The sequence below is a fragment of the Natronocella acetinitrilica genome (assembly GCF_024170285.1).
Lineage (GTDB): Bacteria > Pseudomonadota > Gammaproteobacteria > Nitrococcales > Aquisalimonadaceae > Natronocella > Natronocella acetinitrilica.
Map to the genome: position 1 here is coordinate 54,940 of NZ_JALJXV010000010.1, position 57,671 is coordinate 112,610.

Below are 57,671 nucleotides of genomic sequence, written 5' to 3' on the forward strand. Positions count from 1 at the left end.
TGAGCACATGAGCGAGCGCTTGAGTTTGCGCCTGCTTGAGTTACGTCAGGTTGGTGACGACGTATTCTTCCGCCTTGCGCCGAAAGGGGAATGAGCAACGATGTTCACGGGAATCATTCAGGCCGTCGGCCGCATCCGCTCCATGGAGCGTCGCGGGGAGGATGTGCGATTACGGGTAGAGACGGCCGCACTGCCCATGCAGGATACGCGGCGCGGCGACAGCATTGCCGTCAATGGTGTCTGTCTCACCGCGGTGGTGCTGGACGATGCCAGTTTCGAGGCCGATGTCTCCAACGAGACCCTGGAGCGTACCAGTCTCGGTCAACTCGGCAGCGGCAGTCGCGTCAATCTGGAGAAAGCCCTGACGCCCTCGACACCACTGGGCGGCCATCTGGTGAGCGGCCACGTGGACGGCATGGGCGAAGTGATCGAGCGGTGCCAGGATGGCCGCTCGTGGCGTTTTGCGTTCCGGGTGCCGGATCGGCTGGCCCGCTACATCGCGGAGAAGGGCTCCATCTGCATCGACGGCGTCAGCCTCACCGTGAATGGGGTGAATGGGGCCAGCTTCGATGTCAACATTGTGCCCCACACCATGGACGCGACCATCATCAACGGTTACCGGGTGGGCACGCAGGTGAACCTGGAAGTCGACGTGATCGCCCGCTATCTCGAGCGGCTCATGTTGGGTGAAGCGGCGGCTGCGCCCGATGCCGGCGGCATCACCCGGGATTTCCTGACCCGTCACGGATACCGCGCGGACTGACGGCGTGCACTTGGCGAGAGAGGACACTGCAGGCATGGCCTTCAACAGCATCGACGAAATCATCGAGGACATGCGCCAGGGGCGCATGGTGGTGATCCTGGACGATGAAGACCGCGAGAACGAGGGTGATCTCGTCATGGCGTCCAGCATGGTGCGCCCCGACGACATCAACTTCATGGCGCGCTTCGGCCGCGGGCTCATTTGCATGACCCTGACCCGGCAGCGCTGCGAGCAGTTGCGCCTGCCGCTGATGGTCAACGAAAACGACACCCCCCACGGCACCAATTTCACGGTCTCCATCGAGGCGGCTACCGGTGTGACCACGGGAATCAGCGCGGCAGACCGGGCCCGGACCGTGCAGGCGGCGGTTGCACCCAAGGCGCGCCCTGAAGACCTGGTGCAGCCCGGTCACATCTTTCCGCTGATGGCCCAGCCCGGTGGCGTGCTGACCCGGGCGGGTCACACCGAGGCGGGTTGCGATCTGGCGCGACTGGCGGGCTTCGAGCCGTCGTCGGTGATCGTCGAGATTCTCAACGAAGATGGCAGCATGGCCAGGCGCGACGACCTGATGGCGTTCGCCCGGGAGCATGGGCTGAAGATCGGAACAGTGGCTGACCTGATTGCCTATCGTGTGCGAAACGAGCGCACCGTGGAGCGGGTCGCGGAATGTGAGTTGCCGACGGAGTACGGCTCCTTCCGCCTCTACGCCTACCAGGACAACGTCGATAACCGCCTGCACTTCGCCCTGGTGCGCGGCCGGCCGGAGCCCGAGCAGCCGACACTGGTGCGGGTGCACGTGCAGAACACCTTGTCCGACAGTTTTGCCAGCATAGGCCCCAACTGCGGCTGGCCGCTGCGCTCGGCCATGCAGCAGGTGGCGGAAGCCGGGGCCGGTGTGGTTGTGGTGCTGCGGTCCAACGATGATGATTCCGCCATCCTGCAGCGCATGCGCGACTATCAGCGCCAGGTGGCCAGCGACCCGGGCGAGGGCGCCCAGGCGAGCAACGACCTGCGGACCTACGGCCTGGGGGCCCAGATTCTCACCGATGTCGGTGTGCGCCGCATGCGGGTGCTGAGCGCGCCCAAGCGCATGCACGCAATTTCCGGCTTCGGCATGGAAGTGGTGGAATACGTCGATCCGGCATGATGCCGGCGGCCCGCCGCTGCCCGAAACCCGTTATCAGCCCTGGAGTATCCGGACTCATGCAGATCATTGAAGGTTACCTGAATCACACCAGCGGGCGGTATGCGCTGGTGGTGTCCCGTTTCAACGCATTCGTGGTGGAAAGCCTGGTGGAAGGCGCCGTGGATGCCCTGGTTCGCCACGGCGTGCCCGAGGCCCAGATCACCATCATTCGCGCCCCCGGCGCCTGGGAACTGCCCCTGGTGGCCCGCCGTGCAGCGAAGACCGGCAAGTACGACGCGGTGATCGCGCTGGGCGCCGTCATCCGGGGCGGTACGCCGCATTTCGAACATGTGGCCGGTGAGTGCACCAAGGGTCTGTCCCAGGTCTCCATGGAGTGCGACCTGCCGGTGGCCTTCGGTGTGCTGACGGTGGATACCATCGAACAGGCCATTGAGCGTTCCGGAACCAAGGCCGGCAACAAGGGTGCAGAAGCTGCCCTGGCCGCGCTGGAATTGGTGCATCTGCTCGAGCAGATGGAGCAATAGGCCCACATGGCGCGGAACAGGCAAACGCTGGGCAAGGCGCGATCCCGGGCACGGGAGCGGGCGCTGCAGGCGCTCTACCAGTGGCAGCACACCGGGCAGTCGGGGGCGGATATCGAGCGGCAGTTTCTCCCTGAAGCCGCCGATGCCGGTGATTCCGAAGCGTTGGATCCCGATCGGGACACCGAACTGGAAGACGCCCTCGACATGAGCGATACCGATATCGCCCTGTTCCGGGAGCTGCTGCACGGCGTGCTGGACCGCATGGAGGACTGGGACGAGCGCATTGCGCCGCATCTCGACCGGGCGATCCGCAGTCTCGACCCCACCGAGCGCCTCATTCTGCGTCTCGGGGCCTTCGAGTTGAGCGAGCGGATCGACGTGCCCTATCGGGTGGTCATCAACGAGTATGTCGAGCTTGCCAAGCGCTTTGGTGGGCAGGACGGCTACAAATACATCAACGGCGTGCTGGACAAGGTCGCCCGCGGCTTCCCCCTGCGCGAGGCGGAAATCGCCGCCCGGGGCCGTTCCGCGCCATAGCAGTACGGGAGGTGTGTCGTGTCGCGTAGCGAGTTCGACCTGATCGCGCGCTATTTCTCCGAACTCGGGTTTCGCCGGGAGGATGTGGCCCTGGGGGTGGGCGATGACAGCGCCCTGGTTGATCCACCACCGGGGCAGCGGCTGGCCATCTGTACCGACACCCTGGTGTCCGGTATTCATTTTCCGGAGGATGCGCCTGCGGAGTCCGTTGGTCACAAGGCACTGGCGGTTAACCTGAGCGATCTCGCGGCTATGGGTGCCGAACCCGCCTGGGCCACGCTGAGCCTCACCCTGCCGGAGCCCGACGAAGACTGGATCGCCCCGTTTGCCCGCGGGCTTGGCGATCTGGCGCGCTACCACCGCATGAGTGTGGTGGGTGGCGATCTGTCCCGGGGGCCCTTGTCCATCACGGTTCAGGCCATCGGGCTGGTGCCCCCTGGGCGCGCACTGCGTCGTAGCCGCGCCTCCGTGGGCGATGCTGTCCTGGTCAGCGGTACCCTGGGTGACGCGGCCCTGGGCCTGCGGCTCTGGCGCCGCCGCGCGGTATCGGTTGCCTCCGATGCCAGCTGGCTGATGGAGCGCCTGCACCGGCCCACAGCCCGGGTCTCTCTGGGCATGGCGCTACGCGATGTGGCCACGGCCTGCATCGATGTTTCCGATGGTCTCGCCGCGGACCTGGACCACCTGCTGGCGGCGAGTGGCGTCGGTGCCGTGGTGGACGTAGACCGGTTGCCGCTATCCGACGCCGGCCTGCGCTTCGGTGGCGGGCGCTCGCACTGGCGTACGGCCCTCACCGGCGGCGACGACTACGAACTCTGCTTTACCGTCCCGCGTCAGCGGCTGCACGCCGTCGACGCAGTGGCGAGCCGGGTGGGCGTGCAACTTACTCGCATCGGCACGGTGCAACCGGGCAAGGGCTTGCAACTGGTTCGTTCCGACCGCACCCCGGTGCGCCTCACCGACACCGGCTACCGGCACTTCCGCAACTGATGGCGGCGCCGGATCTCAAGGGCCGGGCGAGTCTCGCCAACCCGGTGCATTTCCTGGCCCTGGGTTTCGGCAGCGGGTTGTCTCCCAAGGCCCCCGGCACCATGGGCACGCTGGCGGCGATACCGCTTTACCTGCTGGTGGCCATGCTGCCGTTCTGGGCGTATCTGCTCGTCACCGCCTTGGTGTGCGTGGTAGGCGTCTGGATTTGCGATCGCGCAGCCCGGGACTTCGGCGTTCACGATCATCCGGCCATCGTCTGGGACGAGGTCGCGGGTTTTCTGGTGACCATGATCGCCGTGCCGCTGGGCCTGGTCTGGGTGGTGCTGGGTTTTCTGCTGTTCCGGTTCTTCGACATCATCAAGCCCTGGCCGATTCGCTGGCTGGATCGCCACGTGCACGGCGGCTTCGGCATCATGATCGATGACATCATCGCCGGCGTATTCGCGGCGCTGGTGCTGCACCTGATCGTATTCCTGGTGACCTGATCGGCGCGTGGGCGACGTTCCCTCATCCGGGCTCCACGGCTGCAGGTACCGGGCGTTGTTCGCAGAAGTCCTGTCGGCGCTCGCTGTTGGTGGCCTCCATGCCCGAGGGTAGTGCCTGAGCCCGATCCAGCACCCATGCGGTGATGTCATCCCGCACCACGCGGCCGTTCAGATCGCGGGTGAGCATGTGGTAGCCGTCCTCGTACAGGGCAAAGCGCCAATCCGCCGGTTGCTCTGGCAGGCTGGCCAGCATGCGGCAGGTGGGGCGGCGGGGCACGACCTGATCGTGTTCGCCATACAGGATCAGGGTCTCGCCGTTGAGTCGTGAGACCCCCGCCAGGGCTTCATCCATGAGGTCGGCAAGGCCCTCCACGGCGTCGATGCGGGTGCCCTTGATCACCATGGGGTCGCGGCCCAGGTTACGCAGCATCTCGCGATTGTCGCTGGGCCTGATGCTGAGTCCGCTGCCGCGGACCTCGCGGCCCGGGGCAACGCGGGCGCCCACCCAGAGGGCGGCACGCTGGTACCAGGGCATGGTTCTTCTGGCCCATACTGCCGGCGCCACCAGGATAGCGCCGTCAATGTCCGGCGCGGGTTGCCGGGTGAGGGCGCCGATGGCGACGGCACCGCCCATGCTCTTGCCGAGCAGGTAGATCGGGGTATCGGGATGGGCTTCGCGAAGCAGCACAAGCGTGGCCCGGGCATCTTCGATCAGGGTATCCGAGCCGACCCACACGCCGCGATCCGCCGTGCCGCCGAAGCCGCGTTGATCATAGGCGTAGACCTGCACCCCGGACTCGGCCATCTCCTGCGCCATGGTCTCGAAAGCGCGGCGGTAATCGTTGAAGCCGTGCAATGCGAGCACCACGGCGCGTGGTGGCTCCTCCGCCGGTGCCGAGGTGGACAGGGGCAGCCGCTGGCCATCGCTGGTCACTACCGCATCAGCCTCCAGCCGCGCTGCCTGGCGTGTTTCGCCGTTGTCCTCCTGCACACCGTGCTGGCCGCAGCTCGCCAGGGCGAGAGCGATCATGAGCAGAACGACCAGCGCAAGCCCGGTTCGACGCCACATCAGCGAGTTCTTCCCCTTTCAGGCGACGCGCGCCTGATGTCCATGCTTGTGTTTCTACCGCGGATTCGATTCCGGACGCCAGTGCGTGTTTCGCAGTCCGGCACAAACCGGCTCTCAGTGCCGATTGTCCATAGCCCGCATAGACACTGGGGATGGAGGCCGTGTTCCGGGGATGTAGGCCAGGCAGTCGCGACCCTCGTCATTCAGCTACCATGGAGGCTGGTTCGCTCGCGGATTCCGTGGAGGTCGGTCATGCACGTTCATGTGGAATTGTGTGTCATTCCCATTGGCACGGGTACGTCACTGGGCGAGTATATCGCCGCTTGTCAGGACATACTTGATGCGGCGGGGCTCGAGACCCGAATGCACGCCTACGGGACGAATATCGAAGGCGACTGGGATGCCGTCTTCACGGCTATCCGCCAATGCCATGAACGCCTGCATGCCATGGGCGCGCCACGGCTTTTCACCAGCATCAAGGCCGGTACCCGGGTTGATCGGGAACAGAGCCTGGACGACAAGATCGCATCGGTAGAGCGCCGCCGTGGTACAGCCGCCGCGCAATGAGTCAAACGGGCACTGAAGAAGCGCAACAGGTTGCCGAACTTCGAAGGCATCGCAACATCGCGACGGCCTCGCTGGTGGGTGCTGTCGGCGTCTATGTCGCGACCCAGCTGGTGGAAGATCCGAGCTATACCGTGCTGCTGGTGCGGGCGGGGGCCGAAGCGGGCCTGATCGGTGGTATTGCCGACTGGTTTGCCGTGGTGGCCTTGTTCCGCCGGCCACTTGGCCTGCCCATCCCCCATACCGCCATCCTCCCCCGAAACAAGGAGCGGCTCGGCGCTGGTCTTGGCCGATTCGTTGCCCGGCACTTTCTCGATCCCGAGGTGGTCCAGGGGCGGCTGCGCTCATCCGAGCCGGCCCGCCGCCTGGGCGACTGGCTTGCAGATCGCGACAACAGCGCCCTGGTGGCGGAGCGCCTTCTGGCACTGGCGCCGGATGTGATCCGCGCCTTCGAGGACCGGGAAGTGCGCGGCTTCTACAGCGATACCTTTCGCGACCAGTTACGCCGCCTCGACCTGGCGCCCATGGTGCAGCGACTGGTCTGGCTGTTCATGGAAAGCCGTCAGCATCAACGGCTTTTCGACCGCTCGCTACGCCTGGCCCGGGAGTTGCTGGTTGCCAATCGCCAGGTGATCTATCGCCGGGTGGAGGAAAAAAGCAGCTGGTGGATCCCCCGGCGTTTCGACCACAAGCTGGCGGAGGCCATCGTCGGTGGGGTTGAAGAATGGCTGGAAGATCTGTCTGACCCAGGCCACAAGGCGCGAAAGGAGTTCGATCGCGCCGTCTGGGCCATGGCCCGGGGGATGCAGGGATCCGACGCCGTGCGCGAGCGGCTCGACATGGTGCGGGACCAGTTGCTGGAAAGCCCCGAATTGCAGCAGATACTGGAGCAGATCTGGAGCGATCTGCGGGCGGCCGCCCTGGATGGCGTGGATCAGCCGGATTCGGTCTTCCGTCAGTCGCTGGTGCAGGGCCTGCAGCGTTTCGGCCGCACACTGCTTGACGATCCCGAGGCGCGCAGTCGACTGGATGACCGGATGACTCTGCTGCTGCGGGAGTTGATCCTGCCGTTCCGGGATTCCATCGGTGAATTCATTGCCGACGTGGTGCGGGACTGGGATAGCGAGGGCCTGTCCCGGCGGCTGGAACTCACCGTGGGTCGCGATCTGCAGTTCATCCGCATCAACGGCACGCTGGTGGGCGCGCTGGTGGGCATGGCGATCTTCGTCGTCAGCGGCTGGGTTTTCTGATTCCGAGTTTGCGTATAATCGGCGCGTTCTGGCAGGGATGCCGGCAGACTCGTTGTTTAAGGAAGCAGCGCTTCCTTAACGCTTCCCCAATAGAGCGGTGTATCCATGTCAGCTGACGCTTCCTCCACTCACTCCGGTTTACGCGCCCGCCTGGGCGAGTGGATAGAAAGCCCGCGCATCCAGAACGCCATCATCGTTCTTATCTGCATCAACGCCGTGACCCTGGGGCTTGAGACCTCGGCCACGGTAGAGCGGCATATCGGCTGGGGCCTGCTGTGGATCGAGCGGGCGATACTCACGGTGTTCGTGCTGGAAATCGCCATCAAGCTGTTCGCCTTCGGCCCCCGGTTCTTCCGTGAGCCGTGGAATGTATTCGACTTTATTATCGTCGGTGTGTCGTTGGTGCCGGACAGCGGACCGTTTTCCATCCTGCGGGCGCTGCGCATCCTGCGTGTTCTGAGGTTGCTGACCAAGATCGGCCGGCTGCGGGACATCATCGAATCCCTGCTTCGGGTCATTCCCAGCATCGGCTGGATCGCCGCCCTGCTTGCGCTGGTATTTTACGTGTTCGCCGTCATGGGCACGAAGCTCTTCGGTGCCAGTTTCCCCGAGGATTTCGGCCATCTCGGGCGCACGCTGTATTCGCTGTTCCAGGTGATGACGCTGGAGAGCTGGTCTCAGGAAATCGCGCGCCCCGTAATGGTGGAGTACCCCTACGCGTGGATCTATTTCGTGGTGTTTATCCTCATCACCGCGTTCACCGTGCTCAACCTGTTTATCGGGATCATCGTCAACACCATGCAGGAGCGGCATTACGAGATGGAAGACGCCAAGCGCTCCGAGGTGGAAGCCCGGGCCCATGCCGAGCGCGAGGAAATGCTGGAGCTGATACGCGATCTCCACGCCAAGGTGGATCGCATGGAGAAGGACACGCAGTCCGGCGACGGATCACCGTCACGGACGGATTAGCGGAGTTGCCGGAGGTCAGGCGCGGTGATGGTGCGTTACGCGCTGCGCGCTAACAGCACCCTACGGATTGATCGGGGAACGTCGGTCCGGTACGCCGCTCATGGACACGCCGTGAACCCATGCCTGGGGGAAGCTTAACCATCGTTGACATGGTGCGTTACGGCCTTTGGCCTAACGCACCCTACGGGTGCCGATGCCTGCTGTAGGGTGTGTTAGCGCGCAGCGCGTAACGCACCGTCAACGATTTTCCTTATCCAAATTCCTAGCGATCCAGCATCACCTGTTCGTCGCCGGCCATGGCGATGCCGCGGCGGATCAGCAGGGTTCCGCTCTGGCGGTGCAGCTCCGTGACCGCCTGGCGGTAGCGCACCCGTGCTTCTTCTACTTCCAGCTGCCCCTCCAGCAGATCCCGCTGGGCCAGGGCGACGGCCAGGGCCGTGGCGGTTCCGGCGCGGAAGCGGGCCTGTTCGGCGCGCAGCACTTCCTCCTGCAACTCCCGGGTCACGGCAGTGGCAGCCAGCTGCTCGCGGCTGCGTTGGGTTTCGATCCAGGCGCGGCGCACGTCCAGCTCTGCCAGCTGTTTCAGATTGGCGATGGCATCTACCGCCTGATAGCGCTCAAGCTCGGCCCGTTGCTGCTCCGCCCGCGCCTGCCGCCGGCCCAAGGGCACCTCCAGCCGCAAACCTGCGCTGTAGTCATAGCCGGGGCCGTCGATGTCCCGCCAGGCACGGCCGAAGGCGTCGGCATAGCCGCTCTGGCCAAGCGTCACGAACAGGTCCAGTCGCGGCAGCAGGCCATTGCGGGTCCGCACCACTTCAAGGTCGCCCTGCAGATAGCGCAGCCGTGCCTCGTTCAGCTCCGGGCGCATGCCCCGGGCAAGCGCGGTGTAATTGCGCACACCGTCGAGCGCGGGGAGGGTATCCATGTCGAGTTCGGTGTCGCTGGTGAGATCCAGGGTCTGGTCCCAGTTAGCCCCCGGGGGGCTGGTGAGTTGCAGCAACTCGAGGATGCGCTGATCCCGTTGGCCCCGGGCATTGATCAGCCCCTGACGCCGGAGGGCCACCTCGGCCCGGGCAAAGGCTTCCTCGGTTTCAGCGATCTGGCCGGCGGAAATCCGCCTGCGGGTTTCCTCGAGTTGCTGCTCGGCCACCGTCAGCGCTTCCTGGAAGATCTTCACTCGCCGCTGTTCAAGGCTCGTCTCCCAGTAGGCGGTTTCCACGTCCGCCACCAGGCTTTCGGTAAAACCGCGCAACTCGTAAACGGAGGCCAGCGTGTCCAACTCGGCCTGGCGCAGACGGGCAAGATTGGAGTCGATACGGCCACCCTGGAGCAGTGCCTGGGTCAGGGTAATGCCTGCGCGGGCGTCAAATTGCTCGTTGTTGAAGCCGGCGCCGCGATCCGTGTCCTGCCTGCGGCTGCGCACCGATACTTCAAGGTCGGTGCCGGTGGGCAGTACCTGGCGGACACCCAGTTCGCCCTGCTCGGAGCGGCTGCGCAGTTCGAAGGGGTCCTGTTCGGTTTCTTCCGGCTGCCGCACAACCCGCTCGCGGAACAGCCCCACCTCGGCGAACAGCACCGGATCGAAGGTGGCCCGCTCGATGGCCTCGAAGGTACCAGTCACTGCCGGTTGGAGTTGTTGAATCGCCAGGGAGCGATTGTTGGTGAGGGCGGTAAAGACGGCTGCTTCCAGGCTGAGCTCCGCGGCTTCGTCCGCGGAAGGGGTCAGCGGCTCCCAGTTATCGGGCAGCTGCAACCGCAGGGGCGCATCGACGTCGGCGCCGGCACCGGGAGGAAGCACCTGCCCGGTGGTCAGGGGTGGCACCGCCGGTTCCACGGGCTGCAGGTCCACATGACGGCGGGCGCTGTCGCCGGGTTCGCTGCCCCAGGCCAGGGGGGCGGCGATACACAGCAACAACAGGGCCTTTCTCATGCAGTGGTTTCCTTGCGATCACGGTGGAACAGAGTGTAGAGCACGGGAATCACGAACAGTGTAATCAAGGAAGCGCTGAGTAGCCCACCAACCACAGCCCGGGCCATGGGTGCCTGGGCTTCTCCACCTTCGCCCATGCCCAGCGCCAGCGGCGTCAGCGCAAGGATGGTGGTCAGGCTGGTCATGAGGATGGGGCGAAGCCGGCGACGCCCGGCCTCCACCACGGCTTCCACCACCTTCCGGCCGTCGCTGCGGTGGAGACGCGCGCTCTGGTCCACCAGCAGTATCGCGTTGTTCACCACGATACCCACCAGCATGATGCAGCCGATGATGGACTGGGTGTTCAGTGTGGTGCCGGTGGCCATGAGCATGAGCACCACGCCGATCGCCGCGAGCGGCACCGAGCCCATGACGATGATCGGATCCCGCAGGGATTCATACAGGCTGGCGAGCACCATGTAGACGAGGGCGACCGCCAGTAGCAGGTTGAGCCCCAACTCCGAGAATGCAGCTTCCTGTTCCTCGTAGTCCCCCGCGAAGTTGATGTCCACATTGCGTGGCAGCAGGATGTCATCGAGGCTTGCTCGGGCGTCCGCGACCACCGAGCCCAGATCCCGACCTGAAATGTTCGCCGACACGGTGTTCATCCGCTGCTGCTCCTTGCGGAAGATCTGGATGGGCCCTTCTTCCTCCTCGAAGGTCACCAGGTTGCGCAACACCACGGGCTCACCGTTGGTGCCGTGCAGGGCAAGATCGAGAATGTCGTCGAGCTCCAGCAGCTCGGCATCCTCAAGCTGCACCCAGATGCGGTGTTCGGTGCCGGCGTCCCGGTACTGTCCCGCGTTCCGGCCTCCCAGCGCGGTTTCCACGGTGCGGGCGATCTGCTCCACGTTGAGGCCCAGATCGGCGGCCCGGTCACGGTCTATCCGCAACAGCTGCTGGGGTACCCCGTCTTCACGGGCGAGGCGTACGTCGGTAATGCCGTCGATCACCTCCAGCCGCTCTCCTACCTCTGCCGCGATGCGGTCGAGCACGTTCAGGTCGAAGCCGCGCACCTCCAAGCTGAGCCGGTCGGCGTCGTCGCCACCGCCGAGACCGCGCATGACCATGCCCTGACTGGCGCGTACACGCACCGTGGCACCGGGGATGTCGGTCAGTGCCTGCCGCAGCGCCGTGGCGACTTCTTCGCTGCTGCGGCTGCGCTCAGACTGGGGGACGAGCCCCATGCGGATGTCCGAGCGCGCCGGGCTTGAGGCTCGGAACGTGGAGGCACCCACGCTGACCACGCTGCTTTCCAGTTCGGGCACCAGTTCGTTCACCACCGCCTCGACCCGGCGGGTCTGACGATCGAGGACGTTCAGGCTGGTACCGGGTTCCATGTCGATGGTGACCCGGACTTCCCCTTCGTCCGTGGGCGGCATGAACTCGGTTCCAAGGCGAGGAACCAGGCCGATGGCGGCAATGAACAGCAGCAAGGCCACCCCGAGAGTGAGGCTGCGGTTACCGAGCGCGGCATGGAGACCGCGCAGGTAGGTGCGCTCCATGGCGTTGACGATGGCGCCGCAGCCGTCGGCCAGGGCCTGCACAGGCCGCGTCAGGCGGCGCTCACCCTCCCGGCGCTGGGCCAGTGCCATCAGCATGGGCACCAGGCTCAGCGCCAGCAGCAGCGAGCAGAGGAGGGCAAAGGCCACCACGAAAGCGAGCTGTCGAAACAGGACCCCTGCCAGTTCCTGGGCAAAGAACATGGGCAGGAAAATCGCCAGCGTGGTCAGGGTGCTGGCGATGATTGCCGGGCCGACTTCCACGGTACCGCGAATCGCCGAGTCGTCATGCCCTTCGCGGAAATCCTGCCGTCGTCGAGAGATGTTCTCGATCACGACGATCGCGTTGTCCACCATCAGCCCGACCCCGAGGGCGAGCCCGCCCAGGGTCATGAGATTCAGGGTGAAGCCGCCGAAGTAGATGAGCGCGAAGGTGGCGATAACCGAGACGGGAATCGCCGTTGCCGCCACCAGCGTGGTGCGGATGTTGCGCAGGAAGAACAACAGCACCAGCAGTGCCAGGCTGCCGCCGTAAAGCAGGGAGCGGCTGACGTTGTTGATGGATCGTTCGATGTACCGTGCGTTGTCGATGGCCACCTGCAGGTTCAGCTGCGGGTAATCCTGTCGAAGCCGGTTCAACTCGGCATGAACAGCCTCCGCCACCTGCACGGTGTTCGCGTCGGACTGCTTGCGCACCGCCAGTCGTACGCCGGGTTCATCGTCGATGCGGATTATTCGGGTAACCCGCTGGAAGGTGTCGCGCACGCCGGCAATCTGGTGCAGGGCGATGGGTTGGCCGTCGCGCCAGGACACCACGGTGTTCTCGATGGTCTCCAGCGAGTCGAACTCGCCCGGCGTGCGAATGCGCACGTCGTAGCGGCCCTGGCGGATCTCGCCGGCGGGCAGGGTGACGTTGGCCTGCATCAGGGCCTGACGAACACTGTCGAGTTCCAGCCCCAGGGCGCGCAGACGATCCGGGTCGACTTCGACACGGATCTCCCGCTCCAGCCCACCCCAGACATCCAGGGCGGCGACGCCACGCACCCGCTCCAGTCGGGGCCTGATGCGGTCGTCGATGAGCTGACGCATCTCGATGGGATCGAGTTCGCCGGCAACGCCCAGCAGCAGAATGGGCGTTGCGGCGGTGTCGAATTTGCGCACACGAGGCCGATCGGCCTCATCCGGCAGGCTCGCTATGATGCGATCCAGCCGGTCGCGTACCTCGTTGGTGGCCTCGTCCAGGTTGGTACCCCAGGAAAACGAGATGCGCACGCTGCTGCTGCCTTCCGATGAGGTGGAGGTGATCTCCTCCACGCCGGGCACCGCTGCCACAGCCTCTTCCACCGGCCGGGTGATCAGTTGTTCGATTTCCTCCGGCGCGGCGTTTCCGTATTCGGTGGTGACCGTGAGGGTGGGGTAGGTGATGTCCGGCAGCAGATCGATGGGCAGGCGGGCCAGGGACATGAGGCCGATGGTGACCACGATCAGGGTCACCATCACGGTCAGCACAGGCCGACGGACCGTAATCGCCGGGATGTTCAACGGCCGCTCTCCTCGCTGGCATCCTCTTCACTGATGCGAACGCGGGTGCCGTCGGTGAGCAGATGCTGCCCCAGGGTGACAATGGTGAGCCCGGTGTCCAGACCGTCAACCTGGGCCCATTCACCGTCGATGGCACCGAGTGTTATACGCGTGAACCGCGCAACGTGGCCCCCTTCGCCGTTTTCTTCCACAACGAACACGCCACGCTGATTATCGCGTTCGGCAAGCGCATCCAGCGGTACGGTGGGAACCTGTTCCCGCTCACCGATGCGGATTTCGGCCCGCACGAACATGCCGGGCCGGAGTTTGTATTCCTCGTTGGGGACAGAAATCTCGACTCGGGCCTGTCGCGAGGCTTCCTGGAAGACTGGTGCAACCCGGGCGATTTCGCCACGGAAGCTCTCGTCGGGCCACGCATCAGTGCGCAGGGTCACCGTCTGCCCCATGCGCAGCCGGCCGTAGTCCCGCTCCGGCACCTGTACAATGGCCCGCAGCGGGTTGATATCCACCAGCGTCAGCACCGGCGTATTGGCCTGCACCACGCTGCCGGTGTCGTAGTGCCGCTCGGCGACGAGGCGGTCCGCCGTGGTGGTGCCGCCTTCAGCGCGCAGGCTGGTGTAGGCAAGCCGTACCTCCGCGGCCCGCACCGCCGCATCCCGTTGATTCACCTGGGAGCGGGCCAGCTGCAGGCGTGCCTCTACCGCCGCCACCTCGGTTTCGGCGGCGTCCAGGTCTGCCTGGGAGGCCACGCGTTGCTCGCGAAGGTTGCGGGTGCGGTCCAGGTTACGGCGGGCAGCCTGTAGCGACGCCTCTGCCTCGGCCACGTTGGCCCGGGCCACTGCCGCCTCGGCCTGGCTCTGGGTGAGCTCCAGGCGAACCTCTTCATCATCCAGTTCAGCCAACAACTGGCCGGGGGTGATCACATCACCGATGTCCGCGTGCAGTTCATCGAGGCGGCCGCCGATGCGTGGCGCTACATCGACGCGGCTGGCTGCGATCAGTGAACCGCTGTAGCGCAGGCGCTCGACGATGTCGCGGCGTTCAACGGACTCTGCGGCAACCGGGATTGCGCGGGCTTCACCGCCACCGCGAGTCGGCCCGCTGGGCGCGTCGTTCCAAAGCCAGATCGCCGCGGTGCCCACCGCCAGCAGGCCGAAAACGGCCCACGCAAATAGTCTGCCCATCCGGGGGTTGTCCTGTTCTGGTGTTGCGCATGACCAGCCGACCGGCTGTCCGATCGGTCAGCGTTCTTGCACCTGTTGACCGCAACAGGGGGAGGGGGTTCGCCAAGTGTCTTCAGCGATTATTGAATTTGTTGGCCAGGGCTTCCAGCTTGCGTTGCCGTAGTTCGTCGGCGCTGGGCCGCTTGGGTTTGACGGCGCGTTTCGGGCGCGGCTTGCGCGCGGCCTGCAGGCGCTTCTGTTCGGCCCGGCGTTCCTCGGCGTAACGGCGGGCCTCGTCGGTGACAGCCCCGGCATCGGAGCCATCCAGGCTGACCCGGTTGCGTCCAGCAATAGTGGCTTCAAGATAGGCGGGCGATCGGGTGTAGAGCGCCAGCGCCTGACGCACCAACCACCCGGGGACCTCTTCGACGCTATTATCGTTGTCCAGATCCTGTCTCAGCGGCTTCTGTATGCCGATTGCCAGTGGTCGCATCGCCTCGCGATCGCGGGTAAAACACTGCGGGTAGCGTTCGATGAGTTCGTCCAGGAACGTGCGCGCACGCTTGGCCCGTTCCTGCTTCTGATTTGCCGTATCTGCCATGGGCCCCTACCACGTTGTCGTTCACGCCCCCGTGCCTCGCCGAGAGTCAACCGGTATGCTACCGAATGCTTTTCCCCGGTGCGACCTGTCGGCGGTCGGAATCCATCATCGAGAGCGTTGTCTACCCGGTCATGCACATATTCATCATCTTCGGCCTGCTGTTGTTGCTGCTCGCCTATGGCCCGTCTGTTTGGGTGCGTCGGGTCATGGCCCGCCATCATCAGCCCGTGGACCGTTACCCGGGAACAGGCGCGGAACTTGCGCGGGATTTGCTCCAGCGGCTGGAACTACCGCATGTAAAGGTCGAGGAAACCACTTCTGGCGGCGACCACTATGATCCCCGGGATCGCGCGGTCCGTCTGGGCCCTGAGAACTACAAGGGCCGCTCCCTCACGGCCATCTCGGTGGCGGCTCATGAGGTAGGGCACGCAATCCAGCATGCGGATGGCTACCAGCCGCTGCGCTGGCGCACGCAGTTGGTCATGGCTACACGCGCCGCGCAGCGTATCGGCGCGGCCTTGCTACTGGCGGCGCCCCTGATCATGGTGATTACCCGCATGCCCGGCGCAGGCCTGCTGCTATTTGTAGGCGGTGTGCTCACCATGGGGACTGCCGTCCTGGTGCACCTGGTGACGTTGCCGACGGAAGTGGACGCGAGTTTCCGGCGCGCATTGCCGTTGCTGGAGGCTGGTTACCTGAAGCCGGAGGACCGCCCTGGCGCGCGGCGGATACTCACCGCCGCTGCATTCACCTACGTGGCTGCTGCGTTGGGCAGTCTGATCAATGTCTGGGCGTGGCTGCGGTTGATCCGGCCATGATGCGGACATGGCTGCGGTGCGGGGCAGCCCGTATAATCCGGCGCGCAAGCACGAAGGAGGCGATCAGGGCATGACGGCGCAACAGTCCACCAGCGGGGGAACAATGGCGACGGTGGTTCGGGTGATCCGGCAGTATCTCTCGCAACTCGGCCCGCTGCGGGTGGTGTTGTGCTTGTTCTCCTTGACGGCTGTGGTGCTTGCGCCTGGAGGCGATCAGGTGCAGGACTTCGAGGGCATCGGGCTTTTCCTGACGGTGATCCTGCCGACTCTGGCGCCGCTGTTCCTCACCGGTCATCTCCTGGACAGCATGATGTGCAAGATCGTCATGGGCGACCACGACGACGCCGGCCGCGCACGGCTCCGCGTCATCATTCGCACCAACCTGTTCCTGTCGCTGTTGTTGGTACTGAGCTGGCTGCCGTTCTTCATGTCGATCTTCCAGTAGGGACGGTGGCCAAGGCCGACACGGTGCGTTACGCGCTGCGCGCTAACGGCACCCTACGGGTTTGATTGGGGAGCGAAGGACGGGTACGCCGCTCATGGACACGCCGTGAACCCATCTCTGGGGGCTCGACAGCGACATCCCTGTCGCTGACGGTCCATGACCGGCGTACCCGTCATTCGCTTGTGCCTCGGGCTTGGGGCGGGCGAAACCGCCGTCGACACGGTGCGTTACGGCCTTCGGCCTAACTCACCCTACGTTGCGCCGTGCCCGCCGTAGGGTGCTGTTAGCGCGCAGCGCGTAACGCACCGCGCCGGCGCTCGGCGAAACCGCTGCACTTTCTCAAACTCCCAACAATCCGCCTGCCACCCAGAACAACGGCGCCGTGACCATCAACATGATCACGGTATAGCCTGCGTTCCAGCGCATGATGTCCATGCCGTCGAGCCCGAATCGGCCCTGCAAGGCCAGGTTCATGCCTGATAGCGGGCTGGCGCTGATGCCAAGCGTCCAGCTGGCGAGAAACGTCATCGCCAACAGGCTGTGGTTTGGCTCAAGCGGCAGCAGCATGGTGCCGAAGGTGGCAATACCGATCACCGGGTGCACGCCGGCAATGGCGAATCCGGTGATCAGCAGAGTGGTCAACCATGCCTGTAGCGGGCCGAAGGTCGAGAACAGCGACCAGCCCCCAAGCGTGGTCAACACGGAACCGAGGCCGGCGGCGAGGACGCCAGCCGCCAGAAACAGCATGAGTTCGTTGTTCATGCGCGGCAGATTGCGCCGCACGTGGTGATTGATGACCGGCAAGCCCATCTGCCGCTGCCGGAGCAGGGCAAGGCCGGTGATGAGCGGGGCGAGCAGCGTGATCACCGCGATCACCGGCAGATCGGAATTCCAGGTGTGGATGATCAGCACGGCCAGCGCCAGGATGGCCGGCACCCGAAGATGGCGGTAGCGGGGTGGGTAGCCAACGAAGTCCTGGCCCACATGGCGGCCTGTTCCGAACCAGCTGATCAGCATGGCAATCACGGCCAGGGGCAGGCCAGCAGCGATGAGGTGGACGATCCGTGCGTCGGGGGCGAAGCTCAACGCCGCGGCCATTGCGGCGAAAAAGGGCGACCAGAATCCGGCGGTGGAAAAATAACGTGTCAGCAATACAGCCTGCTCCCGTCCCAGCGGGCCATGCTTGCTTAGGCGGTCGGCAACCATGAAGATCGTCGAGATGTTGATCACGGAGCCGAACAGGTGCACGCCGATACCGGTGGACCTGAAGGCCCTGGGGCCACGCGGTTGCTCTCCCGGGCTGTCTCCGGCGGGTAACGCCACCAGTTGCAGGAAGCTCACGCCGATCAGCACGCCGATGAGGGTCATGTTGGCAGTGATGGCGCGGACGAGATCCGGCGTGACGCCCTGGGACACCCCCCACAACAGGCCGGTCACACCGGCCAGAAACAACACGCCCGCCTGAATGAGGCTGCGGCGCGAAGCCCCTTTCCAGGTCAGCGCGGCGGCGGCCCACGCGGCAAGACCGGCAGGAATCGCCAGGGGCGGCAGCGCCAGCGCTGCGATGCCCGCCGTAAGCCCGGCGAAGGCAAGCAGGTATCCGGCTAGCGCAGTTGGGGCCTCGTTCATGCGTTATCCAGCTTGCAGGTCAGGGACGAAAGCCGGGAGTATAGCGATGTTGCACTGCGATGGCGGTGGCCCGGTTCCCGCACGCGGCTTTCAAACCATCAGATTTCAACGCCGGAGGCGACATGCTTCTTGTCACGAGCACGCTCGAGCAATACGCGCACGAGATGGCACAACACCTGGAGCAGAGCGGTTATCGTGAGGCCGCGCGTGCCGCCCGCAAGGTGTCGTCGCGACGGGCAGCGGCCATTCTCATGGAGGCGCCACGGCATGCGGTGGTGCCGTTCCTGCAAACCCTGGGTTGGGACCGGGCCGGGCAGATTGCGGCGCACCTGCCCCGTGATTACGCGGCGAAGCTCCTGACCGAGCTGTCCGTCGATGACGCCAGTTCGCTGATTGCCGCCATGTCTCCCGAGGTCATCGCGGCGTTGATGGAGCGGCTGCCGCCCGATCAGGCCCAGCCCCTTCTGGATGAACTCGATCAGGGCTTCCGGGCCGAGATCGAAACCGTTGCCCGGTACCCCGCTGACAGCGCTGGCGCTGTCATGAGTCCGTATTTTCTCTCCGTGGACGAAGGCGCGACTGTGGGCGAGACCACCGAGGCAGTGCGGGAAGCGCCGTCGGACACCGAGCGTGGTGCCTACGTGTTCGTGGTGGGCAGCGGTGGGCGGCTGGCGGGCGTGATCTCGTTGCGCGAACTGCTGATGGCCGCCAATGACAGCGTGATCCGGGATGTCATGGCCCGTGACGTGTTGGCCGCCCGGGTGACTGATGAAGCCCAGGACGCCGCTCAGCGCATCCGCACGCGGCGGTTGAAGCTGCTGCCGGTGGTGGACGAACAGGACGTGCTGGTGGGCGTGATGACCATGAACCAGGCCATGGATCTGGTCACCGAGCGCATCGCCGACGAGTTCACCGCCGTCAATGCGGCCTCCGTGGACGAGACCTTCTTCACGCCACCCCGGGAAGCCATCCGCAAGCGTCTGCCCTGGATGGCAGCGAATATCTTCCTGAATCTCGGCGCTGTGGCCGTGATCAGCTCCTTCGAGGCCACCCTGGTGCAGGTCGCCATACTCGCGGCATTCCTGCCCATGATTACCGACATGGGGGGCAATGTGGGTATTCAGGCGCTGTCGGTGTCGATTCGCAGCATGGCGCTGGGCGAAGTGCGGGTGCGGGATTTCTGGATTGCCCTGCGCAAGGAAGTGGCCATCGGCATATTCAACGGTATCGCCCTGGGGGCGCTGTTTACCGTGCTCGCCTGGTTCATGGAAGGCAATATGATCCTGGGCCTGGTGGCGGGCACGGCACTGGCCGTGAACGTGCTGCTGGCGGGTGTTGTCGGTGGAACGATTCCGTTCCTGATCAAGCGCCTGGGCAAGGACCCAGCCATGATGACCGGCCCCATCCTGACCACCATCACCGATATCACCGGCGTGAGCGTGTATCTCGGGCTGGCGACGGTGTTCCTCGCCGGTCTGATGGGTGGGGTTTGAGTGGTGCAGGTTGATTGAACCGGCGGTGGGTGACTCTTTGAAGGCTGGTTTCGGTGCGTTACGCGCTGCGCGCTAACACACCCTACGGGGGGTATCAGGGAACGTTGGACCGGTGCGCCGCTCCGGCCCCACGTTTGTGCCTTGGCTTGGGGCGGGCATGGCCACCGCTGACACGGTGCGTTACGCGCTGCGCGCTAACACACCCTACAGCGGGTACGGCCTCACGTAGGGTGCGTTAGGCCGAAGGCCGTAACGCACCGCGACGGCGATGGCCGAGCCGGTAATCCGGTTTCACAGAGAGCGCCCGCCACCTACAAAAACAACATCAACAGAATGACGCCCAGCACCACCCGGTAGACCACGAACGGCTGCATGCCGATGCGGCTGATGAAAACCAGGAAATAGTGGATGCACAAAAAGGCGCTGATGCCGGCGACCACCGCACCAAGCCCGAAGGCGGTCCAGTCGGTTGCCGCGCCGTCCCGCACCATGTCCACCAGCATGAGGCCACTGGCCAGCACGATTACCGGGATGGACATGAGAAAGGAGAACCGCGCCGCCGCCTCCCGGCTCAAGCCGAGGAACAGCCCCGCTGTGATGGTGATACCCGAGCGCGACGTGCCCGGGATCAGCGCCAGCGCCTGGGCGAAACCAATGAAAAGCGCATCGAAGAGTCGCAGATCCCGCTCGCTGCGCTCGCCCCGAAAGCGCCAGTCCGCCAGGCCAAGAAGGAGGCCGAAGCCGATCAGCGCAAAGGCCATGACCACCGCGCCTACCTCGGGCGTCCGCAGGGTGGTTTCAATCAGTCCCTTGAACGTCAGGCCAGCAAGCCCGACTGGAATGGTGGCGATGGTGACCCACCAGCCCAACCTCGCATCGCCGTCTATTCGCCGAGTTGCCAGCGAGGCGAAAGTATCCCGTGAGATGGAATAGACATCTCGCCGAAAATAGACGATCACGGCGGTCAATGTGCCGGCATGCACGGCCAGATCGAAGCCCAGGCCCTGATCGTCCCAGGGCGTCATCAGCGGCACCAGAATCAGGTGGGCGGCGCTGGAGATCGGCAGAAATTCGGTCAGGCCCTGAACGATGGCGAGTACGATGATTTCAAGAACGGTCATGTGAAGGGCAGCCTACTTCAATCTGGATTGTCCGAGGCGCAGGGTAGCAGATCGGCGGGTGATGCGGCCCTTACGCGGCCCGTTCTGAGAATGACCAGACCGTACTCGGCACGATTGTCAGCGCCGCACCAGGTGAAGGTGCCATTGTGGTTGCCCGCCATGCCTTGCGGATCGAACCGTACGTAGTGGCGAATATTGTGATTGTGCGACAGTTGCCCGTGAGCAGCATTCGCGCCGCCGTGCCGGACATGAATCAGGGCTCCGCCGTGTTGGCACTGTGCCCCGTCCATGGCCAAGCAGCTCGTCTGGCCATCGAGTGCCTCAAATACCTTCCATCCGTCGGACCAGGAGCCTGCTTCCACCGTGCAGTGACCGCTTGTATCCGTGCGGCACAGCACCGCGTGGTGGCCCCTGCTGATCGCGGTCTCCCGGGCCAGTTGCAGAGCCGAATGAAGACTGTTGACCTCGGACCAGGCACGATGGGACTGTACCGTTCGCTGCCAGGCAGGAACGGCCAGGGCGAACAACAGCAGCAGGATAACGATAACAACGAGAAGTTCCGGCAGGGTGACCCCGCCAACGCGATATTGCATCGGTGCACCTCCATGTGCGCTTGACCGCCTGACTTGCTCAGGCAGATGCTTTTACCGCTTCAACGGGGCGTCCTTGCCCCGGCAAGCGGTAGTCAACGGAAATCTATCGCCAGCAATCCTCGACAGTCACGCCGTCGTTGGCATCCTGAATACCCTGCCTGCCGGCACTGTCAACTGTTAGCGTTCCGCAGCGGTTGGTGCTGACGCCCCGGATTCGTTCTGCCTCGGCCGTGAACGTGTTGCCGCTGTTCCCCGTGGTGAAGGTAATTTGGTAGAAGCCGCTATCGGATGTTCCCTCGAATGGATCGCCGTTTTGTTCCAGGCATCCGTCATAGGACGTCCGACCGGTAAAACAGCGCTCCAGGCGCTGGGCCGTGTCCATGAGCGCTGCTCTGCCGTCCGCAACGCGACCACGCTCGACCGAGTTCTGGTAGCTCGGGTAGGCGATTGCCGCAATGATGCCGATGATAGCGACGGCAATCATCAACTCGATCAAGGTGAACCCGCGTGCGTTGCAGGAAGTTCGCTTCGATAACATGCGTTTTCCTTTTCCGGCCAACGTCGGCTTGCCAAGGGGTTCTCGCAACATCACCTTATGGGTCATCGGAGCTGCCGCCATGATTGACGCCCCCCTGTCACGTCACCGCGTTCGGTGATTTCCTGAATATTGCCGGACGAACCGCTCAGGAACTTGTACTCGATCTCGCCCGCTGAAATGATCGCCGGCGTCGGGATGATGCCATCCCGGGAGCGAATGCCGCTCGGTGGCGTGCCACGGTCGTCATCCGAGCCGTCGGCGATGTAATCGAGGAAGTCCCCCTCGTCGAAGCTGCCATCTTCATTGATGTCAAAGACCGGGTCATCCAGGCGTCCGCCGCTGAAGGCGTCCACTTCCATCAGCCAGCCCGTTCCACCGAAGTCACAGGGGTCCTGCGACGGGATCAGCGTGGTGAAGATGACCCGGCCGCCACGAACAATCGGACGGCTGACGACGCGCTCACCCTCCGGGCCATTGACCGGCGACTCGAGATCCATGTACCAGCCCCGCTGATTGGTGATTTCATTCTGGGTGACCACGCGGAAGCCGAAGCCCATGGCCTCGATCTCGGCCTCGATTTCCTGCTCAAGCAGATTGGTGCGGGTCGCGGTGCTGTTCAGGTTCTGATCGATGACGGCGTAGAAGCTCTGGATCGGCGGATTGTCACCTACGACCGCGTCGGACTGCTCCAGATACTTGCCGGTGCCGAAGAACACCATGATGTTGCCATCCGGGTTGCGTCCGGCATCCAGCTTGGAGGTGATAGGCTGGCGCACCCCGTCCCGTTCGGCCCGGAAAAACGGACTGGCGTCCGCGATGACCCAGTTATCCTGGTTGTTCTGACGGAACTTCCAGACGTTGCCGCGCAGGTCACCGACGTAGATCCTGTCGGCAAAACGGTCGCCGTTGCTGTCAATGGCGAGCGGCGGTGCCATGCCATTCGGTATGTCGGCGTCGCCGGTACCGGCCAGCAGCGGGAAGTTGCCGAAGCCTTGAACCAGTTCGCCGGTTTCGATATCCACCATGAAGAGCCGGGAATCATTGCCCTCGCTGTTATAGCCGTTACCGAACACTGCCACCCAGCGGATGATGGTCTGGTTACCGGACGTCTCCTTGATGGGAACGATTGCGGCGTCGGTGACGCCTTGACCGAGTTCCGGGTGCTCGAATTCCCAGAGCACGTCATCCGGCGAGAAATTGTCCGGGTCGGTAACGTCCAGGGCGAAAATGCTGCGGCCGCCCGCCCCCTGGGTGCCCACCAGCACCGTGCGCCATTCCTGGACACCATTATTGTTGGCGTCGACGTAGACATCGGCCACTGTCGGCGCACCATCGACGAAGTAGCGGTGGGCGTAGTCAGGGTCGGTCAACGAAGGCAGGCCCGGATAGACGGCACTGGGAATGAAGGACAGTACGCTCGCCCCGGTCTCCGCGTTGAAGCCATGGAGCATGCCGTCGTTGGCGCCCACGTAGACCATGGGCGGGCGGTCGGCGATTCCGTCCCGGAACGCGTTGTACTCAAGGCCGGGATCGCCGGGAAGGGAGGCATAGCCGAAGTCTCGATTCGACACGAAGGCCGGGTCCGAATTCACCACATCACCCAGCACGCTGCCACGGGCCCGGAACGGGCCACCCTCGTTGCTGCGGTCACCCCGGAGAAACGCGACGCGTTCCTCTCCGAGCCCGTCCGTGGTGCCGTTGGGGGCGGTGTTGAACAGCGCCTCTGCCGTGGTTCCCTCGATGTTCCCCCAGGTGAAGTTCGCCGCCGAGCCATCGGGCAGCACCGTGACGATAGTCCGGCCCGCCGGGTTCGTGTTCGTTAGCTCGGTACCGGCCTCCCAGACAATGTCACCGACGCTGCCATCAAAGTTGACGGCAAAGGCGATCAGTTCACCGCTCCAGTCGTTACTGTTGAAACGGGCCTGGAAGATCCGGGTTTCCGTATCCAGGCGGGTGGAGTTGGCGCCAATGGAGGCCGCGGAACCCACTTGGCGGGCAATGTTGTCGGTGATGGCGCCGAAGGCTTCGCCCATGTCCGCCGGCACGTTGACATCCAGCAGTTCACCCCGGGTGTTCAGCGTGGCGTGCCAGAGGTCGTCCACGGCAGAGGGGTTGCGGTTCTGGAAGACCGTAGGCCACTCCGGGGGATTGTTGTAGGGATCGGCGGTTGCATCCTCGTCGACACCGAAAATGTTGCCCTGCACGCCCAAGGTCACGCCGAAGAGACTCATGTGGGGGTCGCTCTGGCAGTTCAGGCTGGGATCGGGGTTGTCCGCGTTGCAGGCGGCGTTGACCGGCACCCGACCGGGCTCAAGATCCGGGCGGATGTTGATCACGTAAAAGTTGGCGGCGATATCCGCCATGGTGTTGGGTACGTTGTCGGCGAAGGGGGAGCCCATATCACCGTCCACATTACCGACCCCTGCGCCGGTCCAGGCGTTGGCGTAGCCGTCGGTGAACAGCACCCCGTAATTGCGCTGGCAGGCGAACACCACCGGGGCGTCACTGCCCGTGCGCTCGAACTGCCGGCCCATATGCAGCACGGCTTCCCGGTTCGGCGTGCCGGCGCTGTTGCCGCCGATGTTGTAGATCTGGTCGAAGAAACTGCTACGTTCCGCCGGAACATCGAGATCCCGCATCGTGACGTTGTTGCGGTTGTTGATCGTGAATGCGCCGACGCGCATGTTGCTGATGCTCTGGAAGGCTTCACCGATGCCTGCACGGGTCGCGGAATGGCGATTGCGATAATAGGTGAACCAGTTGGCAAAGTTCTGGATGGCGGCATCGTACTGTGCCGTACTGGCGAAGTTGTCATCCTCGATGCGATATTCGAAGAGGGTTTCGCCGCCGGGCCCTGCGCCTGCATGGGGGACGGGAACTGCGGTGTAGCCGAAGCCCTCGGGAAGCGCATCCAGGTCACTCAGGTAGAACGTGGCCGGGAAATAGGTAATGCCGATACTTTCTTCAGTCTCGACGTCCAGCGAGATATCGGCAACCGTTGTCCATCCGCCGGAGCCGAGCCCGTTGTATCGTGTTCCGATGGGTAACTGCATTCCTGGCTGCACGCGAAACTGCCAGTTGGCCTGGTTGCTTTCAATCGGCTGCGTCAGGTTGATTGTCCGAGTACCCTCCATGATGTCGCTGGGCGCAGCCGTTGGGGGAACGTCCTCGAATGTGAACCCCGCGACACTGGGCCATGGTGCATAGACCTCAGCCGGATTGAAGTAGGAGTTGTTGAAATCCGGCGAGCGCGCCCAGCCGTACTCCGGAATGGGCGGTACCGCAAAGTGGTCGTTCGTTGCGTCGTTGTAGATACGGTTGCCGGTTCCCGTGCCGATGGGGAACACATAGGTGTATTTCTTCCAGCCACCGCCGGCCCCGCCGGCCTCGTTGAAATTGAAGCGCCCATCCGCCAGCTCATCGTTCCGCCCGAGGCCGACAAAAGACTGGTTGTTGGTGTTCCACCAGCCGGCACCGTCATTGGTCGGGATCAAGACCTCGGAGTCCATGCTGCCGGAGTCGTCGATGGCCAGAATGAGGCTGGGCTTGACCGGTGTGAGAAGGAACAATGGTGCCTGGGCAAGATTCACCGGCGTCTGCTGCGCGCCGGCCGAGGACAGACCCACTGCCGTCGCCAGCAGCGCGCTTCCCATCATGGTCCCGATCTGTCTCAGTTGAATCATTGTCGACTCCTTGGGATGTCGATTCAGTCGCACGCCACTAGCGGCGGAAGTAGGTTTCAAGGATCACGACGGTGCTTTCATTGCCGCCGAAGCCCCGGGCTGTAATCTTGAACAGCTCGCCATCGTCCACCGGCGTGCCGGATTCAAGGGAGCCCCCCGGTATCTGGCTCGGCGGCAGTCGCTCGATGAAATATTCGGGGGGGCGGGGCGTCACCTCGGATGATTCCGGAAACTCCAGGGTGACAGCCGTGGCCCCGTTGCCCTCCGCAGGCGGGTTCCGAAGCCAGTCCGGCCGGGACGGGTGGTTGTACGCATAACGGCCGTTGGAGTTGTTGAAGGTTGGCACCACCGCGCCCTGCAGTTCATCCTCGCCGACGCGCAGTGCAGCCTCGGCCGCCTGGAAAGCCCGGTTCTGGTCCTGCATGCCGCCGGCCATGCGCTCTTCCAGGATGGTGCCGCGCATCGCCGTGACACCGATCAGGGTCATGATCAGCAGCAGAATGAGACTGACGATCAGGGCCGCGCCGCTCTGGCGGCGTGCGCTCAACGGGTTCAGATGCGGGTTCATCGTGTCCTGTTCCTTACAGTCACCGTGGTGTCGAACACCTGACGCAGTCGCCGGTCATTGGGTGTTACTTCCGCGCCGTTGAATCGAAAGGTTTGCGACTCAGGCACGACGCGGTCGCGCTCGCTGCGCATGACCATGGCGACGCGGACTGTGACAACGTCTTCCCAGTCGGCGCCATTGAGCTGATCTGCCGTCCGGAAGGCATTGATGCGGCCATTGCCGTTGGTGTCCACGCCGTACTGGGCCCGCATGGTCTCGATGCCCTCCACCAGATCCTCCACCACGACCTGCGGGCTGGAGCCGCTGCCCACCAGGCGCTCCCGCGCGAGGGCCAGAATCGGCTCGCCGTCGCGGTCAACCCGACCGGTATCGCGAATGAAAAGCCGGATAGACTCAAAGCGCATGACCTCGGCGTCTTCGCCGTAGGCTTTGGATAGGGAGTTGGCGTTGGACTTCCCAGGAAGCGGAGTATTCATGCTGCTGGAATGAGCGATGGTAAGCCTGGTGCTGCCCTGCGTTTCGTTCGACACGTTGGTCGCCCGGAAAAGGTCGGCATTGGAGCAGTCGGCAATAAAGAGATAATCGCCAGCTTTGAAGTCCGCCCGGTTGTCCGTTACCTGGATATTGGCGTTGTCACCGCTCATGTTGCCGGTCAGGCGGATACCCGTGGCTCCGGCGCGGCGTATGTAGATGACCTCGGTGCCCTCGACGGCATCACCGCCCGTGGAAATCTCGCCGAAAATGGGGCGGTCGATACCGTCGAAGAAGTCCTCCGGCGGCGGATCGGCCTTCACAGCGGTGGACACGAATCGGGAGCAGCCCTGGAATCCTGCCATCCGAATTTCGCTCTGGAGGAAGTACTGGGCGAAGCGACCGTTCTCCTGTATCCGGGACAGGCTTTGCTGCACGTCGTAGGTCTGCCGCGTGCTGCTGAAGATGGTCACCACCCCGAGCAGCAGGATGGAGCTGATCAGCAATGCGACCATGATTTCAACAATCGACAGCCCCGCTTGATGCGCGGGCCGGAAGACATGGCGGTTGCGCTTTTGTCTGATCATAGTTGGGTCACCACTGCAACCTCGCGGAGGGCATCATCAGGGTCTCTGGAGGCCCGCTCGTCGTACCAGCGCACGATGATGGTCGCCCGGCGGTCGTTGTCCACGGCGATGCTGCCCCCGGTCTGGCCTTCAAGCATGGGCAGCTTGTCATTAATGCGCTCGTACCATTCAGAGATGTGGTCGCCAGCGACGCCGCCGTTGCCGACACCGTCTGCATCAAAGCCGAGGGCGATGTCGTAGTCGCCGCTGCGGGCGGCGTCGCGATTGGCCCGCAGTTGATCGACGATGTCGTATGCAAGCAGGTTGGCCTGGGAGAGAAAGAGGGCGCTCTGGTTGGCTCGCAGGCTCTGCGCCTGCAATCCCGCCAGGCCAAGCAATCCCACGGAGAGAATGACCACGGCGACAAGCACTTCCAGAAGAGTGAAGCCTCGCTGGCCATGTCGTCTCGCACGCGTTGCTCCAGTGAGCATCAGCAGTCTCCAGTTGTTGCTTCAACGCGGCCGCCGGCCCGAACAACGACTTCGCGAGCATCGCCCGCGCCGCAACTCGTAAAGGTCACACGAAAGACCTGATTGCCAGCAATACCGGGATCACGCAGCCCATTGCCCATGAACCGGACGTAACCCGTGCCCGCAGTCTGCGCCACGGCGATTGGCGCTGAAGCGCCCCCACCGGCCTGGATGACCTCGGTTGCCGCAACGGCGCCGCTGTTGTTGCTGTCCAGCGCCACGATCCAGCCGTCGTTCCAGGTGCCGCCACAGGCAACGCCGTCACTGCTCGGGCAGGCCGATACTGGAACGCCACGCCGGATGGCTTCGGTGCGGGCAAGTTGCATCGCACTGACCAGGCCGTTGGCCTGGGTCGTGACCTGATTGGCCCGAACCACGCTGGTGAGGTTCGGGATACCGATAACGGCCACGATCCCGATCAGAACGACCACGATCATCAACTCGACAAGGGTAAAACCGCGCTGTTTTTTCATAGCCATACTTGATAGCGGGAGTGGGCCGTCAAGTCAGCGCCTTGACGACGACTTGTGTACTGTGGCCGACGAAAGGTGCAACAGCTCCCGAAATCGAGGGCGATATCGCACGAATTTCGATTCATGGTGAAATTGTCGTCGCCAGACGCTTTCGCTATACTCCGCGCGTCTGTCAAAGCCGGCGTAGCTCAGTTGGTAGAGCAACTGATTCGTAATCAGTAGGTCGGGGGTTCGACTCCTCTCGCCGGCACCATATTTTTCAAACAGTTAAAATGTGCTTCGCAACGGTAGCGCCCCAGAGACGCAATTTCTAGTGCACGTTGTAGTGCACATTGTCTGCCACTACCTGCAGTCGCCCTGGTAGTTATTCTCCGCCAGTCGATTGCCCACGCGAAGCGCTACGACGGCAGCCGCAAAGCGAAGCTACCCTGAGGCAACGCTCCCAGCTACGATGCTTTTGGCAAAGGTTTCGTCGAGCGCTTCAATGGCAGCTACCGCTGCGGTGTGCTCGACATGTATGTATTCCGCAACCTCACCGAGGTCCGCGAACATACGCAGCGGTGGCTGCGTGACTACAACGAAGAGATCCCCCATGACTCGCTTGGGGATTTGACGCCTGCCGAATACCGGCAGTTAAACCAACCGGAAACCTCTAGTTTCGGATGGGCCTAAACACGGGAAGTCGACACTCGCCCCCCTCTCTAAGTTCTGTAACCATCAAACTCAACTAGCAATACCGTCAGAGCTCATAAAATAGCGGGCAACTAAAAGGAAAATAAAAAAGTAGTGGACCAGTGCTTTCGTGCGGAAAGGCAAAGGCTTGTCAGTTGGGGTACGTGACGGCAGTCGAACATCTAGCCGCACCGTCACAGAGGGGGATCGCCATGAAGCCGCTCTATTGTTTTTGGAAACATGAACATTTTCAGCGATGAGCAGTGGCTCGCGATATTAAAGCAGGTCATCGGACAGAAGGTCGAGCCAAGGCTTGGCCAGGTTATGGAAATATATTGCTTCGACTTTACAATGAAGATTAGGCCCAGCTCTATGGTTTGATGGGCTGGGAGATGTCTTCGGAGGGCAAGATTGCGAGGAATAAAGTTCGCGTGTTAGCGGACGTGATAGGCCAGGAAGTTGATATCGTGCCACTGCGTAAGGAAGGGACGTTTATGGAGGTTCAACACGGAACTCCTCGATAGGGAGAGAGTAAAAAAATTACCTCCGATACGAGTTTCGTCAAGTTTCGAAAGAAAGGATCGACCGGAAAAGGGAAGCAACGGCAAATACTGAAAGGTTCGGGACAGTAGGTGATCGCCTGACCTGGCTGGCAATTTGGAGGAATCGGTTCTTGTGTCACTTGGAGGTGGTATGGATGGAAGTGGCATTCAAGAGTTTGTCAAGAGAGATGACCCTGGGAATACGTTTCCCATTCGGAAGTGTTTGCAGGGTTACAATTTGACGGTCGTCCCGCGGTCCGATGCTGACATGTATAGGATATGAAGACCCGTAGAAATAAAGGCGGTCAAAGGGGGTGTTGATGGCGATCCACTGGGCGACCTCTAGCATGTCCTCGTAAGGGATAAGGAAGTCGACGGCAGCGCCTGCGCGAGGGCAGATGAGATTTCCTCGCGAGTTGAGTTCGTATGAGGAGTGTTGGTCGCGTTTGGGGTCAATTCGATTGGAAATCGCCCTTGCCAAATGGTGAGAACAGAAGCCGAACGTGAGATCGAGTCCACCGAAGTAATCCATTACAGGATCGATTATCTGGGTGGCTAAACGGTGCAGCGCATTGTACGAGTCAGGTTGTTTGGGGGCGTTCGGTATAGCGATTCGTTGTTGTGTCTCTCCACATTCGATGAATGAACGAAACGTGTGGTAGCGGCCACATTCTTCGTCTAGATGGGGTATGTCGGTCGACGGAACGAGGTGGAAGCCTGACACCTCTACGCGATGACGCCGAATATAACTCTCGAAGAGATGATTGGGCGGGCCGTAGCCCCCAAAGTCCAAATCTCCTAGTTGGAGAAGCTTTTCATCAAAGTCTATTTGCTCGTCGTGGTAGCGGAAATCCGGTGGAATGTACCGCGACTTGAGGTAGAGATAGGGCGGCACGTGATCTTCGCCGTACCGAAAGACGTCGATTGTTTGGTGCCTGAAGTTGAGCTTGATTCGTTCGAGCATTCGCGGGAGTGGTGAGCCGTCGAAGTCGTCGAAATGCATCATAGTGAGCTTCGCCGACTGGGTGTGGACCTTAATGAGGTCGGCGGAGGCCGGGTCACCATATAGGTACGTAGCGCACCCGACGTAAGTGCGAAGCTCTGCCGGCAGCTGATTCAGTACCGATGGGTGAAAGGTAAACGCACGTCCGTCGTCATGGATATATCCTAGCCCGTCGGTATGCGCCCGTTCACACTGGGAGCGGATGATCTCGGGTTGCCCGATGGAGAAAAGCAGGGCCTGGGCACTTTTCAAAGCGTTATCCTTTGATCCAAACGATGTCTTAGTGCCGTAGAGCCACCTGGAGGCTGCTTCGCGCGCTGCCGTACGCCCGGTGAAGAGCTCCATTGCGAGAGCGATCCGGAGGTCGTCGGTCCGCGCGTGTGTAGCTGCGAGGACCGGTTCCATTCCGTGGTAGCGTTCCAGAAAGTTGAGCGCTCTGCGCGTAGAGCCGAACAGAGACTCGACACTCTCATTATCTTGGACTTCAGCGGGACGTGGACGTCGACCGAGGGCCAGGTACTGTTGCCATAGTGCATCCAGAGTGTCTCGGTGGGCCTCGTAGAAGGCGCGTGTCCGTTCTTCCCGCGATACTCTGGGGATTGGATGAAGGGCACGTCTTGTTATTAGCGTCCGCCGTTTGGTTAAGCGACGTTCCAAAAAGGCATGTAGTCCAGAGTGTTCTTTGAAAACGAAAAAGATCCCTGGGCCAACCGCGACCGGGTCTATGTGGAGGGTTGTCGAAAGGAGCTGCCTTAGCTCTTCTTGGGAATAGTATCGTTGAAAGGTCCCGCGGCGAGAGATTACACCGTCAGAGTACGGTCGGCGATTCACTTCGAGTTGAGAGATGAGCATTGCCGAAACAACCAAGAGCTCGTCTGCTAGCTCGAAGGCATCACGTAGCACGTCTTCGCGCTCTTGGGGGTTCTCGATGACGTTGATGACGAAGCCCAGATTTACGATCGGTGCTGACGTCTTTGGAGAGTTCGGACGGTAATGGGGATCCCAGCCTCCCGCCGGAATGTCGTTGGTCTGGAGTATTCGTAGGTCATCTCCTCGGCCGCAGCCATAATCGAAAACTGCGCGGCTACCGTCTAGGAAGTCGTGCCGGGCAAGGGCTTGCATTGGAGCCGAGAAATCACCTCGATTTATAGCTGTACGATGTCGCAGTACTCCGTACTCACCGTTCACCTTTTGAGCTCGCTGAGTGTCAATGCACTCGAGCTTGTGTTCGGTTACCCGATAACCGGCTTCGTCCAACCGGTGCTCCCATTGCAGGCGATAGCCAACCTGGTGTGCGTTCTTTAGGAGACCTGCGCGTTCCAGTTCCTTAGTCAGAGGTGAGAAAGTTTCGCGATCAGGGTGACCCGGAGGCAGTAGCAGTTCCTTGCGATGAAGAATCGGGCGGTTTTCGTGGTCCTCGTAGGAGCGATGTGATGTGGTGCCAGCGTTAAGGTTAACCCGATGACTGCGGATTAGCTCGGGGAATGGCGATTCGAAAAAGCACTGGTAAGTCAGCAGTGACAGGTGCTGGCCATCCGGTTCGAGCTTGACCACGTTCCAGTCAATACCGGCCGAGATGCGAACCGCCTCTGCTATGCGGTCTCGATAATCATCGTTGAGAAGGATGACAGCATCGCGATGAAGATATAGACGCCCACCCACTTGCTTGCCGCAGCTGAGTTCTTGCCGCAGTGCATCCAGGTCGATGGCTCCGTAGCCTTTGGCGGTGGTCGGTCGGATGTTTCCACTACTCTACAAGAAAGTTCGAAGGTGCCGAGTGAGCTCACCCCAGTCGACTTCCGGGGTCATATGACACCAGGATATACGAATCGCGCCTTCGACTTGATCTTCGTCGAGACCCATCGCTTGAAGCACGTGGCTGGGTTCATATTTGGTAGACGTGCACGCGGAACCGTTTGAAACCTCGACGAGCCCTTTCCAGGCAAGCATCGCAGCTTCTGAATCGACACCCGGCACCGAGATGTTCAGGACGTGCGATTGCGTGGTGTCGGGATGACCATTGTGTTGAATACCCAAAAGGCCGAGCGCGTCTAGCGCCCGCTCACGGATCTCCTTGCAACGCTGGCGTCGATTCTCCAAGTCTCGCACTGCAATATCGGCAGCCTTACCAAGGCCGACGATTAGGTGGACGGGTAGTGTTCCAGGCCGAAGTCCCAGCTCTTGTCCGCCGCCGTAGGTCAATGGTCGTAGCGGTGGGCGTTTCCCATCGCGCTTTCGAGCTATGAGGGCCCCAATACCTTTGGGAGCGTAAAGTTTATGGCCACTGACACTAATAAGGTCGATGCGCTTCGAGCGAAGGGCGGAGAGCTCTTTACCGAAGGTTTGCGCAGCGTCCACGTGGAAGATTGGCCACCCCGTGGGAGATAGGCCAGCGGCGATTTCCTCGATCGGCTGCAGAACGCCAGTTTCATTGTTCGCATGCATAACCGAGACCAACACAGTTTCGTCCCGAATAGCGTTGAGGACCTCCTGAGATGACACTTGTCCGTCAGTCCCAGGCGTGATGATTGTCACCTCGTATCCCCTTGCCTCCAATACATCGACTGGCTCTAGGACCGCCTTATGTTCGATCGCTGTGGTGACGATGTGCGGTTTCCCCACGCCGCAACCATTGGCATCTAAGCCCAGGATCGCTAGGTTGTCACTCTCCGTCGCGCCGCTGGTGAAGATTACTTCGTCAGGTGAGGCTTCAACCACCGCAGCGACACTCCGTCGGGCGTTTTCGACCGCCTTCTTGGCTCTTGCGCCCGTTTCGTGGGTCCTGCTTCCGGCGTTGCCGTACTCTTCGCTCAGGTACAGCATGACGGCGTCGCGGACCTCGGGCTCCAGTGGCGTGGTTGCATTGCAATCCAAGTAGACTGTCATGCTGACCTCATTCCGTGGGGTGGTGACACTCGTTTGTACGTGTGCCAATATACAAACATTCCGAACTTGCACACAAACCGGCAGCGCTTCTGGGGCGCAAGATCTGCCGTTTGAATGGCGTACCGAGGTTGGGCTACATGGATGCGTCTTTCGAATACGTCTTCCCGTCTATTCGTGGCGTGCAGGCGGGGCGCGAGTACTACGTGTCCATGTGCCCGCTGCGGCTCATCCCCAAGGTTTTTCTCTTTGACGAAGAGGAGTTACTCCCCGAGGTGCGGGCCCAGCGGATAATGAACCACGCTCGAATCCCTGAGATTACCCGTTACCTGCTGGAGAACCGAGACGACTACGTGTTCTCCGCTTTGACCGCGTCGATCGATGGCTCTGTGCGTTTCCGCGCCCTCGGAGAAGAGGGTGAAGCGAATCGTGTTGGGGCTCTGCATGTGGACATGGAGTCGCGGTTCATCATCAACGATGGTCAGCACCGCCGCAAAGCTATCGAGGAGGCACTGCGCCAAGACCCGAGTTTGGGCGGTGAGACTATAGCTGTTGTCTTCTTCCTTGATCGGAACCTGGAACGTTGCCAGCAGATGTTCGCGGACCTAAACCGTTATGCTGTGAGGCCGAGCCGGTCCCTCGGACTCCTGTACGATCACCGCAACAACATGGCGCAGGTCGCGAAGCTAGTCGCCATGAAGTCAGAGACGTTCAAAGACGTTGTTGAGCTCGAGAAGACGACGTTGTCGCCCCGGTCACGCAAGCTCTTCACTCTGAGTGCGATATACTCAGCTTCCTGTGCCCTTTTGGGTACTGAAAACGCGGATTCCATTGAAGAAGCTGGCGCGACCTGCTGCGAGTATTGGGCTGAGATCGGCAACCACCTACCTGAGTGGCAATTCGTAAGGCAATCGAAGATGACGGCGGGTGAGGTGCGGCGAGACTTCGTTCACTCCCACTCCATCGTGTTGCAAGCCCTAGGTGTCGTTGGGCGTCGCCTCCTTGAAGTAGAGAAAGACAAGGCCTGGAAGAAGCGCCTCCAGTCCTTGGGGGAACTTGATTGGTCTCGCACCAATAGCCGGCTTTGGGAGGGTCGTGCGATGACAGGAGGCCGTATGCAAAAAGCTTCCCACAACATCACGTTGACGGCGAATCTCCTGAAGCAGACTGTGGGACTCGAGCTCACTCTGGAAGAACAGCGAGCAGAAGACGCGTTTATGCGAGGTGAACATGCCAGTTGAGGCCAAGGTCGAGCGGAAGACGGCTTTCGCTACGGGTTTTCGGGACACGATTGACACTCTCATGGCGACAATCCAGGCCCTGTACCTGAGTGATGAGATCCCCTGGGTTATCGGGTACAGCGGAGGGAAAGACTCTACCGCGACGCTGCAGTTGGTATGGCATGCGGTGGCCGCTCTGCCGAAAGAGCAACGTCAGAAACCGGTGCATGTCATTAGTACTGACACACTGGTAGAGAACCCGATCGTTGCGATGTGGGTTGAGCACACTCTGCACAAGATCCGTGATGCTTCCGATGAGCAGGAAATGCCTATTCAGGCGCACAGACTCACGCCCGATCCTACGGATAGCTTCTGGGTGAACCTGATCGGCAAGGGCTATCCGGCCCCGCGCCCGAAATTTCGTTGGTGCACCAGTCGGCTGAAGATCAATCCGTCAAATCGGTTCATCAACGATTTGGTTCGACAGAACGGTGAAGCGATCTTGGTGCTCGGCACCCGCAAAGCGGAAAGCGTATGCCGGTCCGCCAACATGGCGCGGTATGAACGAACGAGTACCCGTGAGTTACTGAGCACCCACGGCGACCTCGATAGGAGCTGGGTCTTCACGCCTATTGGCGATTGGTCGAACGATGACGTGTGGCAGTACCTCATGCAGGTAAAAAACCCATGGGGCTATCGAAACAAGGATCTGCTGGGCATGTACCAGGGTGCCACGGAAGACGGCGAATGCCCGCTCGTCGTGGATACAAGCACCCCTAGTTGTGGCGACAGCCGTTTCGGTTGCTACGTCTGCACCATGGTTGAGCAGGACAAGTCCATGGAGGCAATGATCCGAAACGACCACGAAAAGGAGTGGATGACCCCGCTCATGGAATTCCGGAATCATTACCTCGACATCAAAGTTGACCGTCAGCACCGAGACTTTCGCAAGATGAACGGCTCACTGATGGTCCACAATGGTCGTCTTGTCCATGGTCCGTACAAACAGTACTACAGGGAGACGCTTCTTCGCGAACTTCTCGAAGCCCAGCAGCGGGTTCGTGATGCCGCATACCGAGGAGAGGCGCCCGAGATCGTAAAAGACTTCAATTCGATCACGTTGGAAGAGCTCGACGAGATTAGGCGTGTCTGGGTTGTCGAAAAGCACGAGGTCGAGGATCGCCTGCCGGGCATTTACCGTGATGTGACAGGTGAAGAGTATCCAGGCCGAGCCTTTAACCAATCGTCAACGTTCGGCTCCGAGGAGATGCGCCTTCTCACTGAAGTCTGCAGAGAACAAGGGGATGAGGAAGGGCTTCACTTCGAGCTGGTCCGTGAGCTTCTGCACATCGAGGATCGACATCGAACGATGGCTCGACGAGCCGGACTCTATAAAGCGCTTGATAAGGCCCTTGAGCGCAGCGCTTTCGAAAGCGAAGCGGAAGCAGAGCAGTTCGCCCTCAGGCGGCAAGAGGCGGTGAACGCCGCAAGGGATATGATCAAGGAGATCCACCCTAACTGCTTTGACACCCTTATAGAGGAAGGCTAACAAGGATGTTGAAATGATTTTCGACGAACTTGTCTTACACAACTTTGGTATCTATCGGGGAAGGCACGTTGTTGATCTCCGTCCTGAATCCGGGAAGCCGATCATCCTTATTGGGGCTCTAAACGGCGGGGGAAAGACGACCCTGTTGGATGCGCTCCAGCTCGTCCTTTATGGGAAACTGGCGCAGTGTTCAAATCGCGGGAGTCTAGCTTATGACACCTTCCTCCAGCGCTGTATTAATCGTCATGTTGAAGCAGAAGAGGGTAGTGCTCTCGAGCTAAAGTTCCGCGTACTCTCCGACATGGGCGAAGAAACAATTCGCTTGCACCGTTCATGGCGACTGAGTGGCAAGAGAATCAAAGAGACTGTCGAAGTCGTTAGAGACGGAAAGATCGATCCTGTCTGCACAGAGCATTGGTATGAGCACGTAGACGAGTTTATACCATCCCGTATGTCTAGCCTTTTCTTCTTCGATGGGGAGAAAATTGAGTACTTCGCGGAACCTGAGAACGCATCCACGCTCTTGCGTAGTGGTCTGTGGTCCCTCCTCGGGCTCGATCTGGTCGAACAACTCGGGAAAGACCTAGATACAGTCATCCAACGTCGACTCGCCAACGAGGGTATTCGCGAAGCCTCAGATAAGATGGAGTTGCTACAAAAGGAACAAGACTCGCTGGAGACTGAACACGAGGCCCTAATCGGCCAGAAGGCCACATTGCGTTCTGAACTCGATCAGATCGAAAAGAGGTTGGGACGGCTCCGTGCTGAGTACCGTGAACGCGGTGGGGAGCTCTACGAGCGGCGGCAGACCATCGAGCAGTCCCTCCAGGCAGCCAGAGGTGCTTTGGCGTATAGCCAGAGCACTCTACAGGAGTTGGCAGCGGCCGATACTCCCCTCCTGTTGGCGCAGGACCTCATTCAGACCAGTAAGGAGCAGGCTCAGAGGGAACTAGACGCCAAGAGACAAGAAGGGTTTCTCGACCAGCTGAAGCGTCGCGACGTAGAACTTGCCGCAAGGCTGAAACAGCTCTCGGCACCCGACGAATATATATACGAAATCAGTCAGTTTTTCTCGGCTGACTACCAGAAACGCACGGAAGCGCTAAGCTCACCACAGTACTTGGATGTAGATCCGTCGGATTTTCAGCCCGTTAGCGTTGAGCAGCTCGGCACCGTTGCAGCCCAGTTAGCCAGCGCTCTCGATCATCACCGGTCGGTACAAGCACAGGTATTCAACGAAGAGCGTCGCCTGCAAGGGATGCCTGAACCGGAGGAACTTAGTGACATCACTGGCCGGCTGCAGGAAGCCCAAGTTGAGGCGAGCGCATACGGGATGAGGATTGAAGAGCAGCAGCTTAAGATCGACCGACTCCAACAGAAAATCGAGGACGCCAAAAATCGTCGACTGCGATTAGCAAGCGATCGAAAGCTTGAGGATTTTGCAGAAGAAATCGGTGCGAGGATTGTGACTCATGCGGATAAGATCAAGAATACACTAAGGCAGTATCGCCAAGCCCTAGTACGCCAGAACCTGCACCGTTTAGAGGAGCTTATTCTTGAGAGTTTACAACTGCTTCTGCATAAGCAGCGACTGTTGGAGGATGTGCGCATCGACCCGGCCACATATGAGCTGACGTTGATCGATGCGGCCGGTAATCAGCTCTCAGCCGAGCGCCTTTCTGCGGGTGAGCGGCAGCTCTTGGCGGTATCAATTGTGTGGGGGCTGACGAAGGCGTCCGGTAAACCGATACCCGCAGTCATTGATACACCTCTTGGGCGCCTGGATGGGAATCATCGTCAAAGGCTCGTTGATACGTACTTCCCTCATGCTAGTCACCAGGTAATACTTCTTTCGACAGATGAAGAAATCGATCACCGCTATTTCAAGAGGCTAGAACCAGTGGCGGCCAAGTTGTACGGACTGACCTATGACGAGGAAAAACAGTCCTCCGAGGTGGTGGAGGGGTACCCTTGGGCTCGGGAGGTGGTATGAGTATTGATAATATCCGGCTTTCGGAAAAAGCCAAAACACAGTTAATCACACTGAAGCGTCGAACCGGTATTCAGCATTGGAACGTACTTTGCCGGTGGGCTTTTTGTAGGTCGTTAGCTGAACCAAGCATACCGCCATACGAAATGATTCCTGCTGACAGTAACGTAGAAATGACGTGGAAGACGTTCGCCGGCAGTAGACGTTCTGTTTATTGGGCATTGCTAAAAGAACGAGCAAGGCACGATGGTTACGATTTGACGGACGCTCAGTTATTGACTGTATTCCGTTTGCATGTCCATCGGGGGATTTCGTATCTACTTTCTAAGCAGAGCCTCGCGGATGTCTTGGAAAGTGCTTTAGAATCGAATTACAAAAGATAAGGAAGCGATACCGGGCCTGCAGTACCATGTACCTTTGTGTTTAGTACCTACCAACTCCCGAGAGTGGACAGTATAACTCCTCCCGAGCGGCGCGACCCAAGTGATCCACCCGAATAAAGTCCGTCGTAGCGGGAGTGTTAGCACACCCCCACCTCCAGCGCCGGGCGTCTTCGAACTCCAGCGCCTTCAGTCTCGTCGCCTCAGAGACCATGCCGACGTACTTCGCCCAACCGCCAGTTGTAGAACGTGGCGCTACTGAACCCGTACTTCCGGCATAGTGTCAACGGCAACAGAAACTGACCCACTTGGGCGGTGATTCGAAAATCGAAAACCGACCCATCCAGTGCTTTTCTATAGGGTCACTGCTGGTTTGGCGATGCCGGCCTACGCTTCACGCAGGACGCGATGATCTGTTCCTCGGAAAATCGCCTCTTCTTCCATGCCCGTCTCCTGACACGGTATGACAGACTGGGTGTCGCTGTTGGAAGGTATTGCCCGCGTATCTGCTATCGTATGGTAGGGATTCGGTTCGCGTCTTGACATAGCCCGATTCCACACACAATCGGAACTTTGAGGCGTACCTAGGTTGAGATGTCGCATACGCAAGATAAGGAAATAGGACCGTCAGAGGGCGGCTGCGTAATGACCATGTGCCATTCATAAATGGATAGGCGAGCCAGGGTGCGCGGGCTGGGAGGATGACACAATGCACAAAACTTGCGGCACAAGCGGCGGGATCGAAAAACTTGAAGCGTCTTTTCTATTCGTGCGAAGAAATCTACGTCCTAAATCGGAATTCGTTCGAATTGCCCGCGCAATAAAAGGTTCGGCTCAAGCTGCCTTCCTGAAAAAATTTTAAGTAAAGTGCGTAAATTCCGAGGAGCGTGTGGAGAATAGAAGCCCATTTGATGACAGAATAATTTCCATCCTGGAAAGGCGTGATGTCTCCAGGCGGTTGTCCAATGCAATTAAGCGTGCAGATTTATACGGAGAATTGCCGATAAGAACATTAAGCGAATACATGCAGGACTCGGACCGAGCCTATTGCGAAATGCGAAAAATTCCAAATCTTGGAGAAAAGAGCGTACTGGAATTGCACGAAATACTAATAAAGGAGTATGCCTTAGTCGGAGACGAAGTAACTACCAAAAATAAACATCAGGTGAATCCTCTTAATCGTGAAGAAGAAGAGGAAGCAGCCATAAAAAATGGATGCGAAGCCATATTAAAAGGCCTTCTTTTCCCTCGAGCTCTCTACGATGAAGGCGTGTCAACCAGATTAGAAAACGTATTAGCCAGTATCGATGTTGCCAACATTGAATTTTCATCTTTTCTTGGAGAGTATCAAAAAATAAAGGAAAAATGCCTCAACGCTAGAAATTGTGGCAGAAAAACCTTAGTCGAACTCGAGAAAAAAACACTTCACGTTATTGAGAGCCGATTGTTGGAAGTGGGTTTGCCGGAAAGGTTCTCTCAAAGTATTTTTATTTTTCTCAAAATGAAGCATTTCCCAGAAAATGAAAAAAAAGAATTTCTTGCCGTCTCAAGAAAAATTCTCAAAGAAACGCATTCTTTATCAAGCAATACTTTATCAAAAGAGTGTTGTGGCCTTGCGGCTCACATGCGCCAGCTTTTAGAGAAACTAAATCAAAGAGAGATTGACGTTCTGCGTCAACGCTATGGCTTTGACGGGGTCGAACCATCGACCTTAGAAGAGGTGGCATTTAGGCATGATGTAACCAGAGAGAGAGTTCGACAATTACAGAAAAAGGCGATTGAAAAAATCGGATCTCGAAAAAATTTGCGCAAATTGCGGGCGTTGATCGAAGACGAAGATGTTATTGGGAAAATTTTTAGTAATCGTAAGCTTGTTCCTTGGAGCAGAGTAAAAGATCTTCTTCCAGAGCTATCAACTGAGGAGAAGCTGGCGATTGATGTAGTGTACGGAAGCCTGAGGGAGTTTTTGGAGGAAGAAGCACTTAGTAATGAAATGGGCTGGTCTATTGATGAAGGGGAAGTGGACTACGGAGCTGAAATAGAAGAACTAAATCAATCACTCAGATCGAGAATACTAAATTTGCTTAACAGGATGGCATTGCCGATACATTTGAGCTATCTCGATCAGCGGATCCCGGACTATAGTAAACAGGCAATCCGTGAGGAGATGGAAGATAAATTCGCCGCCACCTTTAATCAGGGGGTTCTCGCTAAGGCGCCAAAGCTTCCTGCCATGACACGATTCACACTTGTTCTTCGGCAAGCTGGAAGGGGTTTGCATTGCGAGGAAATAAGAGCAAAAAACTATGAGTTATTTGGCCGTGATGATTCAATACACGCGATCGGTGGTGCGCTTGGTCGATCAAGAGACGCATTGATTGTAGGGCGGGGAACATACGATTTGTACGAAAATATTGCACTGGATGAGGATCGTATGAAGGAGATTCGAGAACGCGCCTACGCATTTCTTCGGGAGAAAGAGCAGTATATAAGCACTAAGGTCATATTTGCGGAAATATTTCAAGGTGAAAGCTCACGGTTTGGTCGCGACTTCAGTCATTTTATGCTTTTGGGGCTTTTGCAGGACGATGACAGATTCGACGTCCGTCGCGGTATGATGATTGGGTTAAAGAAATTTACCCCAGAACAAGGATTCATAAGGCTTCAGGACGAAATAGTCAAAATCGTTGAGGAGGCGCATGGCCCAGTTACTGTTCGGGACATTATGGAAGAATTAGAAGGTCGGCGCGAGATTTTTCATAGCACGGTCAGCGGTTTTCTCGACTCCCTCGCGTGTATCGTTCGCGTAAGCCGAGGTCGGTACGATCTAACGTCAATTGTCATTGGTGACCATGAACAGCAAAGAGCAGTGGTTACGGCGTCGCAAATCGCCTTGGCGGGAGGGGGTAAGACGACGTTCGCGCTATCGGAGGCCCTAGAGAGTGTGGGCTATTTCTTGACGCCGACAGTGCTTAAGAGTTTTTTAAGCAAGCAAGGTGGGTTCGAACTGCATCCTGGAGACATGGTCAAAATTCGACGGTTGCCAGATGAAGTGCGGGCATACGACGCGGCGATCAGGGAGTGCATTGCTGCGGAGCCGGGAGTGCTTGACAGCCGAGAACGCCTTCGGCAAAGGGTTACTGAGAGAGGAGCGAAAGACCTGACACGGTATGATCCTAGGCCCCGGTTTGGGGTGGGCGAGTATGGGCCGGACTCGGACGGTGAGGCGGTGCTGAATAAGATTTTAAGCAATTTCGGACTCTAGAATGAATCTATCAAGTCTAACTTTGCCGTTCTACGTATCGACTACAGAGCAAGATCCCATTTCCACGTTTTTCGTTCCGGTTTTCGGCCAGGCTGCGTCTTATGACGTAGCCGTGGGATATTTTAGCTCCCAATGGCTAAGGGATGCGGCCTACGGAATTGCGAAGTTCGCGCTGAATGGCGGGCATGCGCGTTGGATAATTGCTCCAACCCTTTCAGATGAAGATCGACGAGTGCTCAGTGAAAACTGGCAGGATGCTGAAAGTGTTCTGAATGATCGCGTTTCAGTGTCTTTCCAGACCTTGTACGAAGAATTGACACAGCACACAAGAGAGGCGCTTGGTTGGCTTATTAAGGATGGCATCATAAGTTTTCGTGTCGGTTTCCCGTATAACAACCTTCACGGGATAATGCATGCGAAACAAGGCGTCTTTAGGGATACGCTAGGGAATGAGGTGGCCTTTCTGGGATCCTATAATCTGACAGGCGGTGCCGGTACAAACTGGGAGGCTTTTAGTGTTTTTTGTTCGTGGTCGTCAGAAGAGAGCCATGCGCGAATCGAGGAAATAGGTAAGAGTTTTGACAGGATGTGGGAAGGGCGGGATGAAAACCTCTTGGTCAAGGAGCCGCACGCGGTCGATCTTGAGCCATTTGTGCGAAGTGCGTCGGCAGTCGAAAGGCATTATGAGCTTATCTCAACCATACCTAACGGTCCCTATATCCCTGATAAGTTTCTGGACAACGGGAAGCTTCGCCCTTACCAGGAAGATGGCATTAATAAGTGGTTCAGTAACAATGGCCGCGGCATTTTGCACATGGCCACCGGAACTGGAAAAACGGTGACCGCGCTGACGGCACTCACGAGGCTGTGCCACCATTGCCAGAAACGGGGTGCTGGGCTCTTTATTATCATAACCGTCCCGTATCAGCATCTCGCGGAGCAGTGGGCTTCGGAGGCCGCCGCATTTGGGTTCGAGCCTATCCTGTGTTACGGCGGGGTAGTGAGGTGGATCGCGGAGGCGCAGCGCCAGGTGAATGAGATCCAACTGGGACTCCGGCCGCAGTGTATGTTTATTACGGTGAATGCAACAATGCGAGACCGGCCTTTCCAGAATCTTGTGAGCAATATGCGCGCAAACATAGTCTTCGTTGGGGACGAGATGCATAATCTCGGCGCTAGAACTTCATTGCAAGCTCTTCCGGAAAAAGCGGGATTTCGGATGGGGTTGTCGGCTACGCCGGAAAGAGCAGGAGATCTTGAGGGCACTGAGGCGCTGCAAGAATACTTTGGCGATGAGGTCTTGTCGTTCGGATTAGATAAGGCCATTGAGGGCGGATATCTTTGTGAATATTACTATTATCCTATTCTCGTTTATTTGACCGAGGAAGAGAATAAGGAATATGAAGTCCTCTCCAGAGCTATATCTCAAGCTTATCATCGAAATTCTTCTGATAGCATCGGGAGTAACGATTACCTGAAGAGGCTACTTATTAAGCGATCGAGGCTAGTTGGAAAGGCCGAGAATAAACTTCCGACTCTGCTCGACTTGCTTGGCGAAAAAACGAGCTGGTCGCATACATTGGTGTACTGCGGAGATAGCTCGGACAACGGAGAGCGTTACATAGACCGTGCGTTGAGAGCGATAGGCAAACAGTTGGGCGTGAAAGCCAATAAGTTCACGGCCGGCGAAGGACGAGAGGAGCGTCGACGATTGCTGGCTGATTTCTCAGAAGGACGGTTGGAAGTGCTTTTGGCGATCAGATGTCTTGACGAAGGTGTAGATATTCCGTCTACGCAGACGGCATTTATCCTCGCATCGTCCGCGAATCCGAAAGAGTTCGTGCAGCGTCGGGGACGCGTACTTAGGCGGGCACCTGGCAAGGATAAAGCAACCTTGTATGATTTCATAACCGTGCCGAATGTTGGGGGGTTTTCCGAGCAAGGAGATTTATCTGCTGAGCGAGGGCTTTTGAAAAGGGAATTAATGAGATTCAATGAATTTGCGGAGCTTGCCATTAATTATGGGGAGGCGCTTGATAAAATGAGGGATATGAAAGTAAGATTGAATCTTCTCGACTTATAGAGTTTTTGGGAAGTGCTTCGCAATCAGCAATGGGCAAGCGAGGTAGGTGATTATGAAGAAATATATGACGCCACGCGAGATCTTGGAGAGCGCATCACCGAACGCAAGAAAAACGGTAAATGAGATCCTTGAAATTGAGCAAGAGTATCAGAATTATAAAAACCTTCAATCCGTTACTGGTGTTGAGAAAGAAATAGCGAAGAGAATAAAGCAGCTGATAGAGCGCGGGGTTAAGTAATGAGAATAAAAGCGCTTACTATAAAGAATTTTAGACAGTTCTATGGAGAGAACGAAATAACGTTCAGCTGCGATGCGGGCTCGATGATAACAGTTGTTCATGGTGAGAACGGCGCAGGAAAAACGTCTCTTCTAAATGCATTTAAATGGGTTCTCTATGGTGCAACGGATTTTGATACTGGGGAGCAGTCAATTCTTAATGAGTTAGTGCTCACGGAAGTAGATCATGGCGGTACTGTCGAGCTTTCCATTATGTTGGAATTCGAACACGATGACGTAGATTATACAGCACTTAGAAAGCAGGAGTACCGACGGCTTCCAGGTGCGTTGGAGGCAGAGCCAATTGGAAAGGCGGTGCTTGACGTCAGTTGGGTGGACAATAACGGACGATTTGAACGTTCTTCGAATCCTACGAATCACATTAATCAAATCATCCCAGAGAAAATGCATACGTATTTCTTTTTTAACGGGGAAAGGATCGAAAAATTAGCCAACGTTTCGGCGGCGGGGGAAATTCGAAGCGCGATTCGTACGCTTATGGGCTTGGAGATCGTCGAGCGCGCAAGTGATCATCTCGGGCGGCTCGTTATCAAAGACGTACGTAAGGAAGCCAGTGAGTCAGCATCGGAAGATTATAGCAAACTGTTGGTAAAGCAAGGGGAGCTTAGCGATCGGCGGGATGAGATTGATAGGGAAAAGAAGGACGCGGAAGTGAATAAGGAGGGTTTCCAGAAGGAACTGGATGCCATCAACGACTCGTATGAGCGGATAGTGGAGGTTCGGGAGAAGACAGCAAGACGAAAAGAGCTGGAGCGGGTGGTGGAGAGGTTCGAGCACGATTTGGAGATCCTTCGAATCGAGAGGAATGAGCGCGTGGCGCGGCTAGGAGCGTTGGCGTTCCTATCGGATGCTATAGAGCGGACTGCGAGTCGGTTGGAGGAATGCCGTAAGAAGGGTGAGCTTCCGTACAAAATACGGCGCACGTTTGTCGACGACTTGCTCAAGCAGGAGTCGTGTATTTGCGGGACGCTCCTTATTGAAGGGTCTACGGAGAGGGCGAATGTCCAGGCGTACCGCGATAAGGCAACCGAAGAGGATGTGGAGGCGGCATTTACAGAGACCGTGGGTAACCTAGGGGTGTTGCCGCGGGAAAGGGAGGGCTTCTTCGAGCAGCTAAAGGTATGGTCAGCGAAAGAGACGGGCCTTGAGGAGAGCGCGAAGGATGCTAAGGGGGAGCTGGATGAGATTGGCAGTACTCTGGTCACTTCAGAGATCGAGGATGTGAAAAAATTGGAGGCGCGTAGACAAGAACTAAGTGACAGGCAGGCGAAAGAAAATACTAGGAGAGATAAAGCGCTTGCAGACATCGGGGCGATCGATGACGACCTGAAAGCTTTAAAACAGGAAATAGACAAAGTAAAATCGAAATCGGAGAAAGAGGATTTAGCGAGGCGGCGTTTGGATTACGCAGTGGAGTGCAAGAATCTTTTGGATCAGCTTCACGAGGCGCTGTCGGAAGAAACACGGAAGCATCTTTCACAAAAAGTCAATGCGACGTTTAGGGAAATATTAAGGAAAGATTTCTGGGCGGAGATAGATGAGGAGTATACCTTAAGAATATTTAAAAACGTTCCCGGGGTCGGGAAGCAGTTCGTGTCAGAGAAGTCAACCGGAGAAAATCAAGTCACGAGTTTGAGTTTTATCGCCAGCCTTGTGAGCTTGGCAAAGGAGCGGAACAAGAATAAAGGTGCGTTTTTCAAGGGGGGTGTTTTTCCGATTATAATGGATTCACCGTTCGGTGCTCTTGATAAGGAGTATCGGGAAAAGATTTCTGAGAATATACCGAAGCTGGCAGATCAAGTTGTAATATTTGCATCAAATTCGCAATGGAGCGAAGAAGTGGATAAGCGATGCCGACCTTACATAGGGAAAGAATATAGTCTGATTTATCATGCGCCTAAAATTAGAGACTCCGATTACGATTCAGCGTATGTAAAACGGACCGAAGGGCCAGAATTCACAACGATTGAGGAGGGATATTATGGTTAACCGGGTCCGACGGCCGGAAGAATTCGATGATTTGCTGGTCGAGCTGAAAAATAAAGGTCTCTTTCCGACATTTAAAGATGCGCTTGTGTTTGCGGCCGCGCTTGGTTATCGCCGTGGCAATAGAAAATCATTTCAAAAGAGTAGCGAGCCGATCGACATGGATGTTTTCCGGGGGGATTACGATAAGACAATTATGAATATAATTGCTATCGAAGCATCTGGGGATCCGAATATGATTGCGCCGTCGAAAGAAGATGAGAGGATAGAGATTTTCGAGGAGTACGCAAACGGCGGATTGGATATTCTTAGACGGGAGATTCAAGAGGGACGGCAAGAGTGGCGGGCAGGATTGCTTAATCTTGTGCAGAGAGAGGAAGAGCGGCACACACTACTGGATGATATTACGGGCCTTGCGAGGTTGCATGACTAGGACTGGGAAGCTTATGGAGTGGCCAAGCTATGGCGAACACCTCCGAGCCTCGAGATGAGGCCTGTTCAAACCCCTCAGGACTGACGCCACCGAGGTGACGGCTGGCGACATCCAATGCCTCCACTTTTGAATTGCTGACGCCGCGGTCTACCCACTACTCCCGAAGTACGAGCCAAGCTGATGCGTGATCACCTGGCAATCCTGCTTGGAAACGCGCGCGCCGGTTGGGTGGATCATCCCGAGAACCTCTCGATCCCAACCCGTACCAACCGCAAAAATCCGTCGTTTCGGGTCCTTGTCTGTTGCGCTGCGGGTCACCTGCATAACTGAATCCGTAATATAATCGAAAGGCTGAAAGCCGAGCGTGAGAATACGCTTTGGGTTGATCTCCCGCACAAGCCCTCTGAGTTGTTCACTGCAGAACCGCTCCAGTGCATGCCTGATATGCGGTGGGTTATCCTTCCACCCCAAGCCGGATCGATGGGGTTTTAGTGATTTGCTCTTAAAAAATAGAAGATTCGCTCCGACCGCCTCCCGCAGACTTTGGGTGCAACCTCCGTCCCTAAACAGAGCTCTGAGTCGGACTGCTAACGGCCAGTCCTTCACCCAGTACTCATTCGCCTTCGGCCAACTCTCGATTTCCGCGTCGTAGAGGTCGTTCGGATCGAATCCGGGGTTGGTGCCCAGAATCAGCAACTCCGGCCTTAGCACGGGTGGTCCGTACAGGATGCTATACCGACACTCCCACGTCGGGTATTGACCGCGTAAGCTCGCCCACTTATTTCGGGTCTGTGTATACACTGAATGGCAATGATCTCTGAGGTCCTTATCTGTGGTGCTCATGTCGTTTCTCTCCTGTATACGTATTTGGATGTGTTTTGCTGGAAAAATCAGTTGTCTAACGACGTGAAGCTTCGAAAAAAGTCGGTATGTGCCTCGTCAACTAAACGATTTACGGCACCCTCCAGGTTCTCGAACGCCGCTCTGATCCTCATCGCACCGTTTTCAAGCTCTTTGACGATTCCGCTCTGATTCTTCCTTGCCAATAAGTCGCACTGTACGTAGGCCGCCAAGGTATCCGGCGGAGCGATAGTCTCGGCAAGAGTGGTTGCGCCAGGGAGGATGCTGGCGTCGATATATTCCTCAAGATTCGTTGAGATATCAGCTACAGAGTAAAGAGGTATAGCTGTCGCTGTGTTAAGCCCGAAACCGTGTACCTGCCCCATAAATTCCATGACTGATTCAGAGTTGACTGGCACGACCCACCACGGTCCGTGACCGAATTCCATCTCTACCGGGCAGACCGCAGGCTCGTCATGAACATCCGTCAAGTGCCGATCTTCCACGAACCAATTTATGAACGGGTCACTAAACAGTTGAAACATCTCCTCGCTTCGCGCCGCAGTTTTCCACACCTCGTAGCTTTCGTCGCATGAGCCGACGTGGATTTCCGACAAATGGGGATGCATTCGAAGCCAACGAACCTCTGTGTCTCTCGGGACGTTTAACAATTGAACCCGGGGACGGAATAGAAGGGCAGCGCGCAAGGTCGTCGCAGTATCGTGCCCATCCGCCAGCGGAACGATGCCGAGCGATGTATCAACCTGGAACCGCAAGATTCCATCTGGAACTGTGATGTTCCCCTGAATGCTGGGATATTCTGTGGGATAAGCCTGTTCAATCGAGTGCAACGTCACTGGTCCGGCAGGAACATCACGCCACTCGCTCGCAAGCTGGTAGCGAGGTACGAAGACCGGAAGACCTGAATACGGCACCCCGGCCTGAGTTCGCTCGGGAACCGATACTGGTCGGTCGCCGAGGCCAGCAATCATCAGCTCCGTCTTGTGAAAGGTTTCCGATAGCCATTCGGTAACATGGAAGGTTCCGTATCCAGACTCATCAGACGAATAGATATTCGCTTCGTCCATACGGTCAAATAATGTTGCCAACCCATGACGGTTTCCTATGGAAAGACAACAGGCATCGAGCATTCGGGAAAGTGTGCGTGCCCAAACGGGGGGACCGCCTGGATCGCCGAGCGTCGTGTCTAACGGCGTATCGCGAAACAATCGAGCCAGAAAATGCGTCGGCTCCCCGGACCGTCCCTGAGATGTTGTCGCAATGATCCCTGCCTGTTGGGCAACAGCGATGTACTTCCCAACGTAGGGGGTGAGCCTTTTGACTAAGTCCTCAGCTTCAACTCGTGTCGTAGCCGATTGTCGAATCACTAGGCGAGTAACGTATTTGTTTGCATCACCGGTTTTTGCTGAGTGGGGCCCCTTCGCTGCCTCCAGAGCTTCCCCGCGACGCCCGTGACCCAGGCTATCCAGGATGGTCCCTAGGTTCCTGGCGAGTTGAATGAGAAATGCCCGTTCATCAGGATGCCTCTTTCTCAGCTTCCATTTGCTCCAAGTGGATCCATGCTGATCCTTTAGCAGCTCGAGGCGCTCAAAGATGCGCTGGTTCGGCGATGGCGGCAGGCTAGCGTCATCCGTCTTGCTGGATCGACGCCGGTTCAGTGCCGGGGGTATTGGTGTAACTCTGCTCATGTGTCAAGCCTCCTAAGTGAGCCTGCCTTCGACTTGCTTTGCCGCTTTGGTTCAAATGAGTTGCTCGTCTTTCCGAGCTGTCACGCATGACCCTGCGTTAGGGGCTCGGTCACGGATCAAAGGTAAAAACCGCCCGAACTGTCGGTGTTACTAGCGCGACCTCCGACTGCGCGCTGGCCTTCAAGCATCAATGTGGTAACGGTATCAACGTGTCCCCGATGCGTCCCCATCATTTTGCGCTGAAATTCTGCGCTGTTTAGTCTACGAATCCTGCGTCATTTATAACGTTGAATTGGGTCGGCGAGATGGCTCGAAAATGCGGTGTCCGTCGACTTCTCAGAAACCGCATGGCGCGGGGTATGGTCGGAACCGGGTGTCCAGCAGTGCACTGGGCGCGGCGGCGGATTCCCACACCGCAAGGTGGGACATAGGAAGACGGGCGAGGTGCCTCCAGGGAGATTGACCTGGAGTAACCCTTCCGCCTCTCCGCGACCTCCCGGGCGGCCCGCTCGCGCTCCGCAACAGGCCCGGTCGACTTTGTGCAGTGCGCACCGTCTGCGACTCCAGCGACTGCGCAAAAACACGACATCAAATGATTGGTTGGCGTCGTGCGGCCGATCCCCGCGCTATGCTCATCTGGACGCGGTATAGCGCCTGACTCGCCCCACTGGTGGGTAGGCTGGTGTCATCCGAATCATCCACTTCGCGGTTCTTTCGTTGATCACAGCGGGGACCTGCGCAGAGCTGCGTCTGGCTTCCTGGAACATCCATCATCTGGGATGGGACAACGACAAGAGCTACGAAGCCGTCGCCCCTATAAGCGCCCAGTTGGATTTCGTCGCCATCCAGGAGCTCAACAGCGACGGCCTGGAGCTCCTGGTCGAGACCCTAGAGCGAAAAACGGGTGAGGAGTGGGGAAAGTCCAAACGTAAATCGCGGACATTTGGGCGAGCAACACCAAAGGAGGTTCACGACAAGGTTGTGGCAAAGGCCCGGTCGGGACAGTTTTTGTCGGCGAATGCTATAGCGGAGCAGAAGAAACGGGTGGGTAGCGCGATCCACCCGGGCACTGTAATCGAAATACCGGAAGACGCGGGCCTGTATGGTTCCGTCAGGGTGAGGCAGCCTGATGCAAGCGTGCGGAAAAGCGTGACCTGCTGGTTTAGCGCAAGAGGTGGTGAGGCGCGAGGTAAGGCTAATAGTAGCCCTTCCCGGGTATAGTGTGTCGAATACCCCCACGGGGGTCTGGACATCACCAGCTGGTCGTGGGATCAATGAAAGTGGCAGTGTCCCACCGTCTGGCCCGCGGCTGCACCGTGGTTAAAGCCTACGTTGAAGTCGGCAACACATGGATCCGCTCCTCGGGTTCAATCCGCCGCTCCTCAGTCCACTCCAAAAGATCACGCACAAGGTAGCGCATTGAATTTGGAGCATAGCGGTAGACTGCTAACTCACCTTGAGAAACCAGTCGACGAAGGCTTCGAGGTGAGAGACCGGCAATCTTGGCGGCGACCTGTGGGGAGACGAGTTCATCGAACCCGATATCGCAGCCACCGATGTTGATGCAGCCCTCGTAGTCCTCGACCTGCGGTTGGTTCGTCTGGTGCTTTTTGAGGTTCTGTTTTGTATGCGTCACGCTTACTTCTCCTTGCAATTGTTTCTAGGGGTGACCGAAACAGGTCTAAACATATGAATATATTTATAATATATTGCAGGCTGCAAAAGAGTATTTTTTCTTATATTTCTAAAAGAAGTGCGTGTTCTTGTTGTCGTAATCGAATGGAAAAAGTATTCGAAGAACACAAGCTATGGAATGCCTCTCTCTAATTTTTTCGCCGTTTTCCAAAAGAGTGTCAGCGGAAGAAATCAAGTATTTAAATCTTTTTTAAATAACTATTGCAAGTATGAGTAAACACTACTGCCATCGTGATTGATCGATGATGCTTGGAATTTGTATGGTTCCTTTGCCATAAACACAATAACGGACAAGAAAACGGTCTTCGTTGCTCATAAACCGTAATTCGACGACACGTCTCCCATCTTTTATCCAGGATTCGCCGATAGTAAGTCTCTCGATGCCGTTTCCAAATAGCGTCCCTGAAACGTTTTGATCCCTAGCGAACTGTTCGCACTCTTCTTTGATTTGGCTTATTGCAATAAGCGTAGGAGAGGGCATCCCTAGACTGAACCACCATATTCCGCCAAGCATTATGGCTATAAAGAAAAAAATTGTCGTGAACCAAAATCCATTTCGTTCACTTGACGATGCTGCGGCTTTCTCGGTGGAAAGTGAATTTCTATTTTTATGTGCGAACTTATCGCTGGCATAATCTCGTTCGACTTCCGTGTTATTTTCCTCGGAATATATTTTCTTCTTCAATCCACAGCTTGGACAAAAATTAGCCTCAGCAGATAGGCGTTCACCGCACTGGGTGCAAAATAAAGATTTACTTTCACGCTCATTGGAATCGGCGGCTTCTTCTTTCTCATCGATCGCCTCAGCCGTCTGCTCTCTATCGCTGCTTATCTTTCTTATAATTATTTCTTTCCCACGCCTCACTGCTTCATAGCCGTTAAGTCTTTTGTCACGGATCGTCTCCAACAATTCCAAAGGCGTTAATTCGTAGTGAGATGCAAACTCATCTAATGTAAAGGTTTCCTGCTCGTCCTCTATTATTCCCATAAATGGCCCATCCTTCCGTTCGAAAAGACTCTTTGACTGACTAGGCTGCGTTTTTTCGTCAGCATCTTTTTTCTGCTCATCGATGATATTCGATTAACATCAAAACGCCTGTCTGTTTTTAACAGACTCCCTTATTCCGGTCGGCCGTATTTGTTTAGAACTGTGCTACAGCTTCCGACCTTCGATTTCCAACTATTTTTTGAGAAAACTTCTCCACCAAAGGCAATCGCGATGATCATAAAAAGGGCCCTAATTCTTACAGGTTTTGGATGTATGGTGTGGAATCTCTTTCTGGGATAGTCTTTCCGATCTATATGAGCTGTCCTGTAACTTACCTTTACGGGAACCGCGGTCTACGGACCTATATACTGATGCCGCTCCGCGTGAACGGGTAGAGCCAATCAGAAACCGCACTAGCAAATGTCGATCCAGATATATATTTAACAGGCAGATCATGGAGTTACCTGAATTGACACCGGCCCGAACAGGATGCCTCGGCTGAAGTTGTTAAGAATGTCGACAAAATGGCCATCTGGAGCTCGTTCCAGAGCAGCACCCGCGCCGCTCATTCGAGCCGATGGCAAACCTTACCTCGCGCCTCACCATCTTCTCCGCGCTTCAGAAGACGGCCTGATGACCCGCGATATGTGGCAGCAGTTCATCCAAATTGCCAGAGACGGTGTCGTTATGACGTGGATGGTTCCAACAAATATAACGAAGCGCTCTTGAAACGAATCAATGCCTTAGAGAGATCTATATTCTAGGTATTGAGTTGATACTCCATTACTTAGACGGCTCGATACGTCGTTCCTCTGTCCACTCGACAAGGTCGCGCACTAGGTACCGTGCTGAGTTTGGCGCATACCGATATACAGGTAGCTGACCATCGAAGACCAGTCGGCGAAGGCTCCGAGATGAAAGGCCGGTAATTTTTGCGGCGATTGCAACGGGGACGAGTTCGTCGAAGCCCACAATGTTGAGATGACCTTCCTGGTAGCCATCTTCCGCATATGGGGATTTCTGTTGAGTCTGGACTGCCTGTTCTGTGTCTCGCATGGTGTTTTCCCTTAGTTCTATTGTAATCCATTTCAATATTTCTGCCGCATCCATTGTATTTATTATTCTGGCGGACCGGTTATTTGTGTGCGGTATCTCTATTACGAGTTGACTCAGTTGGACGTTGGTGGAGATGTCCGTAATTTGCGGGAACCACGTTTCACTTATCAGTGTTCTCCGGGTATTGTCTGGGCTTGTTGCGTCTAGAGATAATAGCCATTTTTTAACTATATGGTTTTTATTGAAGTCTCTAAATTATCGTTGTATCCCGGTTTTTTATTTGTTAAGTGTACTAAGTGTATGCAGTGAATGCTTTTCTACTTTATCGTCAATTTGAAAGTTATCTTGGTTAAATCCATGTTATATGCGTAAAGCATTCACTGTATACACAACATACACAAAAATTGGAATACGGAGGAGCGACATTAATCACTGCATGTCATCGCATAAGTAACAAAGCATGTATTTAAAAAAGGGAAGACCTAAGGCTTCCCTTTTTGCGCGGGTTTAACTCCTAAACTTGCAACTTCTTAGAAGTGTAGGAGGAAACAGGTGATATCCCTAGGTTTTCTTGGATAACTTTAAATCCGTTTAAGGCATATCCGCTACTTTGCCTAGTGACGTCAAAGCCTCGGTTTCGGATGGACTTCGTGAGGCTTTGCTGAGTCCAGGGGGTCATGCCTCGCTCTTCGCACCACTGCTTGAATGCGCTGTATACGTCCTTTGTCAGCACAAACCCTTTGTCCGTCTTTTCGAGACAGTCAGTCATGAACTCCTTCAGAGTGTCTTCGCTATCTAGGTAATCACGGGATGCGTCGACAACGCGTTGAGGGGCGTTCAGGCCTTGTTTCTGCCACTCTATGGCCCCGTCAATCATCCAACGGAGGATCGCAGGCCACTCGGCTTTTAACTTGTCCATGAGGTCAGGATCCCTGTCCCGATCACTAATCTGGCGGGTAAATGGAATCAACAGAAGACGACGACGCATGGCGTCATCGACAGTCCTGAGAGCAGGTTTTTGATTACCGATCATGAAGACCGTGCACTCGGGTGAGAACTCAAAGAAATCCTGCCGCATGCGGCGCGCCGAAATTAGATCTCCCCCTGTTAGGTCTTTAAGTAACGACTCGTTCCAGGTTGCGCCTACGGGAAGTTCGGCTGCCGTAACAAGCCGTTTCCCTTCCATGCTAGCTAAATCTGTTGGATGCTGCGGTCCGCGGTTGGCGAGGAAGGTTTCGGCAGGAGTGCGTGTTGCATACTCGCCCATGATTTGATGGATAGTGTTGCAGAAGACCGACTTTCCATTGCCCCCAGTTCCAAAGATGAACGGCAGCTTGTGCTCGCTGGTCAGCCCGGTTAAGGCGTAGCCGCATAGACGCTTTAGGAAGCCCACCATCTCCGCATCATCTTCCTGTGTTTGCGCAAGGAAGGCCTCCCACTGAGCCGCATGGGCACCGAGTGAAGCTGGAGTGACGGCAACTTGCCGGGTGATTAAATCCCCACGTTCAGCGGCACGCAGCGTTCCGCTGCGGAGATCCACCGTGCCGCCCGGTGTTCCCACTAACATTGGGTCAGAATCGAAATCCTTTGGAGCCGCAATTAGGTCTGAGTTGCTTTGCGCGGTATTTGCGACGTTGATAAAAAAACTTCGCTGCCGCAGATTTTTCGCATGGCTTTTCCATCGAGCTTCAAACTTATTCGCCTCATCCGTGGAACCAATGTTTTGCGCGTATTCTTTTGCCCACTTTTCCACATCAAGTGCAAGATCGCGAATAAATGACCTAGTTTGGGTAATATGCGTCTGCTTTTGATCCAAAGACCAGACAGTGCCGTTCCAAAAGAACCAATTGCCCTGTTTCGCCACATACTTAGCGTTATTTTGCCATCCGTATTTCGCCGACAGATCAAGAGCCAATTGATCGTGCGTAAGGTCCGGAAGCCCGTCAGTGCCGAGACTAATTAGGCTATTATTCGCCGAACCAGATATTGGCGGGGCGATGGGGGGACTGCCGGTCCAACCTGCTTGCTTAGCCATATGGAACAGTGTTCCTAGCTTGACACCATTGGGACAGTTAGAGTTGAAAGTTTCCCACATCTTTGCCGTCTCTCCGTCCCGATACTTGTGGCCTTTGACACTCCATTGGTCCCAGAGCTCGAAGGCCGCTGACCCGGCCTTGGTCGAGTGGAGTGCCATTCCTACGCGAAGCCAGGAGTTGTAGTCACAGTCAGGGTCTAGGGCCCCTAGCGCGCTGAGGATCTCAGCCGGGTTTGTGAGGAAGTTCTTCCCGGAAGCGCTCGCCACCGTCCTACGCCCTTCCAATCCAACCGGTGGAAACGCAGTCTTCAATCTGTCCCAAGGGATAGGTCGTTCTGCAGTGCTCTTGACTATATGAACCATATGGGGTTTGTTCGGGTCTTTTTGGTGGTAAAACCCCGGAAGTCTTAAAACACGCGCTCTATCCTTCGCACTGGGATCGCTGCCATAGTCCTCCACCATCCGCCGCTGAACGGCCTCGAACTCATGAGGGGACGCGCCTTCCGTTAAGAAGTATCGGTGATACTTGTTCGGACTGGATTGCACGGTTATGTGTGGGTCCACTGGGAAGCGTGTATCACTCCCTTCGTCGTCTTCTTGAAAAATAGCGCGGATACGGGTGATATTTTCTTTCTTGCGACCTTCGCCGTCTGTCTCCTGTACGGTGACGAATACACCCGCACCTTGCTGGTTCAGTTTCGTTAGCTTTTTTGCATACTCATCTAACGTTCCAGAGAAAATGCGTGCGTACTGGGACGAGTTTTCCTTGGCCTGCGGCGTATCTGCAAAAGTCTGGAAAGTAAAGACTTCTGCTTCTCCGTCGAGAAGCGAAAGAAACTTTTGGGCTTCCTGCAGGTTGGGCTTGATGTTGTCGGTTTCGTTGTTCTTGCTATCGTTTACATTATTTTTAATATCTGCTTTTAGCATGGTATTTTCTCCTATAGGCTAAATTTTTTACATAAGGATTCTCCTTACTTGTCCGTATTTATCCATTCAAGACGACTCGGTATAAGGAATAGAAATATAAGGACTTAAAAAATGTTTTTAATTTAATAAAAATTCTTTATTTTTTACATGGCCAGATCCTTTTAGTTTATATGAAACGATAAAATTCTATCAATTAAGCTTCTTCTCCCATCGCTCCAGCTCATCTAGGCGCCAGCGCTTAAGTCCACCGATGTCATGCGGTTTCGGCATGATTCCTTTTTCTGTCCAGCGCCAAATGGTGGTTCTACTGATGTTGTATCGCTTTTGGACTTGATTGTTCGATAAGTACATATTGCTCTCCTTTTTCACGGTTGGATTGGCGTATTATATGAATAACAGGGAAAATTGCAAGCATCTGTTTTGGTTGAAGTTTTTGTTTTAAATTTTGCGAAATTTCTTATTTTAAATTTTCAATTTCATTCCCCAGGCGGCGCTCGAAGACTTCTAACATCTCCCGTTTTTGATCTAAAAAATCCCACCGGTCGTAGTGCCTCACGTCAATTCCTAGCTGTCCGTGGTTCTGAAGCCGGTTACGCCACTCAGAGTTGTATCCGAGTTCACCCAGCCGGGTTTTCACGGTTGAGCGGAGGTTTGCAGGGGACCACGGTTCAAGCGGCGTTATACCGCGGAGCCGGTCTTGTTCATCCATGAATGGCCGGAGTCGGTTGCGTACAAATTGAGCAGGTGCGGTGCTACTCATTGGAGCATCGTCGCGTCGCGTGTTGGGAAATAAAAATGGTGTACTGCCAGTGAACTCTTTCAAATATTTGAGTTCTTCTAGGGCCATGGGGCATAACGGCATGATGTGCGGGCGTCTGTTTTTCGTACCTGCTTCATTAGAGCCGCGGTTGGCTGGGATCTCCCAGAGACTTTTTGTTAGGTCGAACTCGCTCCACCTAGCCTGGCCGACTTCAGTAAAATGCATGCCCCCTAACAGCAGTTGAAGTTTGACTTCCGCCTTCATTATGGGGGATCCGGGTGCGAATGGGAGGGCTGTCCAGATACGTGCGAGTTCTGAGAAATCTAGGGCGCGGTCTCGCGTTGCTGCGGAAGGAGGTTGGGACGGAATAGCATCCATCGGGTTCATGCTTAGGCCGAACGAAAGCTCTGAGTTTACATGCGCTGGATTATGGTCATGATGCAGCCCTGTTTTAAATACGGCATGGAGGAAGGTGCGTAGGCGGTTGGCGGTGTTAGGGCTGGCTTTGCTTATAGCGCTGCCTATGACTCTCTGTAGGTCCAATGGTGTGATGTCGGCGACCTTGCACGTGAGGAGCGAGGTTGGTACCCACCGTTCAAACGTCCCCCTAAGGTCGTCGACGTATCTTTGCGTCCGACCTTTTTGTTTGAGCGTTGTTAGATGAGTCGCGAGCAGTTGCTCTAGCGAGCCGCGGGACGCTTCGAGTTGTCGCTTATTTTCCGCTTCCGCTTTTCGTCGATCTTCTGTCAGACGTGCCTCTTGCCGTGCTTCCCTGGGATCTACGCCACTCTGAATTAGTTTCCGCGCCTCAGAAGCTTGATCCCTTGCCTCGCGTAGCCCCGTGTCTGGGTAGCGTCCAAGATTTAAAAACTTCCGCTTGCCTTTCCCCGTATATGCCTGGAAGAAAGTGATTGTGCCTGCTGGGGTAACTTGTGCCCCGAAGCCTGACCTGTCGTTATCCCAAAGTCGGTAGGGGCCTTTGCGGGGTTGGGCAGTATCGAGCTTCTTGACCGTGAGCATCGCAGGGTGACCTCCGTAGTGCATATTGTAGTGCATACACTAGCATGCATAGAGAGCATTAACCTGAAACAGTGGGCTACGGAGTTTCCTTTAAAAAAAGTAAAAACAATAAGTTAAAAATTTTTGGATACGTCGTGAAGTGTCATGAGACAAAAAACATACTGATTCGTAATCAGTAGGTCGGGGGTTCGACTCCTCTCGCCGGCACCATAAAAACAACGGCTTGCGCCTATCGACGCAAGTCGTATTCTTTTGTGTAGGCAGTAGCCCCCACGAACACCGTCTTTTTGCAGATGTTGAACCGATCGGGTTCAGCTCGGCGGCACGTTGTCGAG

45 protein-coding genes, 1 tRNA gene and 1 pseudogene (2 of these 47 only partly in view) are annotated in these 57,671 nt (G+C 57.5%); 23 read left to right on the forward strand and 24 right to left on the reverse strand.

What is annotated here, in order from left to right:
* The 7 genes in view from ribD to J2T57_RS18650 are tightly spaced (at most 56 nt apart) and all read left to right on the forward strand, a layout consistent with a single transcriptional unit that may run on beyond the window.
* Nucleotides 1–94 carry the 3' portion of a bifunctional diaminohydroxyphosphoribosylaminopyrimidine deaminase/5-amino-6-(5-phosphoribosylamino)uracil reductase RibD gene (ribD, locus tag J2T57_RS18620; protein WP_253483259.1) on the forward strand. It extends 1,043 nt beyond the left edge of the window, so 94 of the gene's 1,137 nt are visible here — the last part of the coding sequence; the start codon falls outside the window, past its left edge; the stop codon is at nucleotides 92–94.
* Nucleotides 95–100: 6 nt separating this feature from the next.
* Nucleotides 101–763 (forward strand): riboflavin synthase, encoded by a 663-nt coding sequence (locus tag J2T57_RS18625; protein WP_253483262.1) that lies wholly within the window; start codon nucleotides 101–103, stop codon nucleotides 761–763.
* 34 nt (nucleotides 764–797) lie between these two features.
* The gene (gene ribBA, locus J2T57_RS18630) at nucleotides 798–1,910 is read left to right on the forward strand and encodes a bifunctional 3,4-dihydroxy-2-butanone-4-phosphate synthase/GTP cyclohydrolase II (RefSeq protein ID WP_253483668.1); all 1,113 of its coding nucleotides are present in this window, start codon (nucleotides 798–800) and stop codon (nucleotides 1,908–1,910) included.
* 56 nt (nucleotides 1,911–1,966) lie between these two features.
* Entirely contained in the window at nucleotides 1,967–2,434 is a 468-nt protein-coding gene (gene ribH / locus J2T57_RS18635; RefSeq protein ID WP_253483266.1) for a 6,7-dimethyl-8-ribityllumazine synthase, read from the forward strand.
* A 6-nt stretch (nucleotides 2,435–2,440) separates the two neighbouring features.
* The gene (gene nusB, locus J2T57_RS18640; RefSeq protein WP_253483269.1) at nucleotides 2,441–2,971 is read left to right on the forward strand and encodes a transcription antitermination factor NusB; all 531 of its coding nucleotides are present in this window, start codon (nucleotides 2,441–2,443) and stop codon (nucleotides 2,969–2,971) included.
* A gap of 18 nt (nucleotides 2,972–2,989) precedes the next feature.
* Nucleotides 2,990–3,961: a thiamine-phosphate kinase gene (gene thiL / locus J2T57_RS18645; RefSeq protein WP_253483272.1), complete on the forward strand. Its 972-nt coding sequence runs from the start codon at nucleotides 2,990–2,992 to the stop codon at nucleotides 3,959–3,961.
* Entirely contained in the window at nucleotides 3,961–4,446 is a 486-nt protein-coding gene (locus J2T57_RS18650; protein WP_253483275.1) for a phosphatidylglycerophosphatase A family protein, read from the forward strand. Before thiL ends, J2T57_RS18650 begins: the two co-directional genes overlap by 1 nt.
* Nucleotides 4,447–4,468: 22 nt before the next feature.
* Here J2T57_RS18650 and J2T57_RS18655 read toward each other — a convergent pair whose 3' ends face one another.
* Nucleotides 4,469–5,515: an alpha/beta hydrolase gene (locus J2T57_RS18655; RefSeq protein ID WP_253483278.1), complete on the reverse strand. Its 1,047-nt coding sequence runs from the start codon at nucleotides 5,513–5,515 to the stop codon at nucleotides 4,469–4,471.
* 252 nt (nucleotides 5,516–5,767) lie between these two features.
* On the opposite strand from J2T57_RS18655, the gene J2T57_RS18660 reads away from it, so the two are divergent.
* From J2T57_RS18660 to J2T57_RS18670, 3 genes are all read left to right on the forward strand, one after another.
* On the forward strand, nucleotides 5,768–6,082 hold the full coding sequence (locus tag J2T57_RS18660; protein WP_253483281.1) for an MTH1187 family thiamine-binding protein: 315 nt from the start codon (nucleotides 5,768–5,770) through the stop codon (nucleotides 6,080–6,082).
* A complete protein-coding gene (locus tag J2T57_RS18665) occupies nucleotides 6,079–7,329 on the forward strand; it encodes a DUF445 domain-containing protein (protein ID WP_253483284.1) in 1,251 nt (416 codons plus the stop codon). The genes J2T57_RS18660 and J2T57_RS18665 overlap by 4 nt, the downstream gene beginning before the upstream one ends.
* Before the next feature lie 105 nt (nucleotides 7,330–7,434).
* On the forward strand, nucleotides 7,435–8,298 hold the full coding sequence (locus tag J2T57_RS18670; RefSeq protein WP_253483287.1) for an ion transporter: 864 nt from the start codon (nucleotides 7,435–7,437) through the stop codon (nucleotides 8,296–8,298).
* A 262-nt stretch (nucleotides 8,299–8,560) separates the two neighbouring features.
* Here J2T57_RS18670 and J2T57_RS18675 read toward each other — a convergent pair whose 3' ends face one another.
* From J2T57_RS18675 to J2T57_RS18690, 4 genes are all read right to left on the reverse strand, one after another.
* Nucleotides 8,561–10,228, reverse strand: coding sequence for a TolC family protein (locus tag J2T57_RS18675; protein ID WP_253483289.1), 1,668 nt, complete (start codon nucleotides 10,226–10,228; stop codon nucleotides 8,561–8,563).
* Nucleotides 10,225–13,311, reverse strand: a complete 3,087-nt coding sequence (locus tag J2T57_RS18680; RefSeq protein ID WP_253483292.1) for an efflux RND transporter permease subunit — start codon at nucleotides 13,309–13,311, stop codon at nucleotides 10,225–10,227. The genes J2T57_RS18675 and J2T57_RS18680 overlap by 4 nt, the downstream gene beginning before the upstream one ends.
* Complete coding sequence (locus J2T57_RS18685; RefSeq protein WP_253483295.1) at nucleotides 13,308–14,495, reverse strand: efflux RND transporter periplasmic adaptor subunit; 1,188 nt, start codon at nucleotides 14,493–14,495, stop codon at nucleotides 13,308–13,310. The genes J2T57_RS18680 and J2T57_RS18685 overlap by 4 nt, the downstream gene beginning before the upstream one ends.
* Nucleotides 14,496–14,607: 112 nt before the next feature.
* A complete protein-coding gene (locus J2T57_RS18690) occupies nucleotides 14,608–15,075 on the reverse strand; it encodes a ProQ/FINO family protein (protein WP_253483299.1) in 468 nt (155 codons plus the stop codon).
* Nucleotides 15,076–15,206: 131 nt separating this feature from the next.
* Between J2T57_RS18690 and J2T57_RS18695 the strand changes: the two genes are divergently transcribed.
* Both J2T57_RS18695 and J2T57_RS18700 read left to right on the forward strand, forming a co-directional pair.
* Nucleotides 15,207–15,893 (forward strand): zinc metallopeptidase, encoded by a 687-nt coding sequence (locus J2T57_RS18695; RefSeq protein ID WP_253483302.1) that lies wholly within the window; start codon nucleotides 15,207–15,209, stop codon nucleotides 15,891–15,893.
* Between the two features lie 70 nt (nucleotides 15,894–15,963).
* Nucleotides 15,964–16,338: a hypothetical protein gene (locus tag J2T57_RS18700; protein WP_253483306.1), complete on the forward strand. Its 375-nt coding sequence runs from the start codon at nucleotides 15,964–15,966 to the stop codon at nucleotides 16,336–16,338.
* Nucleotides 16,339–16,677: 339 nt separating this feature from the next.
* Here J2T57_RS18700 and J2T57_RS18705 read toward each other — a convergent pair whose 3' ends face one another.
* The gene (locus tag J2T57_RS18705; RefSeq protein WP_253483309.1) at nucleotides 16,678–17,967 is read right to left on the reverse strand and encodes a hypothetical protein; all 1,290 of its coding nucleotides are present in this window, start codon (nucleotides 17,965–17,967) and stop codon (nucleotides 16,678–16,680) included.
* Between the two features lie 122 nt (nucleotides 17,968–18,089).
* Between J2T57_RS18705 and mgtE the strand changes: the two genes are divergently transcribed.
* Nucleotides 18,090–19,460 (forward strand): magnesium transporter, encoded by a 1,371-nt coding sequence (gene mgtE / locus J2T57_RS18710; RefSeq protein ID WP_253483312.1) that lies wholly within the window; start codon nucleotides 18,090–18,092, stop codon nucleotides 19,458–19,460.
* A 311-nt stretch (nucleotides 19,461–19,771) separates the two neighbouring features.
* On the opposite strand, the gene J2T57_RS18715 is transcribed toward mgtE, so the two are convergent.
* The 8 genes from J2T57_RS18715 to J2T57_RS18755 form a co-directional block, all read right to left on the reverse strand.
* Nucleotides 19,772–20,581: an undecaprenyl-diphosphate phosphatase gene (locus tag J2T57_RS18715; protein WP_253483315.1), complete on the reverse strand. Its 810-nt coding sequence runs from the start codon at nucleotides 20,579–20,581 to the stop codon at nucleotides 19,772–19,774.
* Nucleotides 20,582–20,598: 17 nt separating this feature from the next.
* Nucleotides 20,599–21,174, reverse strand: a complete 576-nt coding sequence (locus tag J2T57_RS18720) for a GspH/FimT family pseudopilin (protein WP_253483318.1) — start codon at nucleotides 21,172–21,174, stop codon at nucleotides 20,599–20,601.
* Nucleotides 21,175–21,277: 103 nt separating this feature from the next.
* Entirely contained in the window at nucleotides 21,278–21,778 is a 501-nt protein-coding gene (locus J2T57_RS22280) for a type IV pilin protein (RefSeq protein WP_301289551.1), read from the reverse strand.
* Nucleotides 21,775–25,395 carry a pilus assembly protein gene (locus tag J2T57_RS18735; RefSeq protein ID WP_253483321.1) on the reverse strand — a complete coding sequence of 1,207 codons (3,621 nt, stop codon included), beginning with the start codon at nucleotides 25,393–25,395 and terminating at the stop codon, nucleotides 21,775–21,777. Before J2T57_RS18735 ends, J2T57_RS22280 begins: the two co-directional genes overlap by 4 nt.
* A 37-nt stretch (nucleotides 25,396–25,432) precedes the next feature.
* The gene (locus tag J2T57_RS18740; protein WP_253483325.1) at nucleotides 25,433–25,963 is read right to left on the reverse strand and encodes a pilus assembly PilX family protein; all 531 of its coding nucleotides are present in this window, start codon (nucleotides 25,961–25,963) and stop codon (nucleotides 25,433–25,435) included.
* A complete protein-coding gene (locus J2T57_RS18745; RefSeq protein ID WP_253483328.1) occupies nucleotides 25,960–27,021 on the reverse strand; it encodes a PilW family protein in 1,062 nt (353 codons plus the stop codon). Before J2T57_RS18745 ends, J2T57_RS18740 begins: the two co-directional genes overlap by 4 nt.
* Nucleotides 27,018–27,491 carry a type IV pilus modification protein PilV gene (gene pilV, locus J2T57_RS18750; protein WP_253483331.1) on the reverse strand — a complete coding sequence of 158 codons (474 nt, stop codon included), beginning with the start codon at nucleotides 27,489–27,491 and terminating at the stop codon, nucleotides 27,018–27,020. The genes J2T57_RS18745 and pilV overlap by 4 nt, the downstream gene beginning before the upstream one ends.
* Nucleotides 27,491–28,009 (reverse strand): GspH/FimT family pseudopilin, encoded by a 519-nt coding sequence (locus J2T57_RS18755; protein WP_301289552.1) that lies wholly within the window; start codon nucleotides 28,007–28,009, stop codon nucleotides 27,491–27,493. The genes pilV and J2T57_RS18755 overlap by 1 nt, the downstream gene beginning before the upstream one ends.
* Nucleotides 28,010–28,180: 171 nt before the next feature.
* Here J2T57_RS18755 and J2T57_RS18765 point away from each other — a divergent pair.
* Both J2T57_RS18765 and J2T57_RS18770 read left to right on the forward strand, forming a co-directional pair.
* Nucleotides 28,181–28,256 (forward strand) — tRNA-Thr (locus J2T57_RS18765).
* A gap of 215 nt (nucleotides 28,257–28,471) precedes the next feature.
* A pseudogene (locus J2T57_RS18770) lies at nucleotides 28,472–28,675 on the forward strand (integrase core domain-containing protein); the annotation flags it as partial.
* A gap of 678 nt (nucleotides 28,676–29,353) precedes the next feature.
* Here the strand turns inward: J2T57_RS18770 and J2T57_RS18775 are convergent.
* Nucleotides 29,354–31,882: a DNA phosphorothioation-associated putative methyltransferase gene (locus J2T57_RS18775; RefSeq protein ID WP_366519130.1), complete on the reverse strand. Its 2,529-nt coding sequence runs from the start codon at nucleotides 31,880–31,882 to the stop codon at nucleotides 29,354–29,356.
* A 90-nt stretch (nucleotides 31,883–31,972) separates the two neighbouring features.
* Nucleotides 31,973–33,106 carry a cysteine desulfurase DndA gene (dndA, locus tag J2T57_RS18780; protein ID WP_253483334.1) on the reverse strand — a complete coding sequence of 378 codons (1,134 nt, stop codon included), beginning with the start codon at nucleotides 33,104–33,106 and terminating at the stop codon, nucleotides 31,973–31,975.
* A 137-nt stretch (nucleotides 33,107–33,243) separates the two neighbouring features.
* Between dndA and dndB the strand changes: the two genes are divergently transcribed.
* The 8 genes from dndB (at nucleotide 33,244) to J2T57_RS18815 (ending at nucleotide 46,306) form a co-directional block, all read left to right on the forward strand.
* Nucleotides 33,244–34,344, forward strand: coding sequence for a DNA sulfur modification protein DndB (gene dndB / locus J2T57_RS18785; RefSeq protein WP_253483338.1), 1,101 nt, complete (start codon nucleotides 33,244–33,246; stop codon nucleotides 34,342–34,344).
* Complete coding sequence (gene dndC, locus J2T57_RS18790) at nucleotides 34,334–35,872, forward strand: DNA phosphorothioation system sulfurtransferase DndC (RefSeq protein ID WP_301289553.1); 1,539 nt, start codon at nucleotides 34,334–34,336, stop codon at nucleotides 35,870–35,872. Before dndB ends, dndC begins: the two co-directional genes overlap by 11 nt.
* 13 nt (nucleotides 35,873–35,885) lie before the next feature.
* Nucleotides 35,886–37,865, forward strand: a complete 1,980-nt coding sequence (gene dndD, locus J2T57_RS18795; RefSeq protein ID WP_253483357.1) for a DNA sulfur modification protein DndD — start codon at nucleotides 35,886–35,888, stop codon at nucleotides 37,863–37,865.
* A complete protein-coding gene (gene dndE, locus J2T57_RS22495) occupies nucleotides 37,862–38,245 on the forward strand; it encodes a DNA sulfur modification protein DndE (RefSeq protein ID WP_366519131.1) in 384 nt (127 codons plus the stop codon). Before dndD ends, dndE begins: the two co-directional genes overlap by 4 nt.
* A gap of 886 nt (nucleotides 38,246–39,131) precedes the next feature.
* A complete protein-coding gene (locus J2T57_RS18800; protein ID WP_253483360.1) occupies nucleotides 39,132–41,507 on the forward strand; it encodes a sigma factor-like helix-turn-helix DNA-binding protein in 2,376 nt (791 codons plus the stop codon).
* A gap of 1 nt (nucleotide 41,508) precedes the next feature.
* Nucleotides 41,509–43,590, forward strand: coding sequence for a DEAD/DEAH box helicase family protein (locus J2T57_RS18805; RefSeq protein ID WP_253483363.1), 2,082 nt, complete (start codon nucleotides 41,509–41,511; stop codon nucleotides 43,588–43,590).
* 237 nt (nucleotides 43,591–43,827) lie between these two features.
* Complete coding sequence (locus J2T57_RS18810; protein ID WP_253483367.1) at nucleotides 43,828–45,876, forward strand: AAA family ATPase; 2,049 nt, start codon at nucleotides 43,828–43,830, stop codon at nucleotides 45,874–45,876.
* A complete protein-coding gene (locus tag J2T57_RS18815) occupies nucleotides 45,869–46,306 on the forward strand; it encodes a DNA phosphorothioation-associated protein 4 (RefSeq protein ID WP_253483370.1) in 438 nt (145 codons plus the stop codon). Before J2T57_RS18810 ends, J2T57_RS18815 begins: the two co-directional genes overlap by 8 nt.
* 147 nt (nucleotides 46,307–46,453) lie before the next feature.
* Here J2T57_RS18815 and J2T57_RS18820 read toward each other — a convergent pair whose 3' ends face one another.
* From J2T57_RS18820 to J2T57_RS18850, 8 genes are all read right to left on the reverse strand, one after another.
* A complete protein-coding gene (locus J2T57_RS18820; protein ID WP_253483373.1) occupies nucleotides 46,454–47,002 on the reverse strand; it encodes a hypothetical protein in 549 nt (182 codons plus the stop codon).
* Nucleotides 47,003–47,196: 194 nt separating this feature from the next.
* A complete protein-coding gene (locus tag J2T57_RS18825; RefSeq protein ID WP_253483376.1) occupies nucleotides 47,197–48,855 on the reverse strand; it encodes a hypothetical protein in 1,659 nt (552 codons plus the stop codon).
* Between the two features lie 1,327 nt (nucleotides 48,856–50,182).
* On the reverse strand, nucleotides 50,183–50,491 hold the full coding sequence (locus tag J2T57_RS18830) for a helix-turn-helix domain-containing protein (protein WP_253483379.1): 309 nt from the start codon (nucleotides 50,489–50,491) through the stop codon (nucleotides 50,183–50,185).
* A gap of 279 nt (nucleotides 50,492–50,770) precedes the next feature.
* Nucleotides 50,771–51,538, reverse strand: a complete 768-nt coding sequence (locus J2T57_RS18835; protein ID WP_253483382.1) for a zinc ribbon domain-containing protein — start codon at nucleotides 51,536–51,538, stop codon at nucleotides 50,771–50,773.
* 1,570 nt (nucleotides 51,539–53,108) lie between these two features.
* On the reverse strand, nucleotides 53,109–55,556 hold the full coding sequence (locus J2T57_RS18840; RefSeq protein WP_253483386.1) for a phage/plasmid primase, P4 family: 2,448 nt from the start codon (nucleotides 55,554–55,556) through the stop codon (nucleotides 53,109–53,111).
* A gap of 189 nt (nucleotides 55,557–55,745) precedes the next feature.
* The gene (locus tag J2T57_RS22500) at nucleotides 55,746–55,907 is read right to left on the reverse strand and encodes a helix-turn-helix transcriptional regulator (protein WP_366519132.1); all 162 of its coding nucleotides are present in this window, start codon (nucleotides 55,905–55,907) and stop codon (nucleotides 55,746–55,748) included.
* 106 nt (nucleotides 55,908–56,013) lie between these two features.
* Nucleotides 56,014–57,336 carry a tyrosine-type recombinase/integrase gene (locus J2T57_RS18845; protein ID WP_253483389.1) on the reverse strand — a complete coding sequence of 441 codons (1,323 nt, stop codon included), beginning with the start codon at nucleotides 57,334–57,336 and terminating at the stop codon, nucleotides 56,014–56,016.
* Between the two features lie 311 nt (nucleotides 57,337–57,647).
* On the reverse strand, nucleotides 57,648–57,671 hold the 3' portion of the coding sequence (locus J2T57_RS18850) for a type II toxin-antitoxin system VapC family toxin (protein WP_253483392.1). 399 nt of this gene lie beyond the right edge of the window; 24 of the gene's 423 nt are visible here — the last part of the coding sequence; its start codon lies off the right edge, out of view; it ends in the stop codon at nucleotides 57,648–57,650.

What these genes read in the sequence shown, in the direction of transcription:
- dndA (WP_253483334.1), bottom strand. Translation starts at nt 33,106, where the DNA reads ATGACAGTCTACTTGGATTGCAATGCAACCACGCCACTGGAGCCCGAG.
- J2T57_RS18650 (WP_253483275.1), top strand. Translation starts at nt 3,961, where the DNA reads ATGGCGGCGCCGGATCTCAAGGGCCGGGCGAGTCTCGCCAACCCGGTG.
- J2T57_RS18655 (WP_253483278.1), bottom strand. Translation starts at nt 5,515, where the DNA reads ATGTGGCGTCGAACCGGGCTTGCGCTGGTCGTTCTGCTCATGATCGCT.
- J2T57_RS18705 (WP_253483309.1), bottom strand. Translation starts at nt 17,967, where the DNA reads ATGAACGAGGCCCCAACTGCGCTAGCCGGATACCTGCTTGCCTTCGCC.
- dndE (WP_366519131.1), top strand. Translation starts at nt 37,862, where the DNA reads ATGAGTATTGATAATATCCGGCTTTCGGAAAAAGCCAAAACACAGTTA.
- J2T57_RS18695 (WP_253483302.1), top strand. Translation starts at nt 15,207, where the DNA reads ATGCACATATTCATCATCTTCGGCCTGCTGTTGTTGCTGCTCGCCTAT.
- J2T57_RS18715 (WP_253483315.1), bottom strand. Translation starts at nt 20,581, where the DNA reads ATGACCGTTCTTGAAATCATCGTACTCGCCATCGTTCAGGGCCTGACC.
- J2T57_RS18810 (WP_253483367.1), top strand. Translation starts at nt 43,828, where the DNA reads ATGAGAATAAAAGCGCTTACTATAAAGAATTTTAGACAGTTCTATGGA.
- J2T57_RS22500 (WP_366519132.1), bottom strand. Translation starts at nt 55,907, where the DNA reads ATGTACTTATCGAACAATCAAGTCCAAAAGCGATACAACATCAGTAGA.
- dndB (WP_253483338.1), top strand. Translation starts at nt 33,244, where the DNA reads ATGGATGCGTCTTTCGAATACGTCTTCCCGTCTATTCGTGGCGTGCAG.
- J2T57_RS18740 (WP_253483325.1), bottom strand. Translation starts at nt 25,963, where the DNA reads ATGAACCCGCATCTGAACCCGTTGAGCGCACGCCGCCAGAGCGGCGCG.
- J2T57_RS18805 (WP_253483363.1), top strand. Translation starts at nt 41,509, where the DNA reads ATGAATCTATCAAGTCTAACTTTGCCGTTCTACGTATCGACTACAGAG.
- J2T57_RS18825 (WP_253483376.1), bottom strand. Translation starts at nt 48,855, where the DNA reads ATGAGCAGAGTTACACCAATACCCCCGGCACTGAACCGGCGTCGATCC.
- J2T57_RS18815 (WP_253483370.1), top strand. Translation starts at nt 45,869, where the DNA reads ATGGTTAACCGGGTCCGACGGCCGGAAGAATTCGATGATTTGCTGGTC.
- J2T57_RS22280 (WP_301289551.1), bottom strand. Translation starts at nt 21,778, where the DNA reads ATGACCCATAAGGTGATGTTGCGAGAACCCCTTGGCAAGCCGACGTTG.
- ribH (WP_253483266.1), top strand. Translation starts at nt 1,967, where the DNA reads ATGCAGATCATTGAAGGTTACCTGAATCACACCAGCGGGCGGTATGCG.
- J2T57_RS18700 (WP_253483306.1), top strand. Translation starts at nt 15,964, where the DNA reads ATGACGGCGCAACAGTCCACCAGCGGGGGAACAATGGCGACGGTGGTT.
- J2T57_RS18675 (WP_253483289.1), bottom strand. Translation starts at nt 10,228, where the DNA reads ATGAGAAAGGCCCTGTTGTTGCTGTGTATCGCCGCCCCCCTGGCCTGG.
- dndD (WP_253483357.1), top strand. Translation starts at nt 35,886, where the DNA reads ATGATTTTCGACGAACTTGTCTTACACAACTTTGGTATCTATCGGGGA.
- J2T57_RS18625 (WP_253483262.1), top strand. Translation starts at nt 101, where the DNA reads ATGTTCACGGGAATCATTCAGGCCGTCGGCCGCATCCGCTCCATGGAG.
- pilV (WP_253483331.1), bottom strand. Translation starts at nt 27,491, where the DNA reads ATGCTCACTGGAGCAACGCGTGCGAGACGACATGGCCAGCGAGGCTTC.
- J2T57_RS18720 (WP_253483318.1), bottom strand. Translation starts at nt 21,174, where the DNA reads ATGCAATATCGCGTTGGCGGGGTCACCCTGCCGGAACTTCTCGTTGTT.
- J2T57_RS18735 (WP_253483321.1), bottom strand. Translation starts at nt 25,395, where the DNA reads ATGATTCAACTGAGACAGATCGGGACCATGATGGGAAGCGCGCTGCTG.
- J2T57_RS18670 (WP_253483287.1), top strand. Translation starts at nt 7,435, where the DNA reads ATGTCAGCTGACGCTTCCTCCACTCACTCCGGTTTACGCGCCCGCCTG.
- J2T57_RS18665 (WP_253483284.1), top strand. Translation starts at nt 6,079, where the DNA reads ATGAGTCAAACGGGCACTGAAGAAGCGCAACAGGTTGCCGAACTTCGA.
- dndC (WP_301289553.1), top strand. Translation starts at nt 34,334, where the DNA reads ATGCCAGTTGAGGCCAAGGTCGAGCGGAAGACGGCTTTCGCTACGGGT.
- J2T57_RS18755 (WP_301289552.1), bottom strand. Translation starts at nt 28,009, where the DNA reads ATGGCTATGAAAAAACAGCGCGGTTTTACCCTTGTCGAGTTGATGATC.
- ribBA (WP_253483668.1), top strand. Translation starts at nt 798, where the DNA reads ATGGCCTTCAACAGCATCGACGAAATCATCGAGGACATGCGCCAGGGG.
- J2T57_RS18845 (WP_253483389.1), bottom strand. Translation starts at nt 57,336, where the DNA reads ATGCTCACGGTCAAGAAGCTCGATACTGCCCAACCCCGCAAAGGCCCC.
- J2T57_RS18690 (WP_253483299.1), bottom strand. Translation starts at nt 15,075, where the DNA reads ATGGCAGATACGGCAAATCAGAAGCAGGAACGGGCCAAGCGTGCGCGC.
- J2T57_RS18660 (WP_253483281.1), top strand. Translation starts at nt 5,768, where the DNA reads ATGCACGTTCATGTGGAATTGTGTGTCATTCCCATTGGCACGGGTACG.
- mgtE (WP_253483312.1), top strand. Translation starts at nt 18,090, where the DNA reads ATGCTTCTTGTCACGAGCACGCTCGAGCAATACGCGCACGAGATGGCA.
- J2T57_RS18840 (WP_253483386.1), bottom strand. Translation starts at nt 55,556, where the DNA reads ATGCTAAAAGCAGATATTAAAAATAATGTAAACGATAGCAAGAACAAC.
- J2T57_RS18745 (WP_253483328.1), bottom strand. Translation starts at nt 27,021, where the DNA reads ATGATCAGACAAAAGCGCAACCGCCATGTCTTCCGGCCCGCGCATCAA.
- nusB (WP_253483269.1), top strand. Translation starts at nt 2,441, where the DNA reads ATGGCGCGGAACAGGCAAACGCTGGGCAAGGCGCGATCCCGGGCACGG.
- J2T57_RS18685 (WP_253483295.1), bottom strand. Translation starts at nt 14,495, where the DNA reads ATGGGCAGACTATTTGCGTGGGCCGTTTTCGGCCTGCTGGCGGTGGGC.
- J2T57_RS18835 (WP_253483382.1), bottom strand. Translation starts at nt 51,538, where the DNA reads ATGGGAATAATAGAGGACGAGCAGGAAACCTTTACATTAGATGAGTTT.